The 57671-nt window shown below is 32.9% G+C and carries 45 protein-coding genes and 1 pseudogene (1 of these 46 running past the window's edge); 6 read left to right on the forward strand and 40 right to left on the reverse strand.

All coding sequences use genetic code 11. The annotated features are described in order from the left end of the window. Positions 1-1969: 1969 nt before the first annotated feature. Entirely contained in the window at positions 1970-2281 is a 312-nt protein-coding gene (locus tag BUA99_RS14965; RefSeq protein ID WP_200778663.1) for a hypothetical protein, read from the reverse strand. A gap of 236 nt (positions 2282-2517) precedes the next feature. Next, entirely contained in the window at positions 2518-4950 is a 2433-nt protein-coding gene (locus BUA99_RS10945; protein ID WP_072992144.1) for an aminotransferase class I/II-fold pyridoxal phosphate-dependent enzyme, read from the reverse strand. 222 nt (positions 4951-5172) lie between these two features. Here BUA99_RS10945 and BUA99_RS10950 point away from each other — a divergent pair, with 222 nt between their 5' ends. Together BUA99_RS10950 and BUA99_RS10955 are read left to right on the forward strand one after the other, a co-directional pair. Further along, complete coding sequence (locus tag BUA99_RS10950; protein WP_072992146.1) at positions 5173-5565, forward strand: DUF7793 family protein; 393 nt, start codon at positions 5173-5175, stop codon at positions 5563-5565. A gap of 124 nt (positions 5566-5689) precedes the next feature. Then, positions 5690-6619: a helix-turn-helix domain-containing protein gene (locus BUA99_RS10955; RefSeq protein WP_072992149.1), complete on the forward strand. Its 930-nt coding sequence runs from the start codon at positions 5690-5692 to the stop codon at positions 6617-6619. Between the two features lie 847 nt (positions 6620-7466). Here BUA99_RS10955 and BUA99_RS10960 read toward each other — a convergent pair. Then, positions 7467-8663 carry an ATP-binding protein gene (locus tag BUA99_RS10960; RefSeq protein WP_072992152.1) on the reverse strand — a complete coding sequence of 399 codons (1197 nt, stop codon included), beginning with the start codon at positions 8661-8663 and terminating at the stop codon, positions 7467-7469. Positions 8664-8925: 262 nt separating this feature from the next. Between BUA99_RS10960 and BUA99_RS15615 the strand changes: the two are divergent. Continuing rightward, positions 8926-9051: pseudogene (locus tag BUA99_RS15615) on the forward strand (MauE/DoxX family redox-associated membrane protein); the annotation flags it as partial. A 164-nt stretch (positions 9052-9215) separates the two neighbouring features. Here BUA99_RS15615 and BUA99_RS10965 read toward each other — a convergent pair. Both BUA99_RS10965 and BUA99_RS10970 read right to left on the reverse strand, forming a co-directional pair. After that, the gene (locus tag BUA99_RS10965; RefSeq protein WP_072992154.1) at positions 9216-9758 is read right to left on the reverse strand and encodes a hypothetical protein; all 543 of its coding nucleotides are present in this window, start codon (positions 9756-9758) and stop codon (positions 9216-9218) included. Between the two features lie 3 nt (positions 9759-9761). Then, on the reverse strand, positions 9762-10262 hold the full coding sequence (locus tag BUA99_RS10970; protein WP_072992157.1) for a Panacea domain-containing protein: 501 nt from the start codon (positions 10260-10262) through the stop codon (positions 9762-9764). 923 nt (positions 10263-11185) lie between these two features. Here BUA99_RS10970 and BUA99_RS10975 point away from each other — a divergent pair. Both BUA99_RS10975 and BUA99_RS10980 read left to right on the forward strand, forming a co-directional pair. Continuing rightward, the gene (locus tag BUA99_RS10975) at positions 11186-12712 is read left to right on the forward strand and encodes a MauE/DoxX family redox-associated membrane protein (protein ID WP_072992159.1); all 1527 of its coding nucleotides are present in this window, start codon (positions 11186-11188) and stop codon (positions 12710-12712) included. 112 nt (positions 12713-12824) lie between these two features. Next, on the forward strand, positions 12825-13097 hold the full coding sequence (locus tag BUA99_RS10980) for a DUF6520 family protein (RefSeq protein ID WP_072992162.1): 273 nt from the start codon (positions 12825-12827) through the stop codon (positions 13095-13097). A gap of 50 nt (positions 13098-13147) precedes the next feature. Here the strand turns inward: BUA99_RS10980 and BUA99_RS10985 are convergent, their stop codons facing one another. The 5 genes from BUA99_RS10985 to BUA99_RS11000 all read right to left on the reverse strand — a co-directional run bounded on the left by BUA99_RS10985 (position 13148) and on the right by BUA99_RS11000 (position 21844). Further along, the gene (locus tag BUA99_RS10985; protein ID WP_084673531.1) at positions 13148-15736 is read right to left on the reverse strand and encodes a S9 family peptidase; all 2589 of its coding nucleotides are present in this window, start codon (positions 15734-15736) and stop codon (positions 13148-13150) included. Positions 15737-15746: 10 nt separating this feature from the next. Further along, complete coding sequence (locus BUA99_RS10990; protein ID WP_072992167.1) at positions 15747-17141, reverse strand: RagB/SusD family nutrient uptake outer membrane protein; 1395 nt, start codon at positions 17139-17141, stop codon at positions 15747-15749. A 16-nt stretch (positions 17142-17157) separates the two neighbouring features. Next, positions 17158-20196, reverse strand: coding sequence for a SusC/RagA family TonB-linked outer membrane protein (locus BUA99_RS10995; protein WP_072992169.1), 3039 nt, complete (start codon positions 20194-20196; stop codon positions 17158-17160). 1212 nt (positions 20197-21408) lie between these two features. After that, positions 21409-21576: a hypothetical protein gene (locus BUA99_RS15130; protein WP_159430947.1), complete on the reverse strand. Its 168-nt coding sequence runs from the start codon at positions 21574-21576 to the stop codon at positions 21409-21411. Continuing rightward, on the reverse strand, positions 21551-21844 hold the full coding sequence (locus BUA99_RS11000) for a hypothetical protein (RefSeq protein ID WP_072992172.1): 294 nt from the start codon (positions 21842-21844) through the stop codon (positions 21551-21553). Before BUA99_RS11000 ends, BUA99_RS15130 begins: the two co-directional genes overlap by 26 nt. 609 nt (positions 21845-22453) lie before the next feature. On the opposite strand from BUA99_RS11000, the gene BUA99_RS11005 reads away from it, so the two are divergent. Then, positions 22454-22762: a helix-turn-helix domain-containing protein gene (locus BUA99_RS11005; RefSeq protein WP_234972961.1), complete on the forward strand. Its 309-nt coding sequence runs from the start codon at positions 22454-22456 to the stop codon at positions 22760-22762. Between the two features lie 721 nt (positions 22763-23483). Here the strand turns inward: BUA99_RS11005 and rfbC are convergent. The 30 genes from rfbC to BUA99_RS11145 all read right to left on the reverse strand — a co-directional run. Continuing rightward, positions 23484-24032: a dTDP-4-dehydrorhamnose 3,5-epimerase gene (gene rfbC, locus BUA99_RS11010; RefSeq protein WP_072992175.1), complete on the reverse strand. Its 549-nt coding sequence runs from the start codon at positions 24030-24032 to the stop codon at positions 23484-23486. Positions 24033-24287: 255 nt separating this feature from the next. After that, entirely contained in the window at positions 24288-25319 is a 1032-nt protein-coding gene (locus tag BUA99_RS11015) for a hypothetical protein (RefSeq protein WP_143151752.1), read from the reverse strand. Then, positions 25316-25699: a hypothetical protein gene (locus BUA99_RS14845; protein ID WP_084673532.1), complete on the reverse strand. Its 384-nt coding sequence runs from the start codon at positions 25697-25699 to the stop codon at positions 25316-25318. The genes BUA99_RS11015 and BUA99_RS14845 overlap by 4 nt, the downstream gene beginning before the upstream one ends. A gap of 320 nt (positions 25700-26019) precedes the next feature. Beyond that, positions 26020-26919, reverse strand: a complete 900-nt coding sequence (locus tag BUA99_RS11025) for an NAD-dependent epimerase/dehydratase family protein (protein WP_072992179.1) — start codon at positions 26917-26919, stop codon at positions 26020-26022. A gap of 8 nt (positions 26920-26927) precedes the next feature. Continuing rightward, positions 26928-28091: a glycosyltransferase family 4 protein gene (locus BUA99_RS11030; RefSeq protein ID WP_200778664.1), complete on the reverse strand. Its 1164-nt coding sequence runs from the start codon at positions 28089-28091 to the stop codon at positions 26928-26930. Between the two features lie 86 nt (positions 28092-28177). After that, a complete protein-coding gene (locus tag BUA99_RS11035; RefSeq protein WP_072992184.1) occupies positions 28178-29188 on the reverse strand; it encodes a glycosyltransferase in 1011 nt (336 codons plus the stop codon). A gap of 128 nt (positions 29189-29316) precedes the next feature. Further along, entirely contained in the window at positions 29317-30507 is a 1191-nt protein-coding gene (locus BUA99_RS11040; protein ID WP_072992187.1) for a glycosyltransferase, read from the reverse strand. Between the two features lie 252 nt (positions 30508-30759). Further along, a complete protein-coding gene (locus BUA99_RS11045) occupies positions 30760-31842 on the reverse strand; it encodes an EpsG family protein (protein WP_072992190.1) in 1083 nt (360 codons plus the stop codon). 211 nt (positions 31843-32053) lie between these two features. Then, complete coding sequence (locus BUA99_RS11050; protein ID WP_072992193.1) at positions 32054-33568, reverse strand: MATE family efflux transporter; 1515 nt, start codon at positions 33566-33568, stop codon at positions 32054-32056. Further along, positions 33552-34535, reverse strand: coding sequence for a hypothetical protein (locus tag BUA99_RS11055; protein WP_072992195.1), 984 nt, complete (start codon positions 34533-34535; stop codon positions 33552-33554). Before BUA99_RS11055 ends, BUA99_RS11050 begins: the two co-directional genes overlap by 17 nt. Continuing rightward, positions 34520-36040: a hypothetical protein gene (locus BUA99_RS11060; RefSeq protein ID WP_143151753.1), complete on the reverse strand. Its 1521-nt coding sequence runs from the start codon at positions 36038-36040 to the stop codon at positions 34520-34522. The genes BUA99_RS11055 and BUA99_RS11060 overlap by 16 nt, the downstream gene beginning before the upstream one ends. A gap of 5 nt (positions 36041-36045) precedes the next feature. Further along, a complete protein-coding gene (locus BUA99_RS11065; protein ID WP_072992200.1) occupies positions 36046-36783 on the reverse strand; it encodes an oxidoreductase in 738 nt (245 codons plus the stop codon). A 30-nt stretch (positions 36784-36813) separates the two neighbouring features. Continuing rightward, positions 36814-37596, reverse strand: a complete 783-nt coding sequence (locus tag BUA99_RS11070) for a nitrilase-related carbon-nitrogen hydrolase (RefSeq protein WP_072992202.1) — start codon at positions 37594-37596, stop codon at positions 36814-36816. Then, positions 37596-38945, reverse strand: coding sequence for a glutamate-1-semialdehyde 2,1-aminomutase (locus BUA99_RS11075; protein ID WP_072992205.1), 1350 nt, complete (start codon positions 38943-38945; stop codon positions 37596-37598). The genes BUA99_RS11070 and BUA99_RS11075 overlap by 1 nt, the downstream gene beginning before the upstream one ends. 14 nt (positions 38946-38959) lie before the next feature. Beyond that, positions 38960-39661, reverse strand: coding sequence for an acylneuraminate cytidylyltransferase family protein (locus BUA99_RS11080; protein ID WP_072992208.1), 702 nt, complete (start codon positions 39659-39661; stop codon positions 38960-38962). Between the two features lie 8 nt (positions 39662-39669). Continuing rightward, positions 39670-40716: a nucleotidyltransferase family protein gene (locus BUA99_RS11085; protein ID WP_072992211.1), complete on the reverse strand. Its 1047-nt coding sequence runs from the start codon at positions 40714-40716 to the stop codon at positions 39670-39672. Then, positions 40713-41816 carry a UDP-N-acetylglucosamine 2-epimerase gene (gene neuC, locus BUA99_RS11090; RefSeq protein WP_072992214.1) on the reverse strand — a complete coding sequence of 368 codons (1104 nt, stop codon included), beginning with the start codon at positions 41814-41816 and terminating at the stop codon, positions 40713-40715. The genes BUA99_RS11085 and neuC overlap by 4 nt, the downstream gene beginning before the upstream one ends. Then, positions 41813-42835, reverse strand: coding sequence for an N-acetylneuraminate synthase (gene neuB, locus BUA99_RS11095; protein ID WP_072992216.1), 1023 nt, complete (start codon positions 42833-42835; stop codon positions 41813-41815). Before neuB ends, neuC begins: the two co-directional genes overlap by 4 nt. A 2-nt stretch (positions 42836-42837) precedes the next feature. Beyond that, on the reverse strand, positions 42838-43461 hold the full coding sequence (locus BUA99_RS11100; protein WP_072992218.1) for an acetyltransferase: 624 nt from the start codon (positions 43459-43461) through the stop codon (positions 42838-42840). After that, positions 43451-44593 carry a LegC family aminotransferase gene (locus BUA99_RS11105; RefSeq protein WP_072992222.1) on the reverse strand — a complete coding sequence of 381 codons (1143 nt, stop codon included), beginning with the start codon at positions 44591-44593 and terminating at the stop codon, positions 43451-43453. The genes BUA99_RS11100 and BUA99_RS11105 overlap by 11 nt, the downstream gene beginning before the upstream one ends. Positions 44594-44595: 2 nt before the next feature. Beyond that, entirely contained in the window at positions 44596-45783 is a 1188-nt protein-coding gene (locus tag BUA99_RS11110) for a UDP-N-acetylglucosamine 4,6-dehydratase (protein ID WP_072992225.1), read from the reverse strand. 15 nt (positions 45784-45798) lie between these two features. Next, positions 45799-46872, reverse strand: a complete 1074-nt coding sequence (gmd, locus tag BUA99_RS11115; RefSeq protein ID WP_072992450.1) for a GDP-mannose 4,6-dehydratase — start codon at positions 46870-46872, stop codon at positions 45799-45801. Between the two features lie 170 nt (positions 46873-47042). Then, a complete protein-coding gene (locus tag BUA99_RS11120; RefSeq protein WP_317045041.1) occupies positions 47043-47990 on the reverse strand; it encodes a GDP-L-fucose synthase family protein in 948 nt (315 codons plus the stop codon). Positions 47991-48034: 44 nt separating this feature from the next. Further along, positions 48035-48457, reverse strand: coding sequence for an adenylyltransferase/cytidyltransferase family protein (locus BUA99_RS11125; protein ID WP_072992230.1), 423 nt, complete (start codon positions 48455-48457; stop codon positions 48035-48037). A 1013-nt stretch (positions 48458-49470) separates the two neighbouring features. Then, complete coding sequence (locus BUA99_RS11130; protein WP_072992233.1) at positions 49471-50532, reverse strand: Wzz/FepE/Etk N-terminal domain-containing protein; 1062 nt, start codon at positions 50530-50532, stop codon at positions 49471-49473. 510 nt (positions 50533-51042) lie between these two features. Next, on the reverse strand, positions 51043-51288 hold the full coding sequence (locus tag BUA99_RS14975) for a hypothetical protein (protein ID WP_143151754.1): 246 nt from the start codon (positions 51286-51288) through the stop codon (positions 51043-51045). A 36-nt stretch (positions 51289-51324) separates the two neighbouring features. Next, positions 51325-51558, reverse strand: coding sequence for a hypothetical protein (locus BUA99_RS14980; RefSeq protein WP_143151755.1), 234 nt, complete (start codon positions 51556-51558; stop codon positions 51325-51327). 364 nt (positions 51559-51922) lie between these two features. After that, positions 51923-52804: a Fic family protein gene (locus BUA99_RS11135; RefSeq protein ID WP_200778665.1), complete on the reverse strand. Its 882-nt coding sequence runs from the start codon at positions 52802-52804 to the stop codon at positions 51923-51925. 159 nt (positions 52805-52963) lie between these two features. Continuing rightward, positions 52964-55417 carry an SLBB domain-containing protein gene (locus tag BUA99_RS11140; protein ID WP_072992238.1) on the reverse strand — a complete coding sequence of 818 codons (2454 nt, stop codon included), beginning with the start codon at positions 55415-55417 and terminating at the stop codon, positions 52964-52966. An 806-nt stretch (positions 55418-56223) separates the two neighbouring features. Beyond that, a protein-coding gene (locus BUA99_RS11145) for a polysaccharide biosynthesis protein (protein ID WP_143151756.1) crosses the window boundary here: on the reverse strand, positions 56224-57671 show its 3' portion. The gene runs 490 nt beyond the window's last position; only the last 1448 of its 1938 coding nucleotides appear in the window; its start codon lies off the right edge, out of view; the stop codon is at positions 56224-56226.

Consider the following 57671-nt stretch of genomic DNA (forward strand, 5'->3'; position numbering starts at 1 on the left):
GAGCGCTGCCACTGTGTTTTTTCGCTGTTTTTTAACGTTTTTTATTTAAGGGCGACGGAGGACTGCAAGGTTCGGAATTTGATTGTTAGACGACTGAAGTTTGTTTGATTTTTAATAATCATGATTTTTATTTTTCCCTTGGTTAATGATCTGATTTTGCTGAAGGTGATGATACCAATAAATTATTCATGCATGTATGTATGCTGTTTTATTTGTATTTGCGATTTGTTTTTCGATTATGATTTTACTTTTTTGCTTGATCAAAAAAGTAACAAAAAAATCACTGCCTGAAAATTAAAAACTTAAAAACTACCTCAAAACGCCGTTCCGCGCCCCGAGCCGTTCGCCAAAAGGCTCATCTCGCGGAGCGCTGCCACTGTGTTTTTTCGCTGTTTTTTAACGTTTTTTATTTAAGGGCGACGGAGGACTGCAAGGTTCGGAATTTGATTGTTAGACGACTGAAGTTTGCGACTGATAAATGATATCGAGATTTGTTTTTAAATTATGATTTTACTTTTTTGCTTGATCAAAAAAGTAACAAAAAAATCACTGCCTGAAAATTAAAAACTTAAAAACTACCTCAAAACGCCGTTCCGCGCCCCGAGCCGTTCGCCAAAAGGCTCATCTCGCGGAGCGCTGCCACTGTGTTTTTTCGCTGTTTTTTAACGTTTTTTATTTGAGGGTGGGGTTAGAATTGCTGATGAGGACTGTTTTCAGTTATGCGTTATCTATTTTCGGTTATTTGTTTTCGGTTATGGGTTATCTGTTATCAGTTTTCGGTTATCAGTTTTCGGTTATGCGTTATCTGTTATGCGTTATCTGTTATGCGTTATCTGTTTTCGGTTATGGGTTATCTGTTTTCTGTTATCTGTTTTCTGTTTTCTGTTTTCTGTTTTCTGTTTTCTGTTTTCTGTTTTCTGTTTTCTGTTTTCTGTTTTCGGTTATGGGTTATCTGTTATCTGTTATCAGTTTTCGGTTATTCGTTATCGGTTATCGATTATCTGTTTTCGGTTATCGAGTCGTTGAGTTTGATAATAATAAAGTTTCAGTTTTATTCTGGATAGCGCGAGCACTAGGTCATTAAGCTACGCTTTTAACTCTCCAAATTTGTCATTCTGACGAAGGAAAATCTTAGTTTGTTGCTCTCATTTGTTAAGATTTCTTCGCCTATTCGGATAAACCCGCGAGTCCTCCCTTATCTGAATGACAAAAAAAACTTTTTTTAACTATTATCCTTAACTTAATGACCTTGACAGCGAATATCTTACTAATGCACATTTTGGTTGTTAGTTTTGGTTGTTAGCACTGAAAATAGTATCGCATATCGGGTTTTTCATCATGTTTTTACTTTTTGTTTGATAAAAAAAGTAACAAAAAATTATTCATGGGTCAATATTGTTTTTTCTGTATTCATGACCCGAGCCTGAAAGGCGAACGGATGAAATAATCTTCGATTTCAATGCCTGAAAATTAAAAACTTAAAAAATGTCTTTTGTAATTTACCTGACAGTCTCTGGCTGTCCTCCTTTTAATTTCAAATGTTGTTTTTTAACGTTTTTTATTTAAGGGCGAAGCGAGAACTGCAGGGTTCGGACAATTGTTTGCTGATCACTGGGGGTCTGGTTGTTGATGATGAGTTTTTCGGTTTTGTTGGTTGGTGCCGAAGACATTTCCGCGTTGCCGGCTGTGGTAAGGATTGTTAATGAAAACTATTTTGGGAGTTGGATTCTGAAGGTTGGATTTTAGGACTAGGGGATTGTAGCTACCACCCCGCAAGCCATCGCTGGAGGGGGTATTAGAAAAGAATTGCGGTTCAATTGGAGAGTGATTAAAATTAAGAGGTTTTTTATTATCCTTTTATTTTAAGTAGAAATTATTCTTTGAGTGAGTGACTTAACAATTTTAAATTTTTAAAGTGATGTTTCTATTTATTTTCGGTGATAAAGATGTAACTATAAAAATTACTTAATTATACCTCTATATTGTCGCCTTGCGAAAAGTTTAATAACTGAACTGAACTGCCTTTATAGGGATTAAATGTAGGTTCGTATTTTATATAGCCTTTGTCATTTAGTTCTCGCATGCACTTGTGATACGTAGCCCTAGATCCTATTTTGCTAATGAGCATCATCTCTTCACGCGTGATGCTGATGGGGTTTTGATACCGATTAATATTCCAGTATTGAAATAAGCTGAAATACAAGCTGATGTGCGTTGGATGCATGGTTTTGTCTTCAATCAATCGATCAAATAAGCAAGTAAGGTGTTTGTTAGGTTTCATTTATTTTTTAGATTTGGGTTACTTTTAAAATGATTGTTTATTCGTAATTGTAGGTTAAAAGTTCTGAGAATTTTATGTTATAATTTTTTGATTACGGCATTACTACTACATTCGGTTTTGGTAACAAATCCGATTTTCTTGTTTAATAAAGTTTTTAAATCTTCGCTGTAATATTGTTATTTAGACTCCACGTTTGGCAAATGAGTTTAACATACTGTTGTTTTATCGACTGAGGATTATCGTACAGTTTCGTTTTGTAACATTCCCATCAATTCCATTGAAAAATTGTCTCTTGCCTGGATGTAGGCTATTTTAGGATACACTATAGCACCCAGCTTTTTCTTTTCAAAAGTGGCTGAAAAACCAAAGTCAATTTTTTTAAAATTAGCTGTTCGCGCTCTTTTAATAGTCTGATATAGGAGCTGTCTATAAATTTGGAATTTTGAGGCGTAGGTATAATCCAATCCAATTAGTGCAGGAACGTAGGTATAATTACAATTTTTATAACAAAACATTACCCCCACGAGCTGCTGCCTCTTTTCTTCGCTTTCATTACTAGATAAATATAGCAGAATTAATTCCCAATTTGGGTGATTTATCATTTTGTTAAAAATCTCAATTGGATATGTAAATGTATTGATCGCAAGGTTGTTGTTTTTTACATTTTTGTAAAGTTTGTAGCAGTGCTCCATTTCATCAGCGTTTAATTTATCTTTTATTACTATATCAAACGATTTTTCAAATGGTAATACTTCTTCATGGAAATGTCTTCGAGAACGAGAAGAGAGGCTATTTATAAATTCCTCAGTAGATTCCCATTCTAATTTTTGAATTTTGGCTGTTTCAGGCATATTGATTTTTAAAAAGCCATGATTGTGGAAAACAGTGTCTAACTCCAAACTTTGATCAAAGTCTCTCAATACTAAAAGATTTGCATCTAGGGTATTGTATACTATATCAACTTGCTCAAGTAAAATTTCCATCGCTTCTTTAGCTAATGGATGAGACTCGTTTCTGTAACAATGGTTTCCTTCAGTAAATAAACAACCCATGGCCAGCACTTTGGATGTAAGGTATAGCGGATTTTGTTTTCTTTTTTGCTCAAGCTGGAGCGATATTGATTCTGGTGCCAGCATATCATCTTTCCAGAGTCCGAAACTAAAAAAAGTAGCTAAAACAGGCTTGTCTAAGTCGTCTTTAATAACAAAATAATAAAAGTCCCAGTCATTCTCCGTACTATTGTTATTTGAAAAGGCATCTTCTAAAAATTTCAATCCGTCCCAATCGAACGTACTTTGTTTGCCTAAAATTTCATTCCACATGGTTTTATTTATCTTTATTATGGATTTTTCATACTGTACCTTTAATCCTGTATTATTTGTTTGTATTTCTTGCACGTATATTGATTTATCCTTACCAAATGCTCGATTTATTTTATACAGTGAGTTAGCCGTTTTTTCTAATGCTATTGGGAAAAATTTTTCAACTGCTTCTACTAAATCTTTTATTTCTTCCTTTTGATTGTGCCTAGAGAGCGTGATCCGAATTCCTGTATTTTTTACTGGAACCGCGGGATAGATTGCTGGATTTACAAAAAAACCTTCTTGGAACAAACTTTGCACTAGTTTATAAGTAGTTAAAGGCATTGCGGTTCCCAGAAAAAATACAGGTGAGTTATTTTGGACTATTATGGGCAGGGAAGTTTTAGAAAGTAAGTCATTAAAGTATCCTATTTTCCCAGCTAATTCAGCCTGTAACACTTGAATTTCAGTAGAGAGGTGAATATCTGCAGCAGCTATTGCGGCCGCTACCGATGCTGGTTCCAATTGTGCAGAAAAAGTAAGTGGTCCACCGAAATTTTTAATTTTTTCTCGTAGTTCATGATTCGAACAGATTAAAGCTGCTCCGCTGGCACCAAAGGTTTTACTTAACGTTACCATAATCATTACGTTATGTGGTAGTTCCTTAAGAACACTTAGCACATAGCCCGTTCCGTTTTTTCCTTGCCAACTCATACCGTGAACATCGTCGAAATATAGGTACAACTGTGGATATTTTTTGCTTAATTCCATTAGTTCAGCCACAGGGGCAAAATCACCAAACATAGAGTAAACTCCATCGGCCATGTACCAAATTCTTTTGCACTTCGAGGAAAGTTTGTTGATTTGATATTCGAGCATATCCATATTGCTATGTCGGATCATCTCTACAGGAATTCCTCTCAATTTTAGTAGCTGACACGCATTTTGAACACTCCAATGGACCTGGTGATCCAGAATTACCCCATCTTCATCCCTAACAGCCGTAGGAATTACAGCGATGTGACCTAGTGTACTATTTTTAGCTATAATTGGTGGTATGCCATACATTAACTCTATTTTATATTCTAGTTCTGCATATAAGGGATTGGATATGTATGATTTGGACAAAGGAAATTGAGTTCCGTATTTTTGTATTGCTAAAATCGCAGCTTCTTTGAGACGGCTGTCTTGTTCTAAACCGAGGTATCCAGTTGTTCCAAAATGGAACATTTTTTTACCTTTTATGGTAATCGTTCTGCCGTTCAAATATTCATCTTCTGCGTAAAGATGTAAAACTCCTTCTTTTTTTGCTCCTGCGAATACCTCATCGACCGTATCGATAAAGTTGTTGTGTTTAATTTTTGCCATTTATTGGTCAATTTTTAGTTGATTAATTATTTAAAGCATTAAAATTCAACATAATAAATGAAAGTTTTTTCATGTTATAATGAAATACTCCCAATATGACAACAAAAACTCCCGAATTGACAACAAAAGACATAAAAAACAACTAACATTCCCGAATTGACATGTAAATCAATTGATATTCTTTCTACTTTTGTTAATTATACACCTAAAAATTCATAAAACATGATTGCAGCCCATGATTTTTATGAGAATCGATTTGCGAAATTTTGGATCGCTGATGGTATTCTCTTTTTCGAATACAAACCCAGTACGCTTATCGATCTTAAAGTTGCTCAACTTGTTGTGACTGATCGAATCCATTTTCAACGGGAACGAGCTTACCCTATTTTATGTGACCTACGTGGTGTAGTTAGCATCGATAAAGCGAGCAGAGATTATTTAGCACAACTGGGCTCTGTATTAGCCACTGCTGTTGGCTTGGTTGTTCATGAAAAACTACTGTTGACTATAAGCACTTTTTACTTACAAGTCAATAAGCCCTCCGTTCCTACTCAGATTTTTTCTTCTGAGGCTGCTGCCTTGCAGTATTTGAAAGGATTTGCTGTCGGGAAATAGTTAGTGGTTAGTAAATAGTGATTAGTAATTAGTGGTTAGTGGTTAGTAAATAGTGATTAGCTTTTAGCAAAAATTCGATTGTAAGTAGTAGAAAATAAATATAGGGACAACAAAATAAGTTATTATGGATGGTATTTATGATCAAAAACGGATTGTTAGTGTTCACCAAATGCTGTTTGATATGGCTAGCGGTAATTTTAATACTCGCATTCCGCAAAGTAAGCAGGATGACGAATTAGAAACCATTGTGGTTTTGATTAATATGGTTGCAGAGGAAATAAAAGATTCCCTAAGTGATTTTATTAATACTCATAGTACTCCTGAATTTATTACTTCTATCTCTCTAGTGGTGAATGCCTATTACTTTATTACCAGCTTCACTTTAGAACTCCTATTATTTTTAGGCTATTCTGAAAGCGAATTGCTTGATCAGCCTTTAGCTACCATTATAACACCTGCTTCCTTAGAGCAAATTCAAAGCCTATTTGAAAGTGGTGTTTCCAAACCGACGATTTTATCCATTGATTTCATTAACAAAGCACAATTGACTTTCACTGTTTCTTGTAATGTGGGTCAAATGCTTCCCCGTTCTGAAATCATATTCATTTTTGCTATTTCAAAAAATTGTGATTATAATAATCCACTTTTTGAAGAGACTCACCATAAAAAACAAATTAAATCCAGAAAGGTTGATGCTTTTTTAATACAACAGCTTTATGATTACATCCTAGCGCATTTAGACTCTCCGCTCCCATCGATCCAACTGCTGGCTCGTAAATTTGGCACTAATGAGTATAAATTAAAAGCGGGTTTTCGCCATTTCTTCAAAACTAGTATTTATAAATTTTACAATCAAGAGCGATTGAAAAAAGCTTATTTCATGATTCAACATACTACCAAATCATTGAAAAATATTTCTGTGATGATTGGTTTCACCACTTATTCAAATTTTTCAAAATCTTTCAAAAAGCATTATGGATTTTCGCCGTTTGAGGTGCAACGGAATCAAAATAATATTACTCTATCTACAGAACTCCCTCATTATGATCGTTAAAAACTAGTGACAACAAATACTTACACTAAACCATGTTGTGCTGTATACTAACATTTTGCAACGCAGGATTACAACTATTGATCACAGATTCGCAGATTATTCAAATTGTATTTGTTTTAAAAATTGTGGAAACGCAGGATTACATCTATTGACTTACAGCTGTGGTAGTTACCGTTTTTAGGTACTTTTGCTTCGTGAGTTTCTACGCTAGTTCCGTTATCAGAATTTATAATTGGATTATTGTTCTAAATTCCTGAGTATGGATTTTTTTGGGTTGTTAGGCGCATTCTTGCTTATGAAAACTTTTTCTGCTTATATCTAAATTATACCAATTGTGTTTTAAACCTACTGTTTGTTTCTTGTCAAATCGAGCCTTTCGAATGCGCTCCGGACAGGCTTTTAGTCGAGATTATAAATGACTTGTAAAAGGGTTTCGACTGCGCTCAACCGGACAAAAATGAATAGCCTTTTGTAGTATATTAAAAGAGAAAGTTGTATTAATTCCTGAGTATGGATTTTTTTGGGTTGTTAGGCGCATTGTCAATTCTGATAATGTTTTTTGCTTATATCTAAATTATACTAATTGTGTTTTAAACTTACTGTTTGTTTCTTGTCAAATCGAGCCTTTCGAATGCGCTCAGGACAGGCTTTTAGTCGAGATTATATATGACTTGTAAAAAGGGTTTCGACTGCGCTCAACCGGACAAAAATGAATAGCCTTTTGTAGTATATTAAAAGAGAAAGTTGTATTAATTCCTGAGTATGGATTTTTTTGGGTTGTTAGGCGCATTGTCAATTATGACAATGTTTTTTGCTTATATCTAAATTATACCAATTGTGTTTTCAATTAATATAAAAAACCAAACAACCATAATGGAATTTTGTTTTGAAATCCGTACTCAATATCATCTGCTGCGATAAACGAATTTTCGATAGTTGCAATTTGTTTTTTCGACTTATCTTTGCCACCAATTTCGAAGACATACTTTTCATCTATCAGAAAATCGCTCTTTTCAGAGTAAGCAACTTTATGAGAATATCCAAGCTGATTGGCAAAAAAAGTCTCCCGTTTATTACCTGTGTTTACTGCCTTAGGCGATAAAGCATACATTAAGTTTGAATTTTCTAAATATACTTTAAGTGGTTTTTGTAATCTACTAATCCCTCCCGCCTCTTTAAACAAGTTGATTGTTAGACCAATTTCGGCCAAATAATGAAAATACAAAAGTAACGTACCTCTTGCTATTCCTATTTTATCACTTAGTTTACTAACATTTGGAACAAAAGGAACAGATTCTGAAATAATAAGTAACAATTGTTTGATTTTATAAACATAAGCTAAATCTAGTCCCCGCAATAAAGGAAGTTCAATTTCCAGCATCATATTGATAATCTCCTCCAAACGAGGGGTATATAAATCCAGTTCTTCTTTATAAAATGGATAATATCCTTGTTTAAGATACGCATCAAAATATTGCAAAGGCTTTACGACCGTATTAATCAGAGTAGCTTCTTTTGCATGATTTTTCAAAATTGACTCTAAAGACAATCTATCAAAACGATGTCCTGTCTCTATACTAAGATATTCACGAAAGGAAAGTCCTTGCATTGTATAAATAATGGCTCTGCGACTCAAATCAGCTCTATCGTTTAAAATCTCTAGCAATGATGACCCTGTAAAAACAACTTTTAACATGGGATAATCATCGTAGATATTTTTTAATTCTTGCGACCAATTAGAATATTTATGCACTTCATCTAAAAAAAGATATTTTCCCCCTCTTTTTACAAAATCGTCAGCTAAATTAACCAAAGTATTATTACTGAACCAAATAGAATCTAAAGTCACATACAAGGTATTGTCCAATTCCTCTGCAAGACTAAATTTAATATGCTGCAATAGCATTGTCGTTTTTCCAACTCCCCTATCCCCTTTAATACCTATTAACCTAGCGTTCCAATTAACATCCGCTTCCAAACTTCTCACGAAATCTGTAGTAATATATCTTAACTTAAGGCGAAATTTTTCAACTAATGCTTCCATATTGTTTACTTTATAAAACAAAAATACTTATTTTTGTTCGGTTTATAATACAAAATAATCTTATTTTGTTTACTATGGAAAACAAATTGATAGTTTTACAATGAATTTATCGTTTTTAAAAAGAAACCCTGGCAGGGTTATTAATAATCCAATATGTTATCTTATTTAAATAATCCGTTTTAGTCTCTTTTTGCTCCTTTAATGACAAGCGTTTTATTTTGAAATTCAGAAATTTGATTTGTAGAATTTAAACTATAACGCTATGAAACTGACTGTTAGAATACAAAAGGTGATTTTAGAGCTAATTTGTCTGCTCTATATTTTATTGTTTGTTTATGCGGCAGTTAGTAAGTTAATGGATTTTGAAAATTTTCAGGTGCAGTTAGGGTGCTAAAAGAAGAAAAAACTTATTGATTAATTGCAGGAATTTTAATCTAAACTCTTTTATACAAAAGGAATATAATTTTAAGCTAGATCAACTTTATTTACTTGCTAAAGAATAATAAGCAACGCAGTTTGAGGGTTATTATACATACTGATGTGAGTGGTGCTTTAATGCTTCTCTGCATCGTCATTTTCAGTTAGGTTATTTTCAGCTTTTTCCTCAAAGTCTTTATAGAATAAAGCAGCTTCATTCTTATATTGATAACTTTGATGATATAACATCAAAGTATTTAACGCAATAGAACCTTGTTGAATATAATTATCGTAATTTTTAAAATAAATTGACAAAAAAAGTATGTAAGCAGAATATCTGGAATTATCTTCTTCTATCTTTCCAATATCATTAGAAGCTGAAAAAATTAATGCATAGTCTAGACTTAAAAGATAATAAGCATCTAAACAGGCTCTAAAAATTCCTCTTGTATGACCTGAACCAATATTTGAACGGATTTTATATTTAGTTTTTTCCGTTCCTTTATTATGTTGATAAAATGAAATTACACAAATATTACTTTCATAAATTTCTACTTCAATAATTGTAGTAATAACATTTGTAAACTCTGGAATGAATCTATAAATTTTACGAATAATAAAGGCATCATCCCCTTTCGGTTTTCCATTCATAAGGAATACCAATCCTTTTTTAGCCATATACTAAAAATTAGAATAATGTCCTAAAGTGTTTTGTGTATTTACAATTGGAATTCTATTATAAAAATCTAATGTAAAATCAACAGTAGTATCTTTGTTGATAATTATATCCTTGTCACTTGGTTGATCACTTAAAAGTCCTTTTCTACTGTTTTTCCAAGGTAAATCATTATGAGTTAAATCAACTAAATCAGAACCACTTAAATGACCATAAGATTGCCATACATTGTCTAAATGATAAAGAATTAAATCATCAAAATCTAAATTTACTGCTCTGTTGTATGGAATAATTGAACTTCTTTTCATAAACTTAAAATTTGCCCAAACATCATAAACCACCGGACCATATATCCAAGCTTGAATTCTGTCATTAAATAACATTTTGTCATTTTTAACAAAAAACCAAAGCTGTGAATAATACAGTAACTTCTGCATTTTCAGCGGACTAACACCCTTCTTGATAAAGAAAGAAGAAACGTCTAATGCTCTATAGTTTGTTTTCATTTTAGTTTTAAATTAGCGTTTTATTGCTCGTACAAAGATACAACATATATTGAATACACAACAATTTCGCGGAATACCAATAAACCACTGCTAATAAGTAAGACTTCAGGGGGTCCTATAAGGCTAGTAAGAAGTCACTGTTAAACAGAACCAGAAGTGGTGCATAGGGTTATGAGTTATGGGTTATCGGTTATCGGTTATGAGTTATGAGTTACGAGTTATGAGTTATGAGTTATGAGTTATGAGTTATGAGTTATGAGTTACGAGTTATGAGTTATGAGTTATGAGTTATGAGTTATGAGTTATGAGTTATGAGTTATGAGTTATGAGTTATGGGTTATGAGTTATGGGTTATGAGTTGTGAGTTATGAGTTATGAGTTATGGGTTATGAGTTATGGGTTATGAGTTATGAGTTATGAGTTATGAGTTATGAGTTATGAGTTATGGGTTATGGGTTATGGGTTATGAGTTATGAGTTATGAGTTATGAGTTATGAGTTATGAGTTATGATACCTGCTAAACAAGCAAAATAATACGACAGAAAAGTACATAGTAACGTAACGAATAGTAGTATCATCTAATAAAGATAAGAATTAGAACTAGAGTAATATGTAACAAAATACGTCTTGATTACAAATATTGACCGCAGATTCGCAAATTATCACTTGTAATTGTTTTAAATATGGCGGATTTTCAGTGTGAGATTTTTTATAAGCTAATGCGTAGTGTACTGAAATCACATTATTTTAAACTCTATTTGAGAACAAAAAAAAACAGATTGTGAAGGAAGCAAACCTGACAGGTTTTTAAAACCTGTCAGGTTTAGAAATAATCCGTTTTAGTCTCTTTTTGCTCCCGTAATGACAAGCACTTTTATTTTTAAATTCAGAAATTTGATTTATAGAATTTAAACTATAACGCTATGAAACTGACTGTTAGAATACAAAAGGTGATTTTAGAGCTAATTTGTCTGCTCTATATTTTATTATTTGTTTATGCGGCAGTTAGTAAGTTAATGGATTTTGAAAATTTTCAGGTGCAGCTGGGGCAATCTCCATTGTTGAGTGCTTTTGCTGGTTGGCTTTCCTGGGTGGTACCAATTGTAGAACTTATAATTGTGTTACTGCTGGTTTTTCCAAAATTTCGTCTTGCGGCGCTTCTTGCTGCTTTTAGTTTGATGATTATGTTCACTACCTATATCGTAATCATTTTAAATTTCAGCTCCTTTGTTCCTTGTTCCTGTGGCGGTATTTTGGAGAAGATGGGTTGGACGGAGCACTTATTTTTTAATATTGCATTTACTGTAATGGCTTTAGTCGGAGTTGTTTTACATCATAGAAACTTCGAAATCAGTCCTGCACAAACTTATATTTTAAACATAGGTAATGCTTCTATTACAAAGCTTTTATTAGTTACTGGCGGTATAAGTGTTGTCTTCATTATAAGCCTTTATCTGTTATCCGAAAATGAAATACACCGAAACAATAGCTTCATTCGCAGCTATCCACATCATCCCGTAGCGATGATAAAAGGCTACAATATAAAATACAATTCCTACTATATCGCAGGCGTTGCTAATGGTCGAATTTATTTAGGAAATACGACCGCACCGAGACAAATCCTAGCTATTGATACTTTATTGACGGATGCCAAAACTTTAAGAATTAAAGTTGAGGGCAAACAAGACTACCCATTTAAATCTGTGCAAGTACGCGTTAAACCTCCTTATTTTTATCTAGTCGATGGAACTATTCCAGTAATTTACAGAGGTAAAATTAGTGATTGGAGTGCCAATCGTTTGACAAATATCAAAAAATACTTTTCTGCTTTTGAACCTATTGATTCAACCCTATTTGCAATTAGGAGTATTGATACAGCAGAGAGCCTAAACATTCTAGGAACTCTAAATACAGCCAAGCCTAATGCTTTCAAACAAGTATCAGGCATGTTAGAAAAAAGGATTGATGGCATTTTCGACACTGATGGGAAGCTGCTTTATAATTACCAATTAAAAAAGATGATTTATGTCTATTACTATCGAAACCAAGCGGTAATTTCCAATTCTGATTTGAAAACATTTCAGAAACTAAAAACGATAGATACGGTGAGCCAAGTTCCGATTCAGTTCGCTTACCTACATACAACAGGAGAAAAGAAATTTGCCAAGCAACCTCCTATGATTCAACAAGGAGCTGCCACATATGGGAAGTACTTGTTTTCAATGTCAAACCGCTTAGGAAAGTTTGAAGCAGAATCAATGTTGAAAGATGCTTCCATTGTTGATGTTTATGATTTGCAAAAGAGTACCTATGAATTTAGTTTCTATCTGTATAATTATAAGAATGAAAAGGTGGAAAACTTTCAAATTTATAAGAACCTATTAATTGGAATTACAAAACATTTTATAGTAATCTATAGGCTCAAGAGCAGCCACTTTAATTTACATTAGTTGAATGAATACTCATTGACAATATTATTATTTTATGAAATACCGGGCCTGGTTCAGGGGAAGATCGAAAACCTGTAAACAGAGTAGATCAAAATATTTTAAATTTAATATTATGAACACTAAAAATTTTAAAATCGGATTTCCGGTGGCAGCAGTTGTGTTAGCTATCGCAGGTGCCTTTGCTTCACAAGCAGCGCCTAAAAGCACATTGGCGACCAAAATTGGTTATTTGGACACACCTAGTCCTTGTCTAGAAGCAAGGGAATGCAGTGATATCAACAATGGAATTGTTTGTACTTACATGTGGCAGGGCAGCAATCATCAAGCCTTTGGAAAAAATCTAACCGGCAGCCAGTGTGCGGTTACTCTTTACAAGAAACCGTAATTTTTTACAGTGATAAGGTGTCCATTAATGGGACACCTTATTTTTAATTTTTACAAATTTTTTAAGTGAAGATCAAACCACCTTTTAATTTCGAAATATAGATTTTTCTTGTTTTCGGGATTTGTTAATACGTGATCCTCATTAGGATAAACCAAAAGACGACTTTTTTTTCCTAACCGCCAAAGTGCAATTTGTAATTTTGTACTATTAGTTGGATTTACCATATGATCTTCTTCCCCCGTCCACAACAGTACTGGTGTACTGATTTTTTCAACTTGCAGTATTGGAGAATTTTTTAAAAATTCTCTAGTATAAAAAGGTGATTTTATACGAAACTGCTGATCTTCATAGCGCCAAATGTTCGATTGTCCATTACCATCCAGCATTAAATATGCGCTTACAATATCTGTTACTGGAGCACCAGCCACAGCCGCTTTGAACATGTCAGTCTGCGTTATAATGTAGGCGGTTTCATACCCACCAAAGGAGTGTCCCATTAGTCCAATTTTTTCCCTATCGACCGTGCCACTTTCAATAACTTTTTCGACAGCAGCCTTAACGCATTTTAATGCAGAATCGCCAGGATCATTTACTGTATACGCTATATCGGGTAATAATACAAAGTAGCCTTCGGCAGTAAAATTTGCTATATTTAATCCGTTTCCTGATTGAAACGATGGCTCCACATATTCATGCAATTCTTGAGCTCTCCTGCTGTAAATGTGCACGATCATCGGGTATTTCAATCCTGATTGATAGTTTGCGGGATAAAACAAAGCACCTTTTAATTCTTTTCCCTCTGGTGTACTGTACCTTATCAGTTCAGATTTTCCCCAATAAAAATTCTTTTGCTGGTCATTCGTTTCAATAATGACTTTTTCTTGTCCTGATCTATTAATCAAGACAAGTGCCGGAGGAGTATCAAAACTTTCTTCTCGGAATAAATAATTTTTATTGTCTTTAGACTTTTCAATAAAGATTATTTTCTTATTTTTCTCTACTAAAGACCTCAGGTTCCTATTTGTCCATAAGCTTAGACCTTCATCAAGCGATTCATTATTTACGCTATGCAAAAGCAAACCATCGTCTAAATTAAAGGACTTAGTAAGAAAGAAGAAAGTGTCAGCTTGGTAATTATACAAGCTTCCTTCTTCTGCAATACGGTAAGTCACATTCTGTTTTCGTCCCTCAGTAATTTTTTTAGTGGTTATTCCGTCTGGCGACAGTAGCCAAATATCAAACTTGTCATAAATAATCAAGTATTCATCACTTTTAGACCAGCCAGGATTACCATACGCAGGAGGAATACCTGATTCATCATATTCAGTATCATAAAACGGAATATTGAGCGATTCTGTGAGGCATGTATGCCGTTTAGAAGCTATATTATATGTCCACCAATTGTTATTTTTAAAATAGCAGACAAATTTTCCGGTGGGAGAAACTGTTGTCACAGCCATATCTAATAATTGTTTTTTAACCACTAATTCTACTTTTCCAGTGAGAAGATTTTTGATATATACATCAATATATTCACCGCCATATTTATGTCGTGGTAGGTACTCATCCATCCGGAAGACTAGTGCATTATTTTGATATCCCGTTGGAACGGCATTGGTAAAGTGGGCGTCTTCAACTTTTTTTATTTCTCCTGAATTAATATGCCAAACAGAGCAGCTTACCTCCTCGCTTGATGGCTGTCTTGATGGTGGTACTTTTGCATCATCAGTATTCCAAATTTGTACATCAGATTCTCCTGCTAAATGCTCGTTATACTGTTCCCTATTTTTTATGTCAAAGAAAACCTTTTCATTAGCTGATGAAATAAATAATCTGGATAAAGGAATGTAGCTCCTTTGAGTTAAGGAATCTAGATACTGAGGCGGAGGCGTTTTTAGTATAATTTTTTTTCCAAAACCTGTACAGTAGTATATTTTATGTTCTTTCAGCGAGTTCTCATTATTGCTTATTTCTTCAAAAAAAGCAAATCCTTTACCGGTTTCATCCCAAGCTATCCCCATATAAGTATTTTCGGAGGAAGCTATAATTTTCTGCTCCTGCAATGAATTTTGCAACGAGTATATTTTGACAGCCGTACTATTATTTATTTCGCTAACAACTGCTAACAAGCCTGAATCAGGACTAAGTTTGAATTCATTTACATTTTGAACGGTATAGCTCTGATCTGATTTCAGGTCTTTAATCCAAAGCAGTTGTTTTTCATCGGTATTTTGAACGCCTATTACATAACGTCCGTGAGCTGCAAAAAGGTATTTGCTTATTTTTGGAAAACTTTGTTGTTTTCCAGTTTCCAGATTCAATATTTTGAGCGTGTCTGCCACGTTACAGCCAAACCATTTGCCATCCTTCGAAATTGTACCATTTGCACCAGCTGAAAATAGGTATGTATAGTTCGTAATGGCGTTCTTCAGGAATAAAGTATCTTTTTTATCTCCATAATTCAAGGTATAGGACACCCATTTTCCGTCATGGGATACTGTTCCTGGATAGATAGTGCTCCATAAATTATAATCTGCAGGCTGCAGTTTTCTTTTTACCTGTGCAGCGGTCTTCATCATCATTCCTAAACTCATTATGAGAATAAGTAAAATGGGTGCTATTTTAGTTTTTGATTTCATTTCTAGTTTTTTAGTACCCGGGATTTTGAGGAAGAAGATTCTGATTTAAAAGTAATTCTGATTGTGGCAACGGCCAAAGCACATCCGTACTATTCCAACCTGTTTTACGTGTTTGAAGTACTTCATTTATTACTCCAAAGCGCTTGAGATCAAACCATCGGTGTCCCAGTTCTGTAAAAAGTTCCACCTGTCTCTCCTTTAAAATAGCCTGCAATAATTCTGGTTGGGTAACTGCCGGCGTATCGGACAGACCTGCCCTGTGTCTGATTTTATTCAAGTCTTCTTGCGCCCCTGAAATATTCCCCAAATGTGTTCTGGCTTCGGCTCTTATCAAATAAATTTCTTCTAAGCGGAACAATATGGAATATTCACGTGATGACCCCGTATTGTTGTTTTCTTTGTATTTATTGGCAAAATACCATCTGTCCAAACCGTCACTTACAGTTCCGACCCAGTGATCTCTGCGCAAATCTTCCGGTTCAAAGGATTCGATTAAAGAATTATTTAGCCCACTTACAGGGGGAGGACCCGTTAGAAAGATAAAACTTTGGGCTTCAAATGTGTTATTTCCCGAAAATTGAGGTATAAGTTGCCAGATGGTACCTGGACTGTCTTTAAGAAATACTTTATCTATATCATCTACCCACTCATATAATGAGGTATTATTAATTATCGAATTAGCTTCTGCTTCTGCAGCCCCCCAATTTTCAGTATAGAGATTTACCCTTGCCAAGAGTGCTTTGGCAACGCTCTTATTGGGACGCACTCTTTCGTCGCTGGGGTATTCATCAGGCATTAATAATTTTGCGTTTTCTAAATCTTCAATAATTAAACTGTACAATTCAGCAGGAGCTTTTTTAACTATCGTTGAGTTTAGTCTGAAATCAGTAGTAGTTACATACGGAATATTGCCAAACAGATTTACGAGATAAAAATGAAGATATGCCCGAAGAAATAATGCTTCGCCAATTAGTTGTCCTTTCTCATTTGGTAGAATACCTGTAGATACAGTTACACCTTCGATGATTGCATTCGATGCATAAATTAAATTATAGGTATTATTCCATATTTCAGAAATGGTACTATTTGTAGGAAGTACAACATTTTTATAAAATGCCTCTTCCCGCTGTCCATCAATACCATAATAATTTAGTTCATCAGCATAATTTCCTAAAAGATTCGAAATACCATTAAAGTTCCCTGTAACCAGCACATTACTCTGCATTTTCATGTAGTTATTTACAAGAGCCGCCTGCGCTGTTGCTCTATCTTTAAAAACATTTTCGGCTGTTAATTGTGAATTAGGAATCTCTATGTCCACAAAACTTTCGCAACTTATAAACATTATCAGTCCGATAACAGTTGCAATTAAAAAGACGATTCTCCTCTTTGCTATATTTTTCATGTTATTATTTTTTAGATTAAAAATTTAATTGAATGCCCATAGTCATAACCCTCAAAGGAGGAAGCTTTCCAAAAGATTGGTTTTCAGGGTCAGCACCATTGAAACGTGTTATTGTAAACAGGTTTTGTCCTTGAAGATACAGGCGACAACTTGCCACATTTAACCATGACTGCGGTAAAGTATATGAGAGTGAAAGATTTTTTAGCCTTATAAACGATGCATCGCTGAACGCTGCGTCACTGTAACTATAATAAGAGTAGTATGCATTTACCGCTTCATCATTAAAGCCTGCTGTATATAGCTGTACACCGTTCGTTTGTCCAGGTTGCCAACTGTTAAGATTTGATACTGGTTGATTGTTTCCCGCACCTGGAACTACTCCTGAACCATTGTAATTGAAACCGAGCTGTTTTACAAACTGAAACAAGAAATCCAGTTGCCAATTTTTATATGAAAGGCTATTGTTCAGACCACCAAAGTAGTCTGGATTTGTACTAACTTTTCTCTGGCGGTCTTCTAAGGGTGTTAAAGTACCATCATCATTGTAATCCTCAAACTGATAAATACCTGTTTCTGGATTTATACCAGTAAAATGATAGACCAGATGAATATCGAGCGGTTCCCCAATTACGTATTGGCTGGCATACGTTGATCCTGCCAAGTTGGGGAAAGCTAAAAGTTTATTTTTAGCGACAGAAAAATTCAGGGAAGTTGACCATCTAAACTCTTTTTTTTGAAAGTTTACGGTACGGAGTTCAAATTCCCAGCCTGTATTTTCAACAGTTGCATTTAAATTGGATTGTATGGATGGAAATCCAGTTGTTCCGGGTAGTGGTATTCCGACCAACTGATTGGAAGATTTATTGCGGTAATGTGCAGTTGTGATAAAAATACGGTCTTTCAGCAATCCCAGTTCTAAAGCCATTTCCAATTTCTTGTTGGTTTCCCAACTAAAATCAGGATTGTATAAACGGGCAGGCTCAAGACCAACAATTCCCTGATAACTTCCTCCAGAAGAAATATAGGTATTCATAAACTGGTAGTCGCCAATCTGGTCACTACCTGTACTGCCATAACTTCCCCTAAGTTTTCCAAAACTGATGCATGAATATTTTTCAGTAATTAGATTTTCTCTCGCAAAAAGCCAAGCTGCTCCTACAGCTCCAAAGTTTGCAAAACGATTGTCGGGACCGAAGCGACTTGAGCCATCGCGACGTCCTGTAATATTAAGGAAATATTTGTCGTTAAGACTATAATTTATCCGACCGAAAATGGCACTGTAACGGTACAAACCATTTGTATTGTTCAGCACCTGAACATTAGCCGCTGCGGCACTATTTGTTATAAGACTATTGCTTGAAAAGCCTGATGCGTTTAACCCTAATGACTCTGATGCACTTTCTTGAATGGTTGCTCCAGCCAATGTTTTAATAGTACCAAAACCAAAACTCTCATGCCATGACAACTGTGGTTCCACGTTCCAAGACTGTTGGCCTGACTTGTTTGTATAAAAAGATGAAATGGAACTGTCTAAGCCGTAGGCTGGGTTGTAGATTGTTGATGGTACTGTTTTAGATTCGTCAAGATGGGTATTTGTATAGCCTAAAGTTGTTTTAAATTCAAGCGATGGTGCTATATTATATCCTATGGTACTACCTGCAACAAGCGTATTAGTTTTTGCAAGATATTTTGACTCTAAAAGTCTTAAGGGATTTTTCCAAGTTGAATTTTCCCAATTTAATTCACCTTTATCATCATATAATGCAGGAGCATTTGGAGCCAGTTGTGAAGCTTCAAGAGTTAGGTCGGTTCCCAGTATATTATTTTTATCGGCACTGTAATTTCCCGATAGGCTAACATTAAATTTATCGTTATCTGAAATATGATTTATGTTGAAATGCAAAGCTGTTTTGCCGTAGGCAAAATCACCCGGAAACACAGTAGTTTGGTTAAAATTACTTGCACGAATAATAAACTGCGTCGTGTTGTTTCCTCCTGAGATAGCAGCATCAATACTTCTAGTATATGCCGTTCCACCAATTAGTTCTTTTTGCCAATCTGTATAACGGTTCTTATCCCAAGTTCCGTTAACGTCATAAGCCCAAGAAGGATATTGGATTATTCCATCATTTGCAAATGCTTTTTCTCGCATGCTGAGGTATTGTGCAGTATTCATTAGATCGAGTGTGCGGGTCACTTTAGCAGTTCCGCTATAGGTATTGATGGAGAAAGCTGTTTTACCTAACTTTCCCTTTTTGGTAGTTAGGAGAACCACACCGTTGGCACCTCTTGAACCGTATATTGACGTAGCGTCAGCATCCTTAAGGATTTCTATGCTTTCTATATCTGATGGATTTATACTATTGAGCGGACTAATACCTGGCGCTGGGAGGATTGAACCTGAAATTATATCGTTGCCTAAATTCTGCGTGGAATAAGGCACACCATCAATAATGTAGAGTGGTGCATTTCCGTCAGTACGAATACTGTTCTGCCCACGAATTTGTATCTCAAAGCCACCTCCGGGAACTCCAGTAGTTTGCGTAATATTCACCCCAGCCATTCTACCTTGCATAGTCGCCAGTACATTAGTGACTGGCTGCTTTTCAATATCATCAGCCGTGATGCGGGCAATACTTCCAGTGCGTTCACTTTCCTTAACTGAATAGTATCCGGCATTGATTTTTACTTCTTGAAGTGCTGTGGCGTCCTCCTTGAGTTCAACATTTACTATTTTCTGTAAGCTAATACGTATCTCGACTGTTTTGAATCCCATGAAGGAGAAGACCAGAACATCAGATGGATTTGCAGCAATTAGATACTCCCCATTGTAATCTGATATTGCGGTGAGGGATTTTCCTTTGACAGCAATAGTTACCCCTGGTAAGGGACCAACACCATCTGTGATCGTACCCGTAATTTTTGATGGTTGTTGCTGCACTGTTGAATAGTCCAATATATTATTGGCGCTGATTGAAGAGGAGAGCAAGGATACTCCCAAAATGAAGGAGTACGCCATTGCCCTTATCCCCTTGCTTAATGAATAATTTTTCATAATTTTGGTTATTGGTTTGATAGAATGTGAATTTTGTTTTACTATGGTCCTCTATTCGTCCGGGAAGAAGAGTTAGAGGACCTTTTTTTTGTAAGTCTTAAAGTCATCAAGTCAAATGTCTTAAAGTCTCTAGGTTTTTTTTATTTTGTCATAGGTATTTTTTGTTCTTGGTTATCGGTTTTCTGTTTTCCGTTATGGGTTAGCGAGTATGTGTTATGTCACAAAGACGCTAAGGAAAGAAGGTTCTTTTTATTTAGTCATAGGTGTTATGTGGTTATGTGGTTAAATGGTTAGGAGTTTAAATGGTTAATTGGTTATGTGGTTAAGGTTATTGGTTGTCTATTGTCTATTATTAGCAAGTACAGTTGAGTGATCTATTTTCGGTTTTGTCTGTCAGCACGGAAAATATTATCTTCTATTTAAATTTTGTTATCACATCATGTTTTTTCTTTTTTCCTTGATGAAAAAAGAAACAAAAAAATCACTGCCTGAAAATTAAAAACTTAAAAACTACCTCAAAATTCCGTTCCACGCCCCGAGCCGTTCGCCAAAAGGCTCAACTCGCGGAGCGCTGCCACTCCTTTTTTTCGTTGTTTTTGACGTTTTTAATTTAAGGGCGGGGGTAAAATTGATGATGAGGACAACTGTCGTTTAAGGGTTAATTAGTTATTGATTTTCTGTATGTGATTAGCCACGAAGGCGCTCAGGCACGAAGGTTTTTGTTTTCGGTTTTCGGTTTTCGGTTATCGGTTTTCGGTTTTCTGTTGTCCGTTTTCTGTTGTCGGTTCTCTGTTGTCGGTCCTCTAATGTCGTTTTTAGACTGTTGTTGAGAAAGTGCATTGACCCGGTTACTACTATTTACGGATAACTAATAACCGTTCTATGTTCTTGAGAAAGTCCATTTACCCGGTTAATTCTATTTACGGATAACAGATAACTCATAACTGATAACCGTTCTCTGTTGTCGGTTTTCGGTTTTCGGTTCTCTGTTGTCCGTTTTCTGTTATCGGTTGTCGGTTTTCGGTTATCGGTTGTCGGTTGTCGGTTTTCTGTTATCGGTTTTCTGTTATCGGTTTTCTGTTGTCCGTTTTCTGTTGTCCGTTTTCTGTTATCGGTTTTCTGTTTTCTGTTATCGGTTATCGGTTCTCTGTTGTCGGTCCTCTAATGTCGTTTTTAGACTGTTGTTGAGAAAGTGCATTGACCCGGTTACTACTATTTACGGATAACTAATAACTGATAACCGTTGTCCGTTTTCTGTTGTCTGTTGTCTGTTGTCTGTTGTCTGTTGTCTATTTTCGGTTCTTTAATGCCGTTTTTAGACTGTTCTTGAGAAAGTCCATTTACCCGGTTAATTCTATTTACGGATAACAGATAACTCATAACTGATAACCGTTCTCTGTTGTCGGTTTTCGGTTTTCGGTTGTCGGTTTTCTGTTTTCGGTTTTCGGTTAGCTATTGTTGCTTCCATGTGAGGGGTGGCACATAATATTAATTTATTGTTTTTTAAATTTTTAAAAGTGGTCGTTTTAATCAATGGTGACTTTGGAACAGTCGCTGATGTAAAATTGCCGCAACCATATAGCCAAAGGCATATAATAATTATTAAAGTCAGGATTAATAAAGCTTGTATTTGTTTATAGTATTTCATATTTTAGTTGATGGTTGTTCGTAAGAATTATCGTTTTACCCCTCCCGAAGCGTCGGGACTAAAGGGAGTCAAAAATTTCACATCGTTATGTATTAATCGTTGTTCGATTTTTGATTTCGATGTGCATCATTGTTGTCATCGAAGATTTTTTGAGTGTTTTTTTTTATTGCATAGACAGATGGGTTTAAAGGTTTTTTTAAAGGAAGTACACCGCCGTTGTTAGTTGCAGCCCAACGCAGGCAGTGCATTTCCAAACTAATTCAATAAATTGATTGTTATGCGAGACTTTAAATAAGGAAGAAGATTTGCTAAGAATAGAAGTGAGTGACTTTTGCGCATAAAAAATGGCATGGAACTCATCTTATCGAACAGAGGTACTGGTATACCCACACAACAATAAGTGAGCCCACGCCATGGAACGTGAGCATCTATACTTATTATCTCGTGTGTTAAAAATTACCAGTTTTCTGTTCGAGATTCAAAGCGAATGCATCAAATATTTTCTATATGAAGTATCGCAAAATTACATTTAATATGCAATTATATTACAAACATAATAAAAAAAGTGTTACGGTATGATATATCATACCATTATTTTCATAAATAAATATGAATTTTATCAAAACTATCAAGGAAAAGGTGACTGAAAAAGAAAAGTTAGGAGACAGATTGAGAAAACTCCGTGAAAAAATACCTAGCTCAGATTATGTTAAGGATTTTATTTCTCAACAAGAACTCGCTGATAAAAACACTGGGGTAACAAAACATTTAATTGGAACAATTGAAAGAGGTGATGCTAATCCAACTCTAGAAAAATTAATTTATCTTGGAAAAGCACTAAACCTCAAAACACTCAATATATTAGATGTAGACATCAACATAGAAAAGTTCATTAAGGAGAGCGAAAAAATAAAATAAAAAATAAAATTTTTATTAAATACCTGGATAAATATATATAACAAAAAGATGTTCAACAACATCTTTTTTTGTTTTAGTCCTATGGGATGAGTTATCAATTCGGGAGTAAGAGTTGTCAAAAACGGAGTATGTCTCTTCTAAGTAAAAGGAAAAGTAATTAACCATTCTATCTTTGAGAGATGGAATGGTATGACATAATAGGGCTAGTCGTTATATGGATTATAGGTCTTTTTGTGAGAGAAAGATTTTACAAATATATGAGAACTTCGCATTTAAATGATAGTTGGAGGAGTAGGAAGAAATAGGAAGATGCTTGCGGCGACGGTTATTATGTAGTTGATGGGGATGAGTGGTCAAAAAGTTTCTTGAAAGATTTTTAGCTCTCTTGTATTTAAAAAAAATCTGGCTGTGGATGAAGGGCGTTGAGGTGTTTTATAAAATATCACTCCGAACTTATAAGGGGCTAAAATAACGGACACCCCACCAAAGGAGGGAAATTGGATGAAAGGTGGAGGGATAGTCATTACACTGGCCTCATTGTCCTGAATATAGGTTTTGATTAGACTCCTGTCTTAAAGCAAAAAACCCTGATTACGTAATACGTATCAGGGTTTGTGAAATTTGTTTAAAATTCTAAGGAAAGGCTATTTTTAGAGTACTGTAAAAGAAAAGGCTGTGCTTACTAAATGTAAATGATACTTCTTAATAGCTGTCATTTACTTTAAAACTCCCAATCAATATCATTGAAACCCGGTAAAATTAAATCTTTCTCTGAAACAACAACCTCATCAGGATTAACCTGCCAATCGATTGCTAAAGTAGCATCATTGTATTTTATTCCCCGTTCGCTGTCTTTGTGATACAATTGATCTACTTTATACATTACGCAGGCCGTCTCGCTCAATACTGAAAATCCATGTGCGAAACCCGGAGGAACCATTAATTGTTTCTTATTGTCTGCACTTAAAATCACACTAAAATGTTGCCCGTAAGTTGGCGAATCTTTACGCAAATCAACTGCCACATCCAGAATTGCTCCTTGTAGAACTCTAACTAATTTGGCTTGTGCAAAAGGATTTATTTGCAAATGCAAACCCCTGATCACTCCTTTGGTAGAAAAAGACTGATTGTCTTGAATGAATTTGTACCTGATGCCGTTTTCTTGAAACTTGGCTTGGTTGTATGCTTCAAAGAAATAACCGCGTTCGTCGTTGAATATAGTTGGGTTAATGATAACAAGATCTTGTATTGTGGTTTGCTGTATTGTCATTTTAAAGTATTATTTTTTATTTGAAATTATTCGAAAATAGGGATTTAATACCACTACACATTTGATTATACTGTATTAAGCTTGTTATTTTTTGTCCGTTTGAGCGCAGTCGAAACCCTTTTACAAGTCATATATAATCTCGACTAACAGCCTGTCCTGAGCGCAGACGAAGGGCTCGATGTGACAAGATACATAGCCGTAAATTTAAAACACAATTGGTATAATATCTTTCTTAAGCAGAAAATTATACTATTTTTAGTTAAAAAACAGCGCTTTGAAACCTTCCGTACGATGAGCGCTGAATAAAGAATACACAAATAGCGGAAAAAGTAAAATAGTAAGCCTATTCATTATAAAAACTATTTTTTCATTTTTCATTTTGTCAAATGGGAATAATAAAAGCGCAAAAAGAATGTAAGGTGAAAACCGATGTGCGACAACCGGATTTATAAAAAAAGTTACCCCATAAAATAGCATTGTTGTAATTAAAATAGGATGTAACATCTTTGATCTATAAAAGTAAAAACCTAAACCAATTAAAAAAAAGATAAACATAAAAAATAAGATATGCAAAAAGCCTACCGTAGGAATACCCTGCGAATAGATATCAATTTTAGATAAGATAGAGCTAAATGCCGTGATTTTTTCCAAAGAAGGTCGCAAAATAACGAAGGTTACGACAAGAAAAAGAGGAATTAAAATTAACATTTTGAAATAATGACGCCATTTATGAAAATAAGTAACTAAAACTAATAGCGAACTGATGTGCATAATAGGAGTCAATAGTACCCAATTGAACTTTTGATTTCTAAACGTATAATAAAAGTACATCGCAAATAAGATATAAGCAGGTGCATTTCTAAGTACCCCGTAACTGAATAAAAAATAATGAATGGAAAACAATACTATTTTTTTCCACTTTTCGATGTCATTGCGAAACAGTAACCATATAAAAAATAGTGTACTAATTGAAAAGTTAAACCAATACATTGCAAGGAAAACATCCTTTTTACTATCTATAAAAAGAGTAAAAAAAGCGTAAACGGAATAAAGATAAGGCTCGTTTAGCAGGTACGAAAGAAAACTAGTTGGCTTATGAAAAATTTGAAAGTCAAAGTAGTAGTAGTAATCATTATTTAATTCGACGTCAATTATCCAACGTAAAATAGCGGAAGACACAATGAAGCCCAACACATAAATCGTAAACTTCCTAGAATGTAGATTCGAGAGAGCGGCAAAATAATACGATAAGAAAGTTACTATAAGTGCAACGATTATAGGAATCATTTAATAAAAATAAGTAGTATTACTAAAGTGACATGCACTAAAATCCGACTTGAAGTTAAAATATGTATTTCATTATTTCCTCGACCATCATCAATGGCACCCATAATCCTAGGATCTATAAAAAGGATAATGAGCATGGAACCAAACATGTTTATGAATTGTGTCAAAGAACTTAATAGTAATGCTTTTTGGTCGAAATAAAAACTGATGTAATATAAGAAAGTGATACTAAAAGAAAACAAAAAACCAGCAATATAATTGGTGACAAATAGCGTCCAATTATTCGAAATAATACTTGGTTCACGCGTTGGTCGCTCTATTATTTCTCTTAAATGAATCGCTTTTGATTTCCCAAAAAATCGATTTAAAGTTTTTACCACATTGAGAGAAAAATGATAGGTAAACTTATATGAATAAAGAGGTAGCAAAAACAAAATAACTAATACATGGGCTACTAGTGTTATAATTCAGACTTCATTCTTGTCTTTAACAGCCTCCGTTATATAGGCCATTATTGGTATAAAAATTAAAATGAACCCTCTAGAGAAATACTGAAAAATATTAATTAATGCTAAAAGGTGCCGCGTGTTTTTATCATCTTGAATATAATATTTAAAATGATAAACAGAAACATCAATAAAAATGGAAAAAGCGTATGCTATTGAAGCTATTAGAAACATGGATTATTTATCGCAACTTTTTATGAAATAGTTTTAAATGATCTAAATGTTGTTAATAAACCTGTTGTTGCTTTTACAGGTAATTGTTTTCCAATCGCAGCAATAATTTTACTATTAGAAACGACATAACTTTCTGTTAATTTTTGCAATCGTTCGCTGTTCAAAGGTAAATGCAGGTAATCCCCGATAGTTGCTACTTTTTTTATCCAAGATGAGGGAACATTAATTATTTTATTATTCTTATTAAGACTCTTGCCTAATAGCTGTATCAATTCATTTGTGGATAGCGCATCATCATCAGCTATATTATAAACTCCCGAAGGAATAGTATTATTTTTTAATAATTCATTAATCACAAAACAAAGGTTTTCAATACTCAAAAAAGAACGTTGATTTTTAAAATCTCCCAATGGCCAAGGTATTCCTTTTGAAACCAATTTATATAATAAATTCAAATTCCCTTTGTTTCCTGGGCCATGAATCATACAGGGTCGTAAGATATACACTCTTTTCCCTTGCGGTAAAGATGTAGCTAAAATATATTCCTCTGCTTGTCGCTTAGCGATACCATAATGCGTTTTAGGATAAGGAATGATATCTTCCATCAATACAGCAACTACTAGATCTGCTGCTGCTTTTACAGTACTCATGAATATAAAAACGGAGGCCTCCGATTGTAGAAATGCATCAAATAATTGTTTTGTCAATTCAAAATTGGCTTCATAATATGCTGATGGATTGGATACTTTTTTCGTATCATGTGCTTTTCCTGCTAAGTGTATTACGATATCCTCCCTTATTTCTATTTTTTGATTCTTTAAATAACGTAGGCTCAACTTATTTAATTCACATTTAGGCTTAAGATATTTTATAAGATTTCCTCCTACAAATCCGCTAGCACCTGTAATAGCTATTTTCATAAATATATTTAGCTTAATTTAATAGAGTACACCTCATTAACTATCATAGGCCACAAAACTTTATTGTCAAAATTTTTTAAAACAAACTCTCTTCCTTTTTGGCCTAAGTGACTTAAATCATCCAGTTCAATCAAAGAAATTAATTTTTGATAGATACTTTTTGAATCATTTTCAACAAAAAAACCAGTTTGCCCCTCTATAATAGAATCTACACAACCTGTCACTTTAGTTGTTAAAACTGGTTTGCACATTGAAGAAGCTTCTAGTACGCTCATTCCAAACCCTTCTCTATATGAAGGGAGAACATAAACATTCATCAGACTATAATAATATTCAATATTTTCGTAGATAAAACCACTAACAATAATATCATCATCATTATTAATCTGATTAATAACTTCCAATGTCAGAGGATCTCTCTCTTCAAAGTCTCCAACTAACAATAGCTTGCATTTTATATCTGCATTTAACGATTTGATCTGATTAAAAGCTTCAACTAATTCTACAATTCCTTTATCTTTTACGATACGTCCACAAAACCCAATAACAAAATCATGTTGATTAATATTTAATTTTGCTCTAAGACTATCGAGAAAAATAGTGTCTATTTTTTCCGGATTAAATTTATTTAAAGAATCGATTCCACCACATGTACCTTTGCCAATCACAATTTGCTTTTCGGGTTTATTCAACTTATCAACAATACTCTTTTTTAATAAAGAAGGGCTAACACAAACTATTTTGGTAGAACACATTGAAGTAAATCGTTCTGCTAAAATTAAAACTGATCTTTTAAATCCTTTACTTGTTTCATATAACAATCCATGTCTAAAATACACACGTTTTCTCACTCGCATTATCAAGCTGGCCACCATGGCTAATAAAGCACCTTTAGGTGTATGCCCAACTACAATGTCTATATCGTTTTTCTTAATATATAAACAAATATTATACAATGACTTGAGATCCTCGACAATGGAAAATGATCTTAAAATATTGATTTCAGCGTATCTGAATTTTTTATCCTTAGCGTATTGCTTTAAATTTTCAGATGGGCTACATATTACATGAACGTCAAAACCCTGTTTTTCCAAATATAAAAATTGATCCCCAAAGAAATATGGTAAAACAAAGTAAACATTTACCACATGTAAAATTGATTTTTTATCCACAACTATATTAATTAAATAAAACTATTTTTAATTTAAATTTTCTTTCAAAATATCAAAAAATATAACACAACAAGCAAATCCTTATTTTATTTAATAAAGTTAGTTACATCATTTATCATATCCTTTATCAAACTTTTACTTTCTCCAATATTATTTTCTAAAGTTGCCTCGAATGCAGAAACAATAGATTCAACAGAGTACGGATCAAAAACTATAGATGGCTTACATACCGCATAAGTATAAGGCAAATCTGCTCCAATTATCTTGCAACCATTTTCTATTGCTTCAATCAGACCCAAACCAAAACTTTCTGTCAAAGATGGAAAAACAAAGTATTCTGATGTTTGATAATATTTCAACAACTCGTCTCTTTCTATGTAGCCTAAATTCTCAATTGGGTAGCCTAATTTAATCTTACTCTCAACTAATTTTAAAACCTCGACAAACTCTTGTCCAACAGTTATTCGCAGTTTCCCTTTATCATGTTTGTCGTAAAATTCACAAAATGATTCAATCAATCTTTTATGATTTTTATGTGCTGTTGCAATACTTACATACAAATAAACGAAAGCTTCTTTCTTAAAAATATCATTAGATTTACCCATTGGAGGGTAAAAAGGCTTTACTAATGTAATATTTTTATCAACATTAAATTTAATATTAAAACTCTTCTTTATTAAATCCGTTTGTACAAACCAATAATCTGAATTTTTTAAAAATTTCTTTAAAATAAATCTTTTCAATTTAATTTTAATTTTATCCACAAATGAATTATCTGTAGATAAATCTATATATAGCGTACTATGAAAATACGTTATACTGTTACAATTCATTTTTATATTCGGTGGAATGTTTGCAAGACAAAAAACTGTCTTAAAACTATTTTTATTTTTAATATAAAACAAGTACCTATTCCACAAACTAGCTCTAACAAAAATAATTTTATTTGAAGATTTTATCTGATATAAATCATTCTTAATTCTATCATCTAGAAGATAAAAACAATCTATATTTTGTTCTTCTAGCTTAGATATTAGATAATCTAACATTGTCTTTCCTCCACCATCATTTATATATAAAGCATCTATTAATAACATAATCAAAAAAAATTACTGAAACACCAATTTTAAAAAAATCACTAATTATTTATTTTAATGTACTAAATCTCAAGATTCAGTATAAAAAATAAAGCTATAATCCTTCATATTAATAATTTACATTTCATTTAATTTACAAAATTTATGCGATTAAGCTCCTCTAGTAATTGTAAGCTCAATATTTCCGGAGTCACTTTAGTTTTTATAGAGTCAAAATCAATATCGTTTATTACTTGTCTTTTTGATAATTCCTCTATTTTAAGAACCATATCTTCTATATTTTCACATAAATAACCAAAAGAACCATACTTATTAAATATATACTCAAAATAAACATTTTTTAAAGCTAAAATAGGTTTTTCGAAACGTATTGCGTCCATTATTGCTCCACTTGCTGTAATACTATAACTATCATTTGGATAGAAAAAAAGTATATAATCAAGTTCATTTATTTTTTCATTAAATTCATCTCTACTCAACAAAACATTATTTTTTGAAGACAATTCTATTTTGGTCCCCTGAAATAAACTAATATTTTCATTAGTTGTACCTATTACCGAAATATTAATCTGTTCTCTTACTAAGGGTTTAATTTTTTTTGAAAACTCTAATAGTCCTAACAACCCCTTTGTTTTGTTTATTGTACCAACTGTAGCTATATTAAATATTGAATTGGTTTTTTTAACTGTCTCAACATCTTCAAAAAAATACGCATGATCAATACTTATAAATTTCCCTGCTTTATTAGCATCTATTATTTCACTAATATTCTGCTTTAATACATCTCCTAATACGGAAAAAAAAAGCCCCTCTGATATTTTAATATTTTTATTTAAAAAAAAATTATGAGATAATTTTGTTAGTATTCTATGTAAGAAACCGCCTTTTCTTGTATCTGTCACTATACCTTCCATCTCTCCATGACAGAATATAAGGATTTTCTTTTTTAAAATTTTATTTAAAAAATTCAGAATCCTAAGACTAAATAGATTATTATAAGGAAAAATTAGGATTACATCTTTCGGAGTAATAATTAAATATTTTATATTTTGAATGGCACTAAGCAAATAGCGCATTATCAAGCTAAAACGACTACTTCCAACTACAACTAAAACATTTTTATAAATTATATTGTCTGGCGATTGTCTATCTATAATTTTTAAATAATTCTCGTAAGAACTCTCACTAATTCTTAAATCAACTTTCTTAAAAATCATTGAACACATCAAAATCAATGAAGCATTAAAGATTTCGTGCGATGATTTTTGAGAGTAAGTATCTACAAAAAAAATATTTTGTTCTGATGCTTTATTAATCATTAAATTTTAAAATAGAATTAATATTAAATAAGTACGCGCTTATATTACAGAAATTAAGCATTGGTTTATTAGAATTTAAAAAAAGGAAATATCCACATAACTTGAAACAAGCAATAATATATTCTCAAATTTAAAAATTCTTTTTGTTGCAAAGCAATAAAGTATAAAAGCAATTGCCAAAAATATAATGAGTTAAAAAACATTTTGTAAGTCTATATTATTTAATTTGCTTGATCTCAAGTATTAATTCGTTTAAAGAATTGTTTTAAAGGGTATAAATTCTTCTACATATGGTCCATTCAATACCTGCCACATTCTAAGAAACAGATAAAGGAAAAATATTAAAAATATTACAACTTTTAACACATTATTTTCTATTGCTCTAAATAAATAAGGAACTAAAATAATTTGAAAAAAATCAAAGGCATAAGAAAATCTAACAAAAACTAACGAAATAGAAATTGTACTAAAGTAAATTACTGCACCAAACCAATACAAATTCAAATAACCTTTAAATTGAGGATGCCTTGCATTAATTTTATCATAAAAATAAAATGACGTAAATAATATCAGGAATTTATTAACAAAACCCTTAATAATTATAGATACTAAACCTAAATCTTCATTTGTTTCCTGATTGTAATCAGCACTCAAATACATATCAATTTTAGCCTGAACTATACTTCCTAATCCACCACTCACAATTTCAATAACTTTTGCAAGAATTACAGAGAAACTAATTGATAGGATGAGTATAACTATCATTTTTTTCTTAGAAATCTTTAAATTGTATATCCACCAGCTTAAAAAGAACAGCAGACTTGTTCTATGAAAAGATGCTGCCAGTATTACCAACAAAATAAATGGAAAAATTTTGCGGTTTTTTACAAATTTAACCGAGTAGGCCAAAATCACTACAGCTATCCACTGTCTTACAAACAATATATTTGCAAATTGAATTGACCACAAAAACAATAAAGACATGATTGGATATGGGCTTAATTTTTTTATTGCCATGCTTTGAAAAGCAAATAATAAAAGTCCCGCAACAAATAAAAACACAGAGTAATTGTCTGTAAAAAACGAAACAATTCTTATCAAGAGACCAAAACCCCACTCAAAAGGATCATTCTCTTCCAATGTGTTTCTTGCATTTTGGAAATACTCAAAGTAATTTTTCCAATCTGTACCTGTCTCCCATCTGATAAATGATAAAATAAAAAAAAAGAAACAAAATAAAAAATAAAAATATGAGGTTATCCTCCTGTCTAAATTTTGGCCTTCAATGAAGGAAAAAAAACAAAGAATAATGAATATCGTTATATAAAAACTCATAGAATGCTAAAATTATTAAAAATCTATATTGCTTTAATCCTTAAAAATATAAACTAAGTATTGAAAACGATATAATGTCGTATTTTGTTTTTTGAGAAATCAATTTATCCAGTTGAATAACAAATAATCGATTCGTTTTAATAATACGACAACAAATCGTTCTATTGACTAAGTCTTATTGTTTCAAAAAAATTTAAAAAAAAAGATTATATTAATTATTCTTGCTTCTATTTAAAACAGGTCTTAAAACTCTATCTAAAATATAAGCAATTTCATTACTAATTTTAAATCTATAAACGGCATAAAAATAAAGTAATGTTGATAAAATTATTTTTATAAAAGTTGCAATGATTAAAGAATGTACAATATAATCTATAGTACTACATAATAACACTAAAAACAGAGCTAAAAAAATAATTATTAATATTTTATTAGTATATGGATGAATTCCTATTTTATATTTTGCTACAGAAAGTTGGAAAACAACCGATAATACAGTACAAATACTTAATGAAGAAGCAGCTCCTGTAATACCAAATCTAGAAGTTAAGTAATAGCCTAAAAAGACACTAATTATTGAAATTGCCACAGAACTGTATAAAGTATAAAAATACCATTTTGATATTGTTATTACCTGTCCTATGGAACCTATTGATATATCAATCAACTTACCTATACTTAAAATAAGAAAAATATATTTACCTGCTTTATAGAGGTTACCATTTGGAATATAAATGTATATCGTGTCCAAATTACTCCATATAATAATAAAAACATATAATGCTAAAACAAATCCGTAAATGGAATTAGTAACTATTAAAGATTTTAGCTCACCTAAATTACCTCCCGTAAAAGACTTAGCAATTCGAGGAAAAGAAATATTTAGTACCGCAGCATATGGCACCAGCAATAGCGTTACAAAATAAGTTGCTGTAGAGTAATAAGCTAAGTTTGACATGCTCGTGAATTTAGCGACAAAGAAAATATCTATTTTTGATAACAAAAAGAATGTAAGATTACTTAAACAAAGAAAAAGAAAAAACTTTAGAAAGTCCCTCAACAAACTGTTCTGTTTCAGAAAATCTAAACTAGGTCTAAGATCAATTTTATATTTTTTAAGTTTTAATAAGTAAAAAAAAACAATCAAGGTGCTTAAAATATATCCTGAAGAAACAATTATCATAATAGTGTCAAAATCTTTTGTCAGAATATATAATAAAATTGAAATTATATTAAAAATCTTTAAAATAATATTCTTAAAGAAATTCACAAAAGCTATTTTCCCTAACATTGCAGAGTATGCTTCGAAAATAAAAAAGTAAGCATTACAAATGATAAGAGGGGTTAAGAAACTGACATATCTAACAACTAAGCCATAATCATTTTTCGAAGTGATCATATTTGTTGCCTCTGAACGAAAGAAGTTTAGAAATCCTCCAAAGATGAAAAGAAAAATTAGTGGAAAAACAAAAACAAAAAAATCGAATCCTTTGGTAACAGAAAATTCAAAATGAATTCTATGATAGTATTTATTAATTAATGTTGGAATCCCAAAATGAAAATAAACCGCTGCAATTCCTGAGTATTCTAACAGAAGTCTATACAAACCATTATATTCTGTTGGAAGAAATTTAGGAGTTAAATACAATGTAAAAAAAGCACCAAACAAGATGCCAATGTAATTTATACCTGAAGTTTTTAGACTTTCTTTAATTATTGTGCTCAATTCTATTCTTTTTTCTTTGTAGTAGGTAATTCTCGTTTACAACATTAGTTTCAAAATCCTTCATGTTATTAATTAAAAATAGAGGAGTATTCTTTTCAGATATAGTAATTGTCTCAAAAAATGATTCAGAATTTCTGATAAAAGCATTATCTATTTTATCTGGATTTATTAAAGCTATGTTATTATCTAAACAAAAATCTACTCCCCTGCTATCTAAATCTGTAACATGAGCAAAAGAAGTAAGTTTTTTTATAATAGAATCTCTTGAAAAACAAAAAGTATATTCGAAAGCAAGGCTTTGATCAGATTCAGCGATTATTCTTTTTTGTGGTAATGGATGCCTTACATGATGGAAACTTTGCTTAGAAATTAAATCCCCTAATTTTACTATAGGACTATATCTTAATCTGTTTGAATAATTATCAAAATCATAACAATAAATATTACGCTTTATATAAAAAGGAGTTTTATATTTTGATACAGCATTAATAAAATAATTCATTTTCTCACCCGTAAAATCAAATATTTCATCTGTATCACATGTTATAATTATATCATCTTTTGAATATTTAGATTTTAAATAATTTAAACATGCACCTCGTTGATTAATTTCTGAAAAAAAAGAAGCCAATTCAGCGTAAGGTACTAGTTCATAGTTTTTATTATAGTTGATATTTAACCTTCTTTTTATCTTTCTTTTTAACAAGTCTTTAAAATTTGGTTCAAACTGAAAATTAAAATTTTCGTCTAACTCAATACAATGAATCTTTTGAATAAACTTTTGAAATCTAGATTGTTTGAGTATTTCTATAAGAAACATTGGCTTCATCTTTCCTTGAAAAGTGTATTTCGATTCTGTAATGATCCATTCCGTTATAAAAGAATCTTCCACATTAAACTTTAACCACAGAAGCTCTTGCTCATGTGAATCACTAAACATAAAAGTTGAAACTATTTTTTTATCCATGGTTTTAATTCTCTTAAAATTGCTTGTCGATATGTAAGGTTTTTAATCTTTTTTAAAGTATTTTTATCTATCAACATCTTAAAACTCCTTTTCCATAAAGAAATGGATGCTATTTTTTTTATTAATCCTAAAGAAATTTCCAATAAAGTCGGATCCAAATCACTAGGTTTATACTGTTTTTCTCTAAGGTAGAATTCTTTTCCAAATGTCATCCACCAGTACCCATATATGTGAACATTTTTAGCTGGCCGAGGTTTTAAATGTTTGTCTCCAATTAAGTTCATTAATTCTTCCTTAGAGTTAGGAAGATAAGCAACATCTAAATTATTAAAAAAAGACAACCCAAGGAGGATAGAAGGTTTTTCAAAATAACAAGCCTCAATCCCAATTGTCGAGCCAAAGGTTATGATTTTATCAGAAACATCAATTAAAGAATAACTGGATATCGTTGATGTTGAGGTCACTACAATAAGATTGGTTAATTCCTTTAATTTTTCTAAATTTCTTGTTTGCGTATTATCAAGAAATTTAAGGTTAGGATGGATCCGCAAAATAAATTGTTTAGAAAGATCTAGTTCAAAATTCTTACATACATCCCAGATGGCCTCAGTTTCATCGCTATATACATATATATAATTCTCCCAGCCTGGTACGGCTGCAAATTCGTCTATCGATGAATTAAAAAATGTGATAATCTCTTTATTTTTATCGAAATATGGAAGTTCATTTTCATTTTGATAAGATATAAAACTTCCCTCCATCAAAGAAATTCCTTTTCTCTGAGATTCAAAAAACTCTCTTGACACCTTAGTTTTATACTCCAAATCATTATTTTCTGCCCAAGCATCCTTCATTTCTTGTTCCCTATAGGAGACATTATGAGGAATAGCATTATTCAAAATATGATACTTCTCATATCTAGAAGTAAACTCAAATACTCTGAAATTAATTTTATTTTTTTCGCAATATTGGATAGCAGGAGAATAAGTAGACATTCTTCCATTAAAGACATAAATTAAATCTGGTTTAATAATACTAAATGATTCTTCAAGAGTATCAATAACAGATATAGCTGCAATTATTTCTCTATATATTTCATTTTTATATTTTTCAACATCTACAAAATGATCTCTATAAAGACTTATAATAGAAGAAGCTACTCCTAAGCCAATATTTACATCCTTATACTTGATTTTTTTCAACTCTTCAATAGAGTTAAAAATAAAATTTAAATCTTTTACATCTTTATTTTCAATGTAGCCTGGAGAGTCCGAAACTTCTCCATACTTTTTCAAAATTTTTAAAGTTTTTTTATAAACCTTATCATAGTGATAATAAGCGAAATTTGGTGTTAGGTAATTCGTCTGAGATGACACAATTCTTTTATCAGAAGGCAATAAAAAAATCGAATCATCATTATTTAAATGTTCTAATAAAATTTCTAATTGAATTTGTGCTATTAAATTTAATCTCGGATGGGCAGTGTGCAGGAATAAGACTTTCATACTGCTTAAATTATACTCCATCCACCATCAACTAATAAATTATGCCCTGTGACATAAGAAGCTTCATCAGTTAAAAGATAAAAAACCGCGGAAACGATATCTTTTGGAGCTCCCATTCGCTTCATAGGAACTTTTTTATTATAATTACTCACAAACGATTCTGGTTGATTGTCAAAAATCCCTCCTGGAGAAACAGTATTGACACGTACTTGGTGTGCTCCGTAATAAGATGCTAAATATCGACTCAAATTATTCAAACCTCCTTTAATTGCAGAGTAAGCGGCTGGCGTCGTCATTTCAGTACCTTCGTAAACTGTGAAATCCGGCCCAACTAATCCGTAAATAGATGACATATTAATAAGTGATCCAAATCCCTGAATTTTCATTTTTTCCAGAACAACTTGACAACACAAGAAATAACCATTTAAATGCATATCTACATTACTACGCCAGGATTCAAGAGATATATTTTCGAACTTGTTTCCCCAATCTTTAGTTCTTGGATACGCATTATTAACCCAACCATCAATTCTTCTGTATTTCTCTACTATTGTTGCAACTCCGTTTTTTACTGAATCTTCATCTGTTATATCAAGAATAAAATCATCTTCACTTTGTGTTTCAAAAAAAAGGTCAGCAGCAATTACAATTGCTCCTTGTTCTCTAAATGTTGAAACCATTTGTTTCCCAAGTAGTCCATTACCACCAGTTATCACAATTACTTTATCTTTAATCGAAAACATAGTCTTGATTTTATTTTATTACTCAAATCGTTAATTGAAAAACTCTTGATATATATTTCCTCTTCGGTCGTCTTTAATTGGGAATTTCATTCTGTATGCCGTAGCTTCCTCTGTATTTATTTCAAATATTTTAACATCATCCATAGCCATAACTGGGTTTAACATTTCACCTAAAGGCGAAAAAACACAAGAACTTTCTTCGTATTCTAAACCTTTACCATCAGTTCCTGTCCTATTGACACCAATCATAAAACTTTGATTTTCTATCGCTCGTGCATTCAGTAGGGTTCTCCAGTGTGAAACCCTTGCTTTTGGCCAATTGGCTATATTTATTAAGATTAAATTTTCCTTAGATAATTCTTGGTAAAGCTCAGGAAATCTTAGGTCAAAACAAATAGTCAATCCCCATCCTCCATGCCAAGGAAGGCTTTTGATCTCGTCACCCGAAGTAATTAATTTATGCTCGCCACTAAAGGAGAAAAGATGCATTTTTTCGTAACACGCATCAATGTTTCCCTTTTTATTAATAGCAATACAACTATTGTATGTGTTTTTTTCTCTTGAAATCATTAAGCCAAAAATAATATTTATCTTATACTTTTCTGCTAATTTCTGTAGAATTTGAATAGAATTTGAATTTTCAAAATCTTCCGCTAAAGCTAAATTAGTAACAGAGAAACCGGTCAATGACATTTCTGGAAAAATGACATACGCTGCATTGCTTCCAATTGATTTGATAGCATTTTCAACTGCAATTAGATTTGCAGATTTGTCTTCCCAAACAGAATTTAACGAAACTATTGCTACTCTCATTAATTATATTTTCTAAATACTGGTTTAATAACAGGAGATTTCAAAAACCCATCTAAACCACTTTCAAGCGCTTTTTTGTATATTTTCAAGGCATGTTCTACTGCAGATAACGTCATGTCTAATTCTGTTTCTTGATGAGAATAAGATACAGCCACATAAGGCATCATTACTTTGTTCTCTAACATTTCTTGAGCAAACAATGTTCTCAATGCGAGAGACACATTTCCATCTTTATCTTTTGCTACATAATTTGGAGAACAAGGATAACCCTCAACATAAAATTGATCTTGAATCCCTATACTCTTTGAAATATCATTCATCCCAGAAACAAGTTTATTACCATAATTCCAAAAATGATCGACCACCTTATCTCTTTTTAAGAGCTCCATCGTTTTAATAAAAGCGCCTAAAGCACTCATTTCAGCACCATGAGTTGTTGATGTCAAAAAGATACGTTCTGATCCTTCATCTAATATGCCGCCAATTTGCATTATTTCTTTTTTCCCAGCTAATGCAGCTACAGCAAAACCATTTGCCATCGCTTTACCAAATGTACACAAGTCAGGTTCAATCCCATAATAAGTTTGTGCACCTTGTATATGCCAACGGAAACCTGTAATCATTTCGTCAATAATAAAAACAGCACCATTGGATTTACAAATACTTTGAACTTTATGCAAAAAATTATTTTTGTTATTTGGGCATTCTTTACATACTCCATTAAAATCACAACTGTGATCACATGGCTTAACAGTTGTTGCTGCTTCAAGCATTACTCCTGCAATTTGATCAGGATAAGCATCAAACAATCGCTGCAAAGAAGAAATGTCGTTATAATTGAATTTTAGAGTAAACTGACTAGCTTCATCAACTGTTCCGCGGTTAATTACGGTTGAACCAATAAACCAATCATCATATGAAAAAAATGGTTGCTCAACTGGTATTGCTATGAATTTTTTACCTGTGTAAGCTCGTGCCAATTTAACGGCTGCAGTAGTAACCGTAGATCCATGCTTTGCAAATTTTACCATATCTACCGATGGAATTAGTTCACACAACAATTCCGCAGCCTTCAATTCTGTTATTGAGGCTCTAGTTAGGTTATTCCCTTTTAGAATTTCTTGATAACAGGCATCAGCTACTTCTTTATTCCCATATCCAATATTAACAGAACGCAGTCCCATTCCGTAATCTAAATATTTTTTTCCTTCCGGACAAAATACATAAGCTCCTTCTCCTCTTTCCAAGATAGAAGGTGCATTAGAAGGAAATTGATCATCTCCTCTTGAATAAGTATGCGCTCCCCCAGGTATTACATTATGTAATCGTTGTGAATATGATTTTTTCATTATGTCTAATTATTTTACTTCGAAACTATATTATTTATTATGAATTCTGCAAACTGCCAATCTAATGGTTCGTCAATTTCTAAACCAGAAATATCATCCAATAAATAGCTTAATGTTTTTTCTGTATAGAATGATTTAGTTTTAATAAAATCATCCCATTTGCTTATATAAAAACCTCCCGATGGAGTTATTTCTTTACCAAAAGATTGTCTTCCTAATTTCGTATACAATTTCAAATTATCTGCTAATTCACTTAAATAATCATCTTCTTTCTGTATAAATATTCTGTTAGGCCTACTTTCTCTTGTAGCTACTATAGAAGAAGCGTTTTCATTTTTATCCAGTAAATCAATTGCCTTTTCAAGATCTAAACTTTTTACAAAAGGTGAAGTAGGTTCTAACAAACCTATAAAATCATATTTCTTATCAAGACTAAAAGCATAATCCATAGCGTGCAAAACTACATTAACAGAAGAAGCTTCATCTGTAGCTAAATAATCGGGTCTTAAAAATGGAATTTCCGCCCCGTATTCTTTTGCTATTTGGGCATATTTTTCTGAATCTGTGCTAACCCAAATGTCACTCGAAATTTGGGTATTTCTAGCCGTTTGAATTCTATAACTAATTAAAGGCTGATTTCCTAAAATTTTAATATTTTTATCTGGAATTGACTTAGAACCACTTCTTGCGGTTATTAACCATAATACTTTTTTCATCTTTAGAATTAGAACTTTATATTGTGTATATCAATGTGCGCTTTTTCAAAATCTTCATGTTTTCCAACATCCAACCAATATCCCGAAAAAGGAAAAGATATGACCTTAAGATTATTTTTAATTAGCTCTTCCATTAAATCTGTTGCATTAAAAAAAGTATCTTTTGGAATATAATTAAGCATTTCCTTTTTCATCAAATAAATTCCTCCATTGGAATAATAGGTATACGTTGGTTTTTCTTTAAAACTTCGTATTTCCCCATTATTCGTTTCTAAAACGGCATAAGGAATACTTACTTGGTACGGAATACTTAAGACTGCCAAGTCCGCTCCTTGCTTAACAAATTCTAGAAAAAACTGTTCATAATCAATATTGGTTAATAAGTCTGAATTAGTTATCAAAACATAATCATGCTCAAAGTTATTGATTTTTGAAACAGCACCTATTGTCCCTAATGATTCCTCTTCCCACACATATTCTATATTGATGTTTTTCTCTGCACCGGTTCCGAAATGATTTTCAATTTGTTCCCCCAAATATTTTACAGATACCCAAAAATCATCAATACCAAATAAAGCCAATCGATCTAAATTGTGCTCCATAATTGCTTTGCCACCTACTTTAAGTAAAGGTTTGGGAATGTTATCAGTCAAAGGTTTCAAGCGCTGCCCTCTACCACCAGCCATAATTACTGCATCAACGGGTAAATATGATTTAATATTCCTGAAATTGATCACATTAACAACCTTGTGATTTTCATCAAGTACGGGAACAATTCTAAAATCACCTTCCCTATATTCGATAATTTTTTCTAAATTATTTTCTCCTTTAGTTATATATCTTGGATTATCTTGAATTATTTCATTAATAAGACTATCAATAGTAAAACCTTTAATCAATCCACGTCTTACATCTCCATCAGTAAGAGCTCCTATTAATTTATCCTCTGAATCTACTACAAAAAGAATAGCATCTTGTGACAACTCATTCAATGCAAGTAAAGCATCTTTAACTTTACTTCCTGATAGAATTAAATGGTCTTTATAAATTCTCATATAGATTCTTTTAAGATTTTAGTAATATTATCAGCTACATCTTCTTTAAAATAAATATTTGAACCAATATATTTATCTAATTTAACAGCTTTTTTTGCGGCTTGAATAATATCTATTTCAGTAAAAGGACAATTTATTATGTTCTCACTTTGTGCTCTACCTTTTTGTCTGTCCCCCACATTAACTACATATTTCCCAAAAGAGGCAGCTTCCAAAATTCCGCTTGAAGTATTACCAATTAAAAGCTTGCAATAATACATTGCTGAAAAATAATTAGCCTTCCCAAAATTTTCAATTAATAATATCCTGTTCTCATTTTCGTTTTTCAATTGCAAGATAGCTTCTCGATAAATGGATCCCTGTGTATCAGCATTGGGCATCGTAATTATAACAAAGAGGTCTTTAGAAATTATTGCAAGAGCCTTTTTCATGGCTTGTGCAAATTGAATATTTTCTTGTGCCGCCATTGTTTCAGAATGAAAAGTCACTAATGCAAATTCTTCATCTAGAATAGAAAACGCATCATAAAAAGTCTCTTTTTCGATAGGTCTAAATGTTTTAATATCATTTAAACTTAATGACCCTACAGTGAAAACACCATCTGAACCACCCATTACATTTTTCAATTTCTCGCTAAAGACTTCCGTTGCCGTAAAATGCAATTTAGAGGCTAATGAAATTTGGTGTCGATACACGTTATCAATAGCTCCTAAGGTTGTTTCTCCTCCATGCAAGTGTGCAAAAGATACTCCAAAAGGGATACCTGCTTGCACAGCAGCACTCATTTCAAATCGATCGCCTAAGCAAAAAACTAAATCATAGTGATGATTTTGCCAAAAATCAGCAAATTTCATTACCGTTATTCCATAAGATGATGAAATAGTTTGTTCATCATCATTTGAAATTAAAGATGATATCGTGTGAATAGTTGTATATCCGTCCTTTTCAATACTGGATAATGTATAACCATGGCTTCTGGATAAATGTGTCCCAAAAGCGATGATTTCCAATTCAAAAAAAGAATCTTCTTTTATTTTTTGAAGTAATGGAAGGTAGATTCCATAATCTGCTCTTGAACTTGTAAGTACTCCTATTTTCATTGAATGTCAGAAAGTAAAAGTTTATCAAATTCAATTTTATCGGTAATTAATGTTCTCCCAACAATATGTTCCCATTGCATCGGAGAGATTCCATCACCTGGTCTCAAAGAAATAAGATCCTCATCAGTAATGACATGACCTTTACCTATATTTTTTTTGATGTATATACTTTTTCTAGCAATAGCTATATTTTTAGTTTCACTTTGGCTAGGTACTTTTTCTCCATCACCACTTATGGCAGCTTCTATATTTCGAACTGCCTTTACCATCTCTTTTAATTCCTCTGGTTCTAAGGAAGCTAAATGATCAGGGCCTGGTAAGTTTCTATCTAAAGTAAAATGCTTTTCTATAATTTTTGCTCCCATCGCAACCGCTGCAATAGGCACTTCGATTCCTAAAGTATGATCTGAATAACCTACTGGTACCCCAAAAGTTTTTTGAATAGACAACATGGCTTTAAGATTTACATCTTTCATTGGAGTTGGATACTCTGTATTACAATGTAATATTGAAATATCCTCTTTTTTTAACCCAAATTTAAGCAGAACATCCAAAGCGTCTTTGATTTCTGACTCCAAACACATTCCTGTTGACATGATAACAGGCTTATTACATAAAGCAACGGCTTTCAAATAAGGATAATTGGTGATTTCACCACTGGGAATTTTAAAAAAAGCAAGACCCAAATCATCCAAATAACGCACTCCTTCAACATCAAATGCAGTGGAGAAAAATTTAATATTACGTTCTGCACAATAGGACATTAACTCTAAATGATTTTCATGACTCAGTTCTAAGTTTTTCAACATAGTGTATTGAGAATCATCCCCATCATTTATATTGACGCTCTGATATTCTGCTTTTTTAGCCAATTTACTAACCAAATTATCCGCCTTGAAGGTTTGAAATTTGACATAATCAACACCGGCATCGACAGCAGCATCTATTAATTTTTTTGCTACTTGTATATCACCATTGTGATTTACTCCAGCTTCTGCAATAATAATTACTTTACTCATTTTTATATGATTCTCCCTGGATTTCCTACTACTTTTTTCCCATCGGGAATATTGGTAATAATAACCGTTCCAGCACCTATTATAACATCTTTACCTATCACAACTCCTTGTTTAATTACTGCATTTGCTCCAACAAATGTTCGCTCGCCAATTGTAACATTTCCTGCTAGAACGGCACCAGGCGCAATATGTACGGCATCTCCTAAAACACATTCGTGTTCAATAATACAGCCTGTATTTAATATGACATTTTTTCCCACTTTTGCAAGTGCATTAACAACAACATTCTTATTTATAAAACTACCAGAACCTATTACTGCATTTATTGAAATATGAGCGGTTTTATGAATAATAGTTTCGATCGTTTTCCCTTTACTTTCAATCAATGCTGCGATATTCTGTCTGATATTATTTTCTCCAATACCAATTACAAAGGAAAACTCCTTTTGCCAACCAATGAAATCATCTTTTTTTTCAAATCCCAAATAAGGTAAATGGAAAGGGTCTTGTTGTACTGGTTCTATATCACTATAACCAGCAATCTTAAAACCGTTTTCTAAAACCGTTTCTGCAACGACATAAGCATGCCCTGAATATCCAATAAGAATTACTTCTTTATCTAACACTGCTAGGTATATTTACTATTCGTTCTTCTAAGAATTCCGCATTTGCATTCTCGTCTCTCTGACAATTTGCATACATCGGTAAACGATACATCAACTGCCAAATAGGACGCGTCATGACTGCATTTGCATTAGTTGTTTCTAAAAACAAATTTCGCTCTTCTTTATTTTCTAATTCCACACACATTAACCAATAATTTGCTTTAGTATCTGGAGTTTCTGTTCTAAATTTTATTCCTTTTGATGCAAAAAACGAAGCATATTCTTCAGCCAAAGTTCTTTTATTTTCTAAAAAACCATCTAATTGTTCTAATTGGGCACAAGCTAAAGCGGCATTTAGATTAGGCATTCTAAAATTATAACCCATTTCATCATGCACATATTCATAAGGATGTGGAATTTTGGCAGTAGTAGTTAGGTATTTCCCTTTTTCTCCTAAAGGAATAGAATTAGTAACAATTGCACCACCACCACCACTAGTAACTATTTTATTTCCATTAAATGAAAAAACACCTAAATCTCCCAAGCTACCGGTAGGTTTTCCTTTGTATTCACTTCCTAAGGATTCTGCGGCATCTTCAACTACAGGAATTTTCCATAAACGGCATATTCTGATTAATTCGTCTAAATGGACAGGAAATCCAAAAGTATGCATAGGTACACAAGCACTAATTTTTCGACCTGATTTCTTATTATAACAACCATCTTCTCGTAAATCACCAAATTCAATTAAAAAATTCTCAACTGCTATCGGAGACAATCCCATAGTATCTGTATCAACGTCTAAAAATACTGGATGCGCATTACAATAGGCAATAGCATTAGCGGTAGCAACAAAGGTAAGAGCTTGTGTCAATACTTCGTCACCAGCTTTCACACCTACTAGTCGCAAAGCAACCTGAATTCCAGCAGTACCATTCACCACAGCAACTGCCTTTTGTGTATTTGTAATTTGCGTCATTATGTTTTCAAACTGATCAACAAATGCTCCTACTGAAGACACAAAAGTGCTTTCTATAGTTTCTAGCACATATTTTTTTTCATTTCCATTAAATTTTGGAACATGTAAGGGAATAAATTCATTCGTGTTATATTGCTCCTTAATGAAAGAAATTGTTTCTTGAAAATTATTCATAGTTACATTTTTGAGTCTAAGTATTTTCCTGTTTCTTTATGTCCAAAATTAGGAATCATATCATGAAATAATTCAACAATAATCTCCTTTGTCCAAGAAAGATTATGCTTCATTGTTTTTATTTCACAGGTAAAATTTTCCAATTTTTCATCATTATAAATTGCTTCATTTTTGATCACACCCAGATTTTCAAATCGATTCATATCAAGCACTTCATGATCAGTGTAAAATTCCTCAAAGTCTTTTTCACCTGTAGTATCGCTGCCAGTAAATAAACAAGGCCATTTTTTTTGAGCAATTAAATAATCCATATTTTCTCTTGCTTCTTCTTCCGTTACACATAAATGTGGTTCAAATCCTAATTCAGCCAAATAGGTAACGGCAATATCAGCAAAAGAAATTAAATTAAGATTTTCGTCTAATTTGGGAAAGAAAATATCTCTATTTTCACCAAATATACAGGACATTAAACACAGTTCACCAGATTCTTTTGGTGTTACAAAATAGCGTTTAATGTCATTTGGTGCCACTATAGGTTGTTTCTTTAAAATTCTTTGATTGAACCCATGTAATAACGACCCATCTGAAAAAGCAACATTTGCAAAGCGTGCAGTAGATATTTGTATTTGCTCACTTTTTCGCATTAAATACATTTCCATAATGCGTTTTGAAGCACCCATCATATTAACAGGATTAGCTGCCTTATCAGTAGAAACACAAAAATATTTCTTGGTTCCTTTTTCTATAGATTGTTGTAATGTTTTCTCTGTATTAAAAACATTAACATCGATCATTCGCATCAGCGTAAAAGGATCCTTTTCACTTCGCACGTGCTTTAAAGCTGACAAATTCAGTACATAATCAAACTGCCCATCCGCCTTGATAAAAGCATCATATTCTAGTGAGCCAATATCTAAAGCAAATGTCTGGAAATCACCGTCAATATATCCGTAAGAACTCCTTAAGTCTCTTACAACTTCTACCATATTGTTTTCACTGATGTCAACAATGTGAAGTTTCTGCGGGTTTCTCTTGAAAATTTCTTTAGTCACTGCTTGACCTATAGATCCTGCACCACCAATCACCAAAAAAGAAGATTTTCTAACAGTAGCTGCCAATTTATATTCATATTTCAGAAGATCTTTTTCAAATATTTCAGAAGATCTGCCTATTAATTTAAGAATGTTCATATAATAATATCAAATTTAATATAATTTTAAATCACCCTCCACCATTTCCTTCACCAAAGCCTTCAAATCATATTGAGGTTTCCATCCTAATTGCGTCTTTGATTTAGTAGGATCACCAATTAGTAAATCTACTTCAGTAGGACGGTAATATTCAGGATCTACACGAACCACCACTTGGCCTATTTCTAACTGATATAAAGGATTGTTGCAAGCCGCTACTTTAGCTGTTTCATTTTCATTCTCTCCTTCAAAGAGCAACTCAACCCCTACTTCGGCGAAAGCCATACGTACAAAATCTCTAATATAAGTAGTTACACCGGTTGCAATAACATAATCCTCAGCAACCTCTTGTTGTAATATCCTCCACATGGCTTCGACGTAATCTTTGGCATGACCCCAGTCTCTTTGTGCATTTAGATTACCAAGATACAAACATTCTTGCTTTCCTTTAGCAATTGCAGCTGTTGCCATTGTAATTTTACGTGTTACAAATGTCTCGCCACGTCGTGGAGATTCATGATTGAATAAAATTCCATTGCAGGCAAACATATTGTAAGCTTCGCGATAATTTTTAGTGATCCAGTAGGCGTATATCTTAGCAACACCGTAAGGAGATCGAGGATAGAAAGGCGAGTTTTCATCGTAGAAACCAGCAGCATTTTTATTTTCTGCCAGTCCACCGTAAAGTTCTGAAGTAGAAGCTTGGTAAACTCTAGTTTTGTTCATTAAACCTAGAATTCTAATGGCTTCTAATATTCTTAAAGTACCAATACCATCTACATTAGCAACATATTCAGGAGAATCAAAAGACACTTTTACATGAGACATTGCTCCCAAATTATAGATTTCATCAGGTTGCACTTCTTGAATAATTCTTATAATATTAGTTGAATCAGTCAAATCGCCATAATGAAGTTTGAAATTGATATGCTTTTCATGTTGGTCTTGATAGATATGATCAATACGCTGGGTATTGAAAGAGGACGCACGACGCTTTACACCGTGAACCATGTATCCTTTTTCTAAAAGTAATTCAGCTAGATATGAACCGTCTTGACCTGTAATTCCTGTGATTAGTGCTACTTTCATGTTTTTTTTAGTTTCTCTGTGTTTCTCTGTGTTATGCACTGAGTTACACTATGTAGTTTTAAATATATAATTTTTTGTTTCACTGAGCTACTCTGTGTTTTACACTGAGTTACTCCGTGTAGCTTAAATATATAGTTTTTTGTTTCACTGAGTTACACTGTGTAACTAAACTATAACTTCACTTCCTTATAACGATCTAAATTTTCCAAAAACCAATCATACGTCTTCTGGATTCCTTCCTCTAATTGTATTTTATGTTTCCACCCTAATGCATGCATCTTTGAAACATCCATTAATTTTCGTGGTGTTCCATCAGGTTTTGTAGCATCCCAAACAATTTCTCCTTGATGTCTTGTGATTTTTTGAATGGTTTTTGCTAATTGTTTAATCGTTAGATCTTCTCCGGTCCCGACATTATAAAGATATTCTGGCAATTTATTTTCTAATGCAAAAACAACAGCTTCTGCCATATCATCTACAAAAAGGAATTCTCGCATTGGTGTTCCGCTTCCCCATAGTTCGACAGGCTCACTATTTTTTTTCGCTTCATGAAATTTACGGATCATTGCTGGCAAAACGTGCGAAGAATTTAAGTCGAAATTATCATGAGTACCATATAAATTAGTAGGCATTAGGCTTACATAATCTTTATTAAACTGCTTTCTAATTGCTTGACAAGCTTTGACGCCCGTAATTTTTGCAATAGCGTACCATTCATTTGTTGGCTCTAACGAATCTGTCAATAAATATTCTTCTTTGAGCGGTTGCGGTGCTAGTTTAGGGTAAATACATGAACTGCCTAAAAAGATAAATTTTTCAACACCTGATTGTAAAGCTGTATCAATAAGATTATTTTGTATCAGCATGTTTTCCATAAGGAATTGGTATGGAAAGTCATTATTGGCCAGAATTCCGCCTACTTTGGCAGCGGCATCAATCACTATTTCTGGCTTTTCTGTTGCAAAAAAATCGTGTACTGCTTGTTGGTTTTTTAAATCGAGTTGTTTACTAGAAATACCGATTAGGTTTGTGTATCCTTTTGCGATAAGCGTGCGCCAAATTGCGCTACCCACCATTCCGTTATGACCTGCAATATATATTTTAGTGCTTTTTTGTATCATATTATTAAACTCTAGCAAGTAAATTGTTACTCAAAAAAAATTTATTTATTTAATAACCAAGATGACGATTGAATTTTTTCACCTAAACCGTCCAGAAGTTCGATATTTAATTCAGTACAAACAGGAACTTCAGGAATGGAATTGTTATTTTGATCTCCGCCGTTGGCGAAAGCCAAATCAAACTCTTGTGAATGTAATTTATGAATGTGTTTAATGGTCTCGCATACGGTTCTATCGGTATCAATGGAGACAAATACTTTATCAGTAGCTTTAATATTATCCACAATAAATAAACGTTCCTCCTGATTTTGAAATTCTTTCGATCCCTTTAATTCTCTTTGATGATCGTTGTTTACAATTACAAATAGTGCATCGCCAAGTTTTCTTGCTTCGTTGAAATACTCGATATGTCCTTTGTGGATCGGGTTAAAATAACCACTTACTATTATAGCTTTCTTTTTCATATTATTACATTTAATCTGTGAAACGAAAATTTTTATCTGATGCTGGTTTTTAAACTATTTATATTTCCACTCTACCAGTGAAATATAATCAAATTTTTCAAGTTGCGAAGCTCATCATTATTGCAATGCATAACGAAACGTTGTTTGTAAATGATTCATAATCTCGACTACGCTCGATTTGACAAAAACATGACGACGATTTGAACAATTATTTGGTATAAATCTATTGTTATCTTGAATGTGTTAGTAAAACAATCAAATTTTTCAAGTTGCTCGTGTTATCATTATTGTATTGAAAAACGAAATGGTGTTTGTAAATGATTAATAATCTCGACTACGCTCGATTTGACAAAAACATGACGATGATTTAAACAACTATTTGGTATAAATCTGTTGTTATCTTAAATGTGCTAGCAAAAAAATCAAATTTTTTAAGTTGCAGAAGTCATCATTATTTCAATGAAAAAAGAAACGTTACTTACAAATGATTCACGATCTCGACTACGCTCGATTTGACAAAAACATGACGACGATTTAAACAACTATTGGGTATAAATCTATTTTTATCTTGAATCTGCTAATAAAATTATTATATTTTTCAAGTTGCTCGTGTTATCATTATTGCTACAAATAACGAAACGGTGTTTGTAAATGATTCATAATCTCGACTACGCTCGATTTGGCAAAAACACGACGATGATTTGAACAACTATTGGGTATAAATCTATTGTTATCTTGAATGTGTTAGTAAAACAATCAAATTTTTCAAGTTGTTCGTGTTATCATTATTGCTATGAAAAATGAAACGTTGTTTGTAAATGATTCATAATCTCGACTACGCTCGATTTGACAAAAACATGATAGTACTTTCAATAAGTGTTTATGCTACCAAAATTGCTTGTCAAAAAAAATCTATCACTATAAAATTCTAAATGATCAAAATAGTTCAGCGGAAAAAATTTTAAATATACTTAAACGTTACTGCAAAAATAAATTTAAAAAGTCAATCAAAATTAAGCTAAACTTTTAAAAATACGACGTACTATTAAAAACAAAACAGTTAAAAATCCCGCCAGAATTCCACCTAAAACAATTCCTTTAGCCTTCCCAAATTTTTCTTTTTTTAAAGGTAAAATAGGTTGATCGATGACCTGAATTAAAGGAGTTTCTTTTCGTAACGTTACTTTAGCTAACTCGCTTTGCTTCACTAATTCTGTCAAGATCGCTGTATTGGCTTGTACATCTACTTGTCGGCGAGCTGAAGGAGTACGACGCACATTAAGCGCAGGGTTTAACATAAAAGTATTATCATTAGCAACAGCTACTCCAGTGATGGCGCCATTGAGCGCTCCTCGTACTGAATCTGTTTGCCTTTGCAAAATAGCCATATTCTGCCTTGCCTTTTTACTTTTAGTATCCACATAAAAATCAGATACGTTTTTAACCAAGGCCTCCGTAAAATACTTTGCAAATAACTCATTAGTAGAATTTACATCTATAGTAATTATAGCTATTTTTTTATCTTTTTGACCAACAGACAATCCCGTTTTAGAAATATTATCATACATCACGCCCATGATACTATCGTGGACTCTTGTGAAATTTTTGCGATTGGCCTCAGCAGGAAATTGGATGTTAGCAAATTGTGGTTTATTCTCCCAATTCTTTCTCCATTCTTGCTCTTGTATGTACATTTCGGCAAGCGAAATAGACTTTCCTTGATAAGTGACTGGAGTTAAGAGCGTTTGCTCGACCATAGACCGCGATTTGAACAACTCATTCAAATTAGACCCTGTAAAAATACTACCACCGCCACCGCCAAGGTCAAAACCAAAAGAACTGGCTAAACCCAAAGCTCCTCCCAATCCTCCTCCACTTTTTTCATCTTCTAATGCAAATGATAAACTAGCGGTATAAATAGGTTTTTTACTGAAAGAATAGGCCAAACCTAAAACAGCTCCAATAATTCCCGCTATCACAATTATTTTCCATTGTGATAAGAGGTAATTAAACCATTCTTTTGCTTTATCTATTAATTCCTTTAACGATATTTCGTCGTTTGGGGTTTGTTCCATGTTTTTTGTTATCGGTTTTCTGTTGTCGGTTTTCGGTTGTCGGTTCTCTGTTGTCGGTTCTCTGTTATCTGTTATCCGTTTTCGGTTTTCTGTTATCGGTTTTCTAATGCCGTTTTTAGACTGTTGTTTTTAGACATTTCTTGAGAAAGTCCATTTACCCGGTTAATGCTATTTACGGATAACTGATAACTCATAACCGTTTTCTGTTGTCCGTTTTCGGTTTTCTGTTCTCTGTTTTTAGACTGTTATTTTTAGACTGTTCTTGAGAAAGTCCATTTAACCGGTTAATGCTATTTACGGATAACAGATAACTCATAACTGATAACCGTTCTCTGTTCTCTGTTGTCGGTTCTCTGTTGTCGGTTGTCGGTTCTCTGTTGTCAGTTTTCGGTTTTCGGTTTTCCGTTGTCGGTTTTCTGTTGTCCGTTTTCTGTTATCCGTTTTCTGTTATCGGTTTTCTGTTATCCGTTTTCGGTTGTCTGTTTTCGGTTGTCTGTTTTCGGTTGTCTATTATCCGTTTTCTGTTGTCCGTTTTCGGTTTTTTAATGCCGTTTTTAGACTGTTGTTTTTAGACATTTCTTGAGAAAGTGCATTTACCCGATTAATACTATTTACGGATAACAGATAACTCATAACTGAGAACCGTTCTCTGTTGTCGGTTGTCGGTTGTCCGTTTTCTGTTATCGGTTCTCTGTTGTCGGTTCTATGTTTTCGGTTGTCTAATGCCGTATTTAGACTGTTCTTGAGAAAGTGCATTTACCCGATTAATACTATTTACGGATAACAGATAACTCATAACTGATAACCGTTCCCTGTTGTCCGTTTTCGGTTCTCTGTTTTCGGTTTTCTGTTGTCCGTTTTCGGTTTTCGGTTTTCTAATGCCGTTTTTAGACTGTTGTTTTTAGACATTTCTTTAGAAAGTACATTTACCCGATTAATGCTATTTACGGATAACTGATAACTCATAACCGTTTTCTGTTGTCGGTTGTCTAATGCCGTTTTTAGACTGTTGTTGAGAAAGTACATTTACCCGATTAATACTATTTACGGATAACTGATAACTCATAACTGATAACCATTCTCTGTTCTTGAGAAAGTCCATTTACCCGGTTAATTCTATTTACGGAAAACTGATAACTCATAACTCATAACCGTTTTCGGTTTTCTCTTGTGTGTTAATCAGCCTGCCCTGTGTTTTTATTTAGGGTTCATGTGGAGTGATTTTCGATAGCCATCCTGTAGCTTTACTTTTCAAAATAGTATCAAGAAGTCTTTACTTTAAAAAAATTATCGCTATTTTCTATAAATTTTCTGTCGCAAATCTTTTCTTCCCTAAAGCTTGGCATAGCATGTGTTTTGACATTTCAAAAAAAATAAATTTCCCTAAAACCTAGAACAGTAATGTAAAATCTCGTCCTTTCGATGGTTTCTTCATATCTTCAAACTTTTGAATTTCGGCTGTAAGCATCCTTGCATATTCAGTGGTCATAAATGCTTTGAAAACTTCAATATCGTCTTGTTCACGAGTAGCTATCAAAACTTCAATATATTCCGCTTTTGACTCATTATAAACAATCGCAAGAGGCAACCCATAATAGGCTTGTATATAATTCATTAACAACCTTGATGTCCTACCATTGCCATCATAAAAGGGATGTATGCTTACCAAGTTAAAATGAGCAACAAAAGAAAGATGTAATTGCTCTAAAATTGATATGGGTTGTTGCATTTGCTCCTGAATGGCTTGTGTCATTTTTTGAGTAAGATCCGCTACTTTATCAAAATTAGGGAAATAACTAGAGCCTGCTGTCACATTTCCTTTTCTAAAGGCACCAATGCTGGCATCAATTGTTCCAAAAATAGTATTGTAAATTCGCGCCGTATTTTTAACTACAATTGAATTAATCTCTTGTATTAATTTAGTAGAAACAACTCTTTTAATTTTTGCTTCTTGTAAAGTAAATAATAAAGCGGTATAATGATCCGTAACCATCAAACTATCCTGCAATGGTTTACCTTTGGGTGTAAGTCCATCTGATAACAAAACTTGGGTTTCCACTTCGGTTAAAGTAGAGCCTTCAATCTTGGTAGAATGATGCACAATTGAGATATGATTAAACTTTTCATGGTTTATCACCTCATCAATCGCTAACGCTTTGTATCTAATGACTAATTGTACTAAATCCATTGTCCGTTTTCTGTTGTCCGTTTTCTGTTCTTGAGAAAGTACATTTACCCGGTTAATTTTATTTACGGATAACAGATAACTCATAACTGATAACCGTTCTCTGTTCTTGAGAAAGTCCTTTTACCCGGTTAATTCTATCTACGGATAACTCATAACCGATAACCGTCCTATGTTGTTGAGAGCATGTATTTACATCGCTAGCAATAGTCACGGATAACAGATAACTCGTAACCGATAACTCTATTACCTAAAGGCTGTAATGATTAACAGCGCAAGGCTTGATATTACACTTCCTATTCCTACTAACTCTCCTACTGTTGCTTTTTTGACTTCTGGCTTCTCTGGGACAATGATTTGGGATCCAGGTTTTACCTTTGGGTATGCGTTAAAAAATAAAAATGAGTTGGTAACAGAGGCCTTGCCGTTTGGATAAATCACATACGCTTTTCTTTTCCATCCTTTCCCATCAACACCACCTACGGCATTCAAGTAATATTTAAAAGCTTTTCCTTTAACATACGGTATTTCGGAGGTGAGTAATACGTTTCCTGCCACCTTAACACCCTCGTTAAAAGTGGCTACTTCTATCTCATCGCCTGCAAATAAAGTTACATTAGCACTTATACTCTGATCTTTTACTATTTCCTGCCAATCCAGTGGAATAGTGGCAAATTTAAGTTCTTCTTTTAGCTTTTTCTCTAACTTATCTTGGATGCTGTCTTTTTTACCTAAATTGACATTTACATTTTCAAGATCTTCAATTTGCTTTGCTTGAATGGGTCTTTTTATTTTTACTCCTTCAATATTCGCTAAAGATGTTAAACCACCTGCTCTTTGAATTAGTTCATATACCGTAGATTTCTTCTTGACCAACGCATATTTGCCGGGATAATTGACTGCTCCAATTATCGTAATTGATTCTGGTTTTTCATATACTGCCATTTTCCTGATGCTGACTACATCAAAGGGCTTTAAAATAAAATTCTTAGCCTGCTCGTTTCTGGTAGGACTAATTTCGATACTATACAACTGTGCTTTCAAAGGGTTGGCATCATCTATTTCTTCTGAAGTAATCATTCGCGCAACCTCCACTCTTTTAGAAGCTGATCCCGTTAGTCCGCCTACTTGAACAATCAAGTCATTTAAAGTAAGATTGTCATAATAATCATATTCTCCGGGATTTCTTACCTCGCCATCTATTGTCACTTTGAATTCCTCTCTAAAAGTAAGTACTGAATAAATAGTCACATTATCCTCTCTTTTCAAAAGTATATTTTCTGTTGGATCACCGGCAACCGCTTTGGCAACATCAAAATTGACAATTTCAGTAGACAAATCTGATTTTAAACGGATAATTGTTCCTCGCTTACTATAGGCATCCTCTTTTAAACCTTCAGCACGACTTATTAGATCTGAAACTTTCATTCCTGCAGCAAAAGAATAAAAATTTGGCCTGAAAACAGCTCCTTCAATTTTGATACGATTCTCAAATCGATTTAATATTTTAGTTACGTTGAATACATCACCTGATACTGGATTATAGGTTGAAAATTCAGACTGCTTGATGTCACGCACTTTAAATTCTTTAGCTGTTTTTTGTAAAACATTTACTGACGCTGTGTAAGCGAACTCGTTAAATCCAGAAGCAAAACGGAGTAAATCAGCAAACGATTCCCCTTTTTTCATTTCAAATATTCCCGGACGTTTTACTTCCCCTTCAACAGTAACTCGCTGGTTGTAAGCTGGAATTCTGATAACATCATTATCCTTCAAACCAACATTATCCGATTGATCCCCATTGACTAAAAAATTGTAGATATCAACTGTTTTATACACTTTGTTGTTTCGCAATAGCTCTATATTTCTATAACTTCCGTTTTTTGCTGGTCCACCGCCTAAAAATAATGCGTTATAAACTGTTGCTAATGATGAAATAGAATAATTACCCGGTTGTCTGCTTCCTATCAAAGTCACTTTAATGGTTCTGATTTGGCTTAAGCTGACACTAACTTGTGATTGTCCAGAAGCTACCGTGCTGTAAACTCTTGCAAATGCACTTTTAATTCTTTGTGTTGCTGCTTCAATACTCATTCCTGAAACTGAAATTTCACCCACATATTGTAATGTTACTTTTCCCTCAACGCTTACGGGAATACTGGCGTTAAATTCTTGTACGCCATACACACTTACTTGCAGCTCATCACCAGGTCCCAATATATAATTTACAGGAGTAGCTAGTTTTAAATTAGGTTCAAAATTTAAAGTAGGGTTGTCAAAAAGTTCTGATCCAAAGACCAAAGCATTGAGTGAATCTTTAATCTTTAAATTTACTATTTCCTGTTGCTTTCGTCCAAATTCTTTCTGTCTATTAATCTCTTCTGAATCTTTTCCTGAATTTTTCAATCCCTCCTTTGTTCCCTCTTTTGATGGCTCTTTTTTAGTATCAAATTGAGCTAAACGCGCTTTTAACTTACTAAACTCACCGGCTGACATCCCTTTAGACAGCGCCATAGGCTCAGCCTGATCAATGGTAACATTATTAGCTTGCAATTGCGTTTTTATTTTGATAATGTCGCTATCCGATAAGTAATCTACCTTTAGAGTGCTTAAATCAGTGCTTTTCAATAAATCTTGTGCTTGTACAGTCGATGTTTGAAAAAGAACTAAAAAAAGAGAGAAGAAGATAATATTTTTCATAGGAAGGAAATTTAGAGCGCTATAAATTAAAGAAATAATGAAGAACACTACTTAATAGTCTTCAAAACTTTTATTTATTGAGTACAAAGGTGTTTGTTGTTTTGATGGCTTCGCCACTGTGAATCCCAATACTGGTTCACATAAATCAAATTATTAAAAGAACTTTACGTTGTTCTGCGCTATGCAGCATAAGCAATCGTACTATTTTGCAAATATAGTATTATAAAATTTATAAAAAAATATTATCAAATCAGGGTTTGCTTACTAAAAATGATCTTGGAGGATAACAACTTATTAGACAAATTAGTATCAGTTCCTAAATTATTTTAAAAGTAAATAAAATCACTAAATATAGTGATGAAAAAAGAATGCATTTGCTCTCCTTTAAAAATTATAATTGTGAAACAATTATTACAAATACTTGAAAGATTATTTACAAAATACTTTTACGTAATGATTTTACTTATTAGTAACCCGTTGGGTGTAATTATTCAAAACGTCAGTTCGAGTGTTTTTTTGTGGAGTAAAACGGAGTAAAAAATGTATCGAGGACCGTTAATAATGAAATTTTTCTTGTTCTCGATACATTTTTGTATCGAAAAATACTCGAACTGACGAAAAATCACCTTCAAAACTAATTACAGCCAACGGGTTTATTACTATTATCGTAAGATGATATGGCAGGTGGAGGTTAACCAATTTAAATAAAAATTACGGTAAGCAGCGTTAAATAGTAATACAAGATCAGGTCAATCGCTATCAAAAAAAAGAATAGGAAATATTTAAACACTGTAAATTGAAAGTGTTTATTTATCTAGTATTTGAAAAGTAGAGTTCATGCTTTTAAATTCAGGCACAATTTCTTTCATTTTAGAAACGATAATATCGTTATCAAAGCAGTTAGTACAATTTATAAGTTCGTTAATTGCGACGTGCAACGATAAATAATCATTATGATTTTCCTGTGCAATCATAATTTTCTCGTTATGTGTTGGTACCGTTTTAGAAGTATCATTTAATAATTCTTCGTACAACTTTTCACCCGGTCTGAGGCCTACAATTTTAATTTTGATGTCTTTATCAGGAATAAACCCAGCTAGTTTTATCATCTTTCTAGCTAAATCAATAATTTTTACCGGCTTACCCATATCAAAAATATAGATTTCACCTCCATTACCCATTGCTCCCGCTTCTAGAACCAGTTGACATGCTTCAGGAATAGTCATAAAATATCTTATAATATCTTGATGCGTAATTGTAATAGGACCTCCATTTTCGATTTGTTTTGTGAATAACGGAACCACAGAGCCATTTGACCCTAAAACATTTCCAAAGCGTGTCGTGATAAATTTAGTCCCTAAACTTCCTGCTGCTTTATCTTTAAAAGATAGCGATTGTACATATTTTTCAGCGATGCGTTTACTAGCTCCCATAACGTTGCTTGGATTCACCGCTTTATCTGTAGACACCATAACAAATCTTCCTACATTGTATTTGATAGATAAATCAGCTAAATTCTTTGTTCCTTTAACATTTGTAAAAATTGCTTGAGCAGGATTTTCTTCCATTAAAGGGACATGCTTGTAAGCAGCAGCATGGTATACAATGGATGGACTATGTTTCTTAAAAATATCATCCATAGCTTCATAACTCCTGATATCAGCTATGAGTGAAATCACCTCTACAGTAGATTCTGCTTTATTTAGTTCTAATGACAAATGATGTAAAGGCGTTTCCGCTTGATCTACTAATATTATTTTTTCAGGTTGGAAAGATAAAATTTGCCAAACAATTTCGCTTCCTATTGATCCTGCTGCTCCACTAATCAGAATCGTTTTTGATTTGACTTGGCGAGAAATTAGCCTATTATCCAATACAATTGGATTACGCTCTAATAAATCAGCAATTTCTATGTTTTTGACTTTTCTAGAAATTTCATTTGCATCATCCCAGTCTGAAATAGCCGGAAGTGTGAATACTTTAATATTAAATTCTAAACATCGATCTACAATTGTTATTTTGTCAGCAGTACTTAAACTTTTATCAGCTATGATTAATGCATTCGCATTTCTAGACCTCATCAAAACTGGTATTCCACGCTTCTGACTGTATATTGACAACCCGTGAATAGTTCTCGCTGACTTAACCTCAGACTTACTGATAAAACCTAATAGTTTAAATCTTGAAGGCATCTCTGATTTAAGAGCATTAGCAACAAATATAGCATTAGCGTCAGTGCCATAAACCATCGCTC

It is taken from the genome of Flavobacterium segetis (assembly GCF_900129575.1).
Classification (GTDB): Bacteria; Bacteroidota; Bacteroidia; order Flavobacteriales; family Flavobacteriaceae; genus Flavobacterium; species Flavobacterium segetis.

What these genes read in the sequence shown, in the direction of transcription:
- BUA99_RS10950 (WP_072992146.1), top strand. Translation starts at nt 5,173, where the DNA reads ATGATTGCAGCCCATGATTTTTATGAGAATCGATTTGCGAAATTTTGG.
- BUA99_RS10990 (WP_072992167.1), bottom strand. Translation starts at nt 17,141, where the DNA reads ATGAAAAATATAGCAAAGAGGAGAATCGTCTTTTTAATTGCAACTGTT.
- BUA99_RS11000 (WP_072992172.1), bottom strand. Translation starts at nt 21,844, where the DNA reads ATGAAATACTATAAACAAATACAAGCTTTATTAATCCTGACTTTAATA.
- BUA99_RS10995 (WP_072992169.1), bottom strand. Translation starts at nt 20,196, where the DNA reads ATGAAAAATTATTCATTAAGCAAGGGGATAAGGGCAATGGCGTACTCC.
- BUA99_RS15130 (WP_159430947.1), bottom strand. Translation starts at nt 21,576, where the DNA reads ATGAGTTATCTGTTATCCGTAAATAGAATTAACCGGGTAAATGGACTT.
- BUA99_RS11035 (WP_072992184.1), bottom strand. Translation starts at nt 29,188, where the DNA reads ATGTTATTAATAGATGCTTTATATATAAATGATGGTGGAGGAAAGACA.
- BUA99_RS10985 (WP_084673531.1), bottom strand. Translation starts at nt 15,736, where the DNA reads ATGAAATCAAAAACTAAAATAGCACCCATTTTACTTATTCTCATAATG.
- BUA99_RS11080 (WP_072992208.1), bottom strand. Translation starts at nt 39,661, where the DNA reads ATGAAAAAAGTATTATGGTTAATAACCGCAAGAAGTGGTTCTAAGTCA.
- BUA99_RS11005 (WP_234972961.1), top strand. Translation starts at nt 22,454, where the DNA reads ATGAATTTTATCAAAACTATCAAGGAAAAGGTGACTGAAAAAGAAAAG.
- neuC (WP_072992214.1), bottom strand. Translation starts at nt 41,816, where the DNA reads ATGAAAATAGGAGTACTTACAAGTTCAAGAGCAGATTATGGAATCTAC.
- BUA99_RS11015 (WP_143151752.1), bottom strand. Translation starts at nt 25,319, where the DNA reads ATGATTCCTATAATCGTTGCACTTATAGTAACTTTCTTATCGTATTAT.
- rfbC (WP_072992175.1), bottom strand. Translation starts at nt 24,032, where the DNA reads ATGACAATACAGCAAACCACAATACAAGATCTTGTTATCATTAACCCA.
- BUA99_RS11140 (WP_072992238.1), bottom strand. Translation starts at nt 55,417, where the DNA reads ATGAAAAATATTATCTTCTTCTCTCTTTTTTTAGTTCTTTTTCAAACA.
- BUA99_RS14965 (WP_200778663.1), bottom strand. Translation starts at nt 2,281, where the DNA reads ATGAAACCTAACAAACACCTTACTTGCTTATTTGATCGATTGATTGAA.
- BUA99_RS14980 (WP_143151755.1), bottom strand. Translation starts at nt 51,558, where the DNA reads ATGTACTTTCTCAACAACAGTCTAAAAACGGCATTAGACAACCGACAA.
- BUA99_RS11025 (WP_072992179.1), bottom strand. Translation starts at nt 26,919, where the DNA reads ATGAAAATAGCTATTACAGGTGCTAGCGGATTTGTAGGAGGAAATCTT.
- BUA99_RS11085 (WP_072992211.1), bottom strand. Translation starts at nt 40,716, where the DNA reads ATGAGAATTTATAAAGACCATTTAATTCTATCAGGAAGTAAAGTTAAA.
- gmd (WP_072992450.1), bottom strand. Translation starts at nt 46,872, where the DNA reads ATGAAAGTAGCACTAATCACAGGAATTACAGGTCAAGACGGTTCATAT.
- BUA99_RS11105 (WP_072992222.1), bottom strand. Translation starts at nt 44,593, where the DNA reads ATGAATAATTTTCAAGAAACAATTTCTTTCATTAAGGAGCAATATAAC.
- BUA99_RS14975 (WP_143151754.1), bottom strand. Translation starts at nt 51,288, where the DNA reads ATGCACTTTCTCAAGAACAGTCTAAATACGGCATTAGACAACCGAAAA.
- BUA99_RS10975 (WP_072992159.1), top strand. Translation starts at nt 11,186, where the DNA reads ATGAAACTGACTGTTAGAATACAAAAGGTGATTTTAGAGCTAATTTGT.
- BUA99_RS10955 (WP_072992149.1), top strand. Translation starts at nt 5,690, where the DNA reads ATGGATGGTATTTATGATCAAAAACGGATTGTTAGTGTTCACCAAATG.
- BUA99_RS11070 (WP_072992202.1), bottom strand. Translation starts at nt 37,596, where the DNA reads ATGAGAGTAGCAATAGTTTCGTTAAATTCTGTTTGGGAAGACAAATCT.
- BUA99_RS11110 (WP_072992225.1), bottom strand. Translation starts at nt 45,783, where the DNA reads ATGAACATTCTTAAATTAATAGGCAGATCTTCTGAAATATTTGAAAAA.
- BUA99_RS11135 (WP_200778665.1), bottom strand. Translation starts at nt 52,804, where the DNA reads ATGAGTTATCTGTTATCCGTAAATAAAATTAACCGGGTAAATGTACTT.
- BUA99_RS10960 (WP_072992152.1), bottom strand. Translation starts at nt 8,663, where the DNA reads ATGGAAGCATTAGTTGAAAAATTTCGCCTTAAGTTAAGATATATTACT.
- BUA99_RS10945 (WP_072992144.1), bottom strand. Translation starts at nt 4,950, where the DNA reads ATGGCAAAAATTAAACACAACAACTTTATCGATACGGTCGATGAGGTA.
- BUA99_RS11075 (WP_072992205.1), bottom strand. Translation starts at nt 38,945, where the DNA reads ATGAAAAAATCATATTCACAACGATTACATAATGTAATACCTGGGGGA.
- BUA99_RS11045 (WP_072992190.1), bottom strand. Translation starts at nt 31,842, where the DNA reads ATGAGTTTTTATATAACGATATTCATTATTCTTTGTTTTTTTTCCTTC.
- BUA99_RS10980 (WP_072992162.1), top strand. Translation starts at nt 12,825, where the DNA reads ATGAACACTAAAAATTTTAAAATCGGATTTCCGGTGGCAGCAGTTGTG.
- BUA99_RS11055 (WP_072992195.1), bottom strand. Translation starts at nt 34,535, where the DNA reads ATGGATAAAAAAATAGTTTCAACTTTTATGTTTAGTGATTCACATGAG.
- BUA99_RS11065 (WP_072992200.1), bottom strand. Translation starts at nt 36,783, where the DNA reads ATGTTTTCGATTAAAGATAAAGTAATTGTGATAACTGGTGGTAATGGA.
- BUA99_RS10965 (WP_072992154.1), bottom strand. Translation starts at nt 9,758, where the DNA reads ATGGCTAAAAAAGGATTGGTATTCCTTATGAATGGAAAACCGAAAGGG.
- BUA99_RS11060 (WP_143151753.1), bottom strand. Translation starts at nt 36,040, where the DNA reads ATGAAAGTCTTATTCCTGCACACTGCCCATCCGAGATTAAATTTAATA.
- neuB (WP_072992216.1), bottom strand. Translation starts at nt 42,835, where the DNA reads ATGAGTAAAGTAATTATTATTGCAGAAGCTGGAGTAAATCACAATGGT.
- BUA99_RS11125 (WP_072992230.1), bottom strand. Translation starts at nt 48,457, where the DNA reads ATGAAAAAGAAAGCTATAATAGTAAGTGGTTATTTTAACCCGATCCAC.
- BUA99_RS11040 (WP_072992187.1), bottom strand. Translation starts at nt 30,507, where the DNA reads ATGATTAATAAAGCATCAGAACAAAATATTTTTTTTGTAGATACTTAC.
- BUA99_RS10970 (WP_072992157.1), bottom strand. Translation starts at nt 10,262, where the DNA reads ATGAAAACAAACTATAGAGCATTAGACGTTTCTTCTTTCTTTATCAAG.
- BUA99_RS11130 (WP_072992233.1), bottom strand. Translation starts at nt 50,532, where the DNA reads ATGGAACAAACCCCAAACGACGAAATATCGTTAAAGGAATTAATAGAT.